Below are 57,671 nucleotides of genomic sequence, written 5' to 3'. Positions count from 1 at the left end.
AGAGATACCGAAGAATCCGTTACGACGATGAGCCGTGTTAATCAAGAAGTTCGCTCAGGTAAAGAGTTAGTACAAGATGCCGGAAAAGCTTTTAACCAACTTAATATGCTCATTCAAAATGTTAATCAGACCATACAAACCGTATCTGCAGCTACACAAGAAGTATCCGCTGGTACGGAAGAGGTAAGTGCCTCAGTCGAAGAGACTGCTCAAATCACCTCGAAATCACGTGACCAGATGCGTGAAATTTCAAATACAAGTGAACAACAGCTCAATGAGATGGAGGCGCATCGTACAACCGTTGCTAGTCTTCACGAATATGCTCTGCAACTGCAAGAATCGATTCAGAAATTCAAGATTTAACATATGTATTAAACTTTAGGGGCTGTCCCAAAAGTCATGAAAATGGCTAGGGGTGCCCCATTGTAATTTTTAGGAGAAAGTTAGGTGTTCCGAGAGAACGCTCCGCGAACGGACCGTTTTCTCCAATCGCTGTGGTCTCCAAATTTCTGGATTGAAACCGCTCAGCGGTTGAAATTCGGAGACCAAGTTTTTCTTGCAACTTTCCAACCGATAACAACACAAAAAAATCGCTCTTTTTGGTAAAATGGAAGTACCAGCAACCATTTCAAAAGGAGCGATTTCTTTGTACATTCAATATAACTTGAACCAGCTTTTCCTACCAATGGATTTGGAAGAAGACATTCCTCAAAATAACCTCGTTCGTCTCGTCAATGTAGCCGTAAATCGACTGGACGATGCGATCTTAGACGCAGCCTATCCCGGTGGTGGACGTGAAAGCTATCATCCTAAAATGCTTACTAAAGTCATCATTTACGCCTACACCCAACGAATCTATTCATCCCGTCAAATTGCAAAATCCGTCCGAATTCAAAAATAACAGGACAGGGATAGCTCCCTGTCCTGTATTTCTAGTCTTCTACTTGACTTAAGCTTGTGTTGAATCTAAATCTATATTCTGATCAAGATAAACCTTGGAATCATTTTCTTTTAGAATTTTGCTAGTAATAAGACCTGAAGTCATGGAATCATTTACATTCAGTGCAGTACGTCCCATATCGATCAGAGGTTCCACAGAGATCAGTAAACCTGCTAATGCAACAGGTAAACCCATCGTAGAAAGTACAATAAGTGATGCGAAGGTAGCACCCCCGCCAACACCTGCAACTCCAAAGGAACTAATAACAACTACTAGAATCAATTTCAGAATAAAACCCCAACTTGTTACATCTATTCCAACTGTTGGAGCAATCATTACTGCAAGCATTGCTGGGTAGATTCCAGCACATCCATTCTGACCAATCGTAGCCCCGAAGGTAGCCGATAGGTTCGCGATCCCTGTAGATACTCCTAGTTTTCTTGTCTGAGTCTCTACATTCAGCGGAATGGTAGCTGCGCTTGAGCGTGAAGTAAATGCGAATGTGAGTGTAGGTAGAACTTTTTTCAGATATACTAACGGGTTAAATCCGAATAACGTGATCAATATTAAATGAATAATAAACATAACAATCAAAGCTACATACGAAGCAATTACGAAGTTAATTAACTTTAAAATTTCATCAATCTGGGTCGTAGCAATAGTCTTAGTAATCAATGCCAAGATACCGTACGGAGTCAGTCTTAACACAAGAGTAACCATCCGCATGACAACAGCATATACCGCATCGATCAAATCACGGAAGACTTGTGCCTGTTTCGGTTTCTTACGATCTATTCCAAGAACAGCTATCCCGATAAAAGCCGAGAAAATAACAACAGCAAGTGTAGAAGAACTGCGGGCTCCGGTCATATCTGCAAAAGGATTTTTCGGAATAAATTCAAGAATTTGCTCCGGAATCGACTGATCTTCCACAACGCCAAGTCTCTCTTCTAACTTCACACCTTGTGCCTGTTCTCTGTCGCCACTCGTAATATCAATAGCCTGTAAATCGAAACTTAGCGTAGTGATAATACTAACTGACGCCGCAATAGCCGTTGTAATAAGAAGAACAGCAATAATAGAAAAACTCATCTTCCCAAGGTTCTTAACACCATTCAAATTCATAATGGCAGAAATGATGGATACCATGATTAACGGAATTACGATCATCTGGAGCAAGCCCACGTAACCATAACCTACTAAGTTGAACCATTCTGTGGACTTACCAATAACATCCGAATCCGGTTTGAAGAAGAATTGCAGAACCACTCCAAATACGATTCCCAGCCCTAATCCTGTAAATACACGCTTAGTGAAGGAGATATGTTTCTTTTGCATCCATACTAGTAATCCAATCAGTACCAGCATAACCGCGATATTGATGATAATCCATAAAGTGTCCATTATATATGCCCCCCAAATAATAAAATATAGCAAATAAATATGATTGCATTGTCGACGATTCATATCATAGCATATACCATAGTATTTGGGTAGGATTAATTTGTTATTAAAAACCAGCTCTTTCTAGAGCATATTAGAACTATATGTCTTTCTTAAAGATTTAAACCCTTTTTTCACATGAATATCACGCGAAAGACATCATTATCTCACATATGATGGTACAACAGCACCAACATAAGTAATGCTACGACTTCAAGTAACTCATTAAGAGCACCATACGTATCCCCTGTTAATCCACCTAATGTGGCGTTTAGTCTCCGTGCCAGCCATGTTCCTGCAACCCACGCTGCCAGAGGAATCGTAATGAATCCAAGGAGTGCAGTCGTCCATGTAACACTGTCCATATATATTAGAGGGACTATCGATGCAACAACACCTGACAACACAATCGCCATAAGCAACGCGGCCATAATCTGCCCTTTATTCAACCCATGAAATTTACCAGCCAATCCATCCTTACCACGAGCCATAGGCCATGAAGACATTGCATGAACCATAAACCAACGGCTCCATATCAAAGGTAACAAGAGAAGTCCTGAGTCAACCCCACCATCTAATAGAAGTGAATAGATTAAAGAGAGCTTCAGCATAAGCAGCAACACACATGCCAAAACACCCATAGCTCCAACACGGCTATCCTTCATAATCTCCAACATTTGTTCACGCGGACGATAACTTAAAATACCATCTGCCGTATCCATCCAACCGTCCAAATGAAGCCCCCCAGTGAGCCCAACCCACAAGATGAGTGTCAACACGGCTGCTGGTAGTGGTGGCAATAAGTAACCAAATCCTGCGGCTCCTGCCCATACGACAAGCCCAATGGCAGCACCTACTAGCGGATAGAACTTCACGCTTTGGCGAAACAATGTGGGTGAATAATCAAGATTAGCCTTCACAGGAAAACGTGATAGAAATTGAAAAGCGGCCGCAGCCGCTTGTCCCCATTTGGTCATAATATATACTCCCTACTCTTCAGTTCAATAGGAATACCCGCTGTCACTAAAAAGACTTCAGGACAACATCTGGATATAGCCTGGTTCATAAACCCTGCTAAATCACGATACAATCTACCTAGGGGATACTCTGGCACAATCCCATTCCCAACTTCATTGGTTACCATAATTAAATGTCCTGGGTACTGCTGTACCTGTTCTACTAGATGTAGGATATCGGCTTTCACTTTCTCTTGCATATCCTGTTGTCCTTCATAAGATAGGAGGATATTAGATAGCCATATCGTGAGACAATCCACTAAAACCGTTGGTGCTTCATTGGCTTCACTCAGGTGATTCTCACGCCAATCACTCAGAAGCTTAGCGAGATGGAACGATTCTTCTACATTTCGCCATGGATAGTTAGCTTCCATACGCTGAAGTTTGTGAAGTGCGATCCGCTCTGTCATCTCATCATCAAAAGCTTGTGCTGTAGCAACATATACAGCTCCCTGTGACTTGGACATACATAACCTCTCAGCAAAGTTACTCTTCCCGCTTCGTGCCCCACCTGTAACAAGTGTGATCATTTCTTCTCTTCCTTAGTTTCACCCGATACGCCTGCACTTTCAAAGGTTGCCATTTCGTTTACTATACGGCAAGCCGCATCTACAAGATGTAGACACAATACACCACCTGTACCTTCACCTATGCGTAGGTCCAATTCCAATACGGGTCGAAGACCCAACTCTTGCAACAACATTCGATGTCCCTGTTCATGGGAAGCATGCGATACAATCATATAGTTAGCAACTTCTGGACAAATCGCCTTGGCAAGCAACGCCGCTGCACTAGAAATGAACCCATCGATAATCACCGGACAACCATGTACAGCTGATCCAAGAATAACACCAACTAAACCACCAATCTCAAGTCCACCAACCTTCGCAAGAACATCTACAGGATCTAGTGGGTTAGGGGCATTCACTTTCAATGCTTGTTCTACAACGCTAATCTTATGTTGTAAACGTGCATCATCAATGCCAGTCCCTCTTCCCACCGCATCACTGACCGAAATATTGGACAGTGCACATATAATTGCTGAACTTGCAGTCGTATTACCAATGCCCATTTCACCCGTTATAAATAGTTGTACCCCACGGTTAACAGCATCTTCAACTATCTTGACGCCCACAAGAATGGACTGTATCGCTTCCTCATATGTCATGGCAGGACCTTGTGCCATATTAGCTGTACCATAGCGGACTTTACGTGAAATGAGTTCAGGGTGGGACAACTCACTATTCACACCGATATCCACGCAGACAACTTCCGCACCTGCTTGTCTAGCAAGTACATTTACCGCTGCACCACCAGCAAGAAAATTATGTATCATTTGAGGTGTCACTTCTTGTGGAAAAGCACTCACACCTTCTTCACATACCCCATGGTCCCCTGCCATAATAATGACTTCTCTACGGTCAAAGGAAGGCTTCACTTCGCCTGTAATCCCAGCAAGTTGGATTGCCATCGCCTCTAATTTACCCAAGCTTCCCGGTGGGACAGTAAGGTTACCTATATGTAATTTTGCTGCCTGAATTGCAGTTTGATCAAGACCTTTGATTTCTCCGATTCGTCCCATGATTTCTTGACTCATTATTCATTTCTCCTTTTAGAGGTTTTATAACGTTCTTAATACATTTTAATGACGAGATAAAAGTACTTGTGGAACCCCACTATTGGGATGTTGAACAACAGCTGGCTCAACAGCATAAACTCGTCGGATATTGTCCTCTGTTAAGATCTCTTCGGGTGTCCCTATTCCAATAACTTCTCCCTCTTGCAGTACTAACAGTTTATCACAGAATTGAGCTGCTAAATTCAAATCGTGGAGTACGGCAATAACCGTAATTCCTGTTTCTTTACGCCAGTTAGCAACCAACTCCATGAATTGCAGCTGATAGTAGATATCTAGATACGTCGTGGGCTCATCCAACAATAGAATTCGGGGTTCTTGGGCCATTACTTTACCTAATGCCACACGTTGCCTTTGTCCACCACTAAGTTCATCTAATGGTCGATCACTTAGCTCCTGTAGCTGTAACATATCCATGACGTCATCAATAATAGTCTCAGCACTCTTTCCCCGATCTCGTCCGAGCCAGTCTTGAAATGGGAATCTACCCATTTCAATAATATCTCTAACGGGATAGTTAATGGCAGGAAGGCCATCCTGCTGAAGGACAGCCAACATCTGAGATAACTCTCGCCGACTATACTCCGAGACATGATGGCCTCGAATCATAAGTTCACCCGTGGATATCTTGTCGACTCCAGAGATTAATTGGAGTAGCGTTGATTTACCACTCCCATTTGGACCAATGATTCCCCACCACTCTCCTTCTTGTATGGAGCAGTTCACATCGATGAGTGCCATAAGCTCTCCGTAACATTTAGATACATTCCGCAACTCAATCATACCTTACCACCATTCCCTTGCTTCTTATTACGATATAACAAATATGCAAAGAAAGGTGCCCCAAGAAATGCCGTGACTACGCCTAGTGGAATCTCTGTTGGTGCAAGAATGGAGCGGGCAGCGGTGTCACACCACATGGTAAAGATCGCACCTCCTATTGCTGATAATGGAACGATGAGTCGATAATCAGGACCGGTAATGAGTCTAATCATATGCGGAATCACAAGACCTACAAATCCAATGACACCCGATACAGATACGGCAGCTGCTGTTAATAATGTCGATACAACTAACGTAATTAGCTTAATTCTCTCCACACGAAGACCCATATGTGCCGCCTGACGTTCTCCCAGTGCTAATAAATTTAAGGATCGTGCACTACTCCAAATGATGAGAAGCCCAATCAAAACGTATGGTAATAGCATTAAGGTATATGACCAGCCTCGGAAGCTGAGTCCTCCCATCGTCCAGAACAAGATTTCATTAATCGTCTCCTTCGACATCGCTGTTAGGAAGGATACTATAGCACCTAGAAAGGATTGCATCACTACGCCAGACAAGATCAGACTGTTAGTAGGAATCTTCCCCCCGTCTCGTGCCAGTGATAACACGCCCCATAGCGTCAATAAGCCCGTAACAAAAGCAACCAATGGCAGTGTCCAAGCACCTACAAGTGAATACTGTATGCCAAAGAATATGAGAACTGCAGCACCGACAGATGCACCTGAAGATACGCCAAGGGTGTAAGGATCAGCTAGTGGATTACGAAGTACACCCTGAAATCCAGAACCAGCAATAGCAAGAGCCGCTCCGACCAACATACCAAGGACAATTCGTGGTAACCGGACTTTGATCAATATTTGTTCAAAGGCAGGGCTCCAATTCGGAGTAATCGCATCACCAATCCATGGTGCCCTGTGCAATAGAATGGTTATAATATCTTTTACTGGGATCTCCACTGCCCCTATGCCAAGACAGAGTAGAAAACTCACGATAAGCAAGACTACCCCGAGTCCGCCATACCAAGCTAACTTTGTTCTCATGGCTTCATAAGTTCAGGATAAATAGCATTGGCAATGATCTTAAGTCCTTGTGTCACACGTGGACCCGTACGACTAATTAGACCATCATCTAATGCATATATATCATCATTCTTAATAGCCGTAATTTGATCCCATCCACTACGAGCTTTAATGACCTGGTCTAAGGTTTCTTTTGTATTCTCATCAATGACATTCTTCGAATATAGAATCACATCAGGATTATCATTAATAATTTTCTCTTCGCTAATTGCATTCCATCCCACTGTATCTGCAGCGACGTTAACACCCCCAGCTAGGGTGATTAACTCATCCAAAAATTCGCCATTTCCTACCGTCCAACCAAGCGAAAACTCCAAATATACTGTCTTTTTCTGTTCAGGTGTAAGTGATTTAACTACTTCCGTCACTTCATCGCGCTCTTGTTTCATTGTATCTACAACACGCTTTGCCTCTGCTTGACGATCGGTAATCTTACCCAATAATTCAATATTGGCAATGACCTCATCCACGGACTTCGCATCTGTCTTAAATGCTGGAATTCCTAAATCACGAAATTTCTCGTTAGCTTCAACATTCAAAGAAGTACCTGTAAGAACAAGATCAGGTTGTACCGCAATAATCGCTTCCTCATTCAGATTATATAAATCACCCATCTTAGGTTTGGATTTCGCAGCTTCTGGATAATCGTCATAATCAGAAACACCGACAATCTGTTCATCTAATCCTAGAGCAAATAATATTTCTGTCTCTGCTGTAGATATCGATATTAATTGATCCGGAGCCTCACTAAATGTAAAACTTTCGCCTGTCACATCTTTTACGGTAAGTGGATAGACCGTTCTCAACTCACTTGCCTGTTCTACAGGTGGAGTACCCTGTTCATTGACTATTGGTGCTGATTCCGTTACTTGCTTCGCTTCATTATTATTTCCACAAGCTGCGAGTGATAACGCTAGAATAATCGCTAGGGCACCCGAACTCCAATTCTTCCAATTCTTCCAATTCTGTTTCATTGTAATCTTTCTCCCCTATCTTCGTATTCCATAATTTACGAGACGCTCTCCATGTGATCTCAATGAATTGTCTTTACGAAGTCTTTGCATTCGCAACAAAAAAAACCTGATTTTCTTGTGTTAAGAAAGCATCAGGGGTTACGTTTATACGGGGTGTATGGTAACAGTCACCATGAGTTCCGCGGGCTATGTACCGAAATGAATCGGTGTACTTCCATAAGCCAAACGTAATCCCTTCCTCGAAGGACCGTCGTAATATACTCATAAGGCAGGTCTCCTGGCTCACAGGTTCGCTAATGTCCTCACCTTCCCATCCTGCTTGTCGCAGAACAGTGGTACATTAAGAACATCCCTGTTTCACAGTGGCGGGACCGCGTCGGAATTTCACCGACTTCCCTTTTAACTAGACGTTGAAGCACGCACGTATGGTGCACTTCTACCCTAGACCTCACAAGTTTATTATATTCATTTAAGGACAAGTCTTGCCTCTCTACTCAAAATTATAGGTTAAATAGAGTCACCTTACAATCTAATGTTAACAATACGCTATGGGATTCATCATAAGTGCCCTACCCATTGCCCCTCATGCAAGATCAATTTTAATGATAATAAGCTTCCCGGGTCAGCAGAGAAATCCCAGAACGTTGAACCTGGAATGGTCATACTTGCGAGTTGTCTGATAACCCCTCCATGCGTAACGATTAATATAGAAGACATACCCTTATCATCATTTTCTTCCTTTATGACACATGCCAGATTGTCCATAAAATCCACAAGGCGCTTCTGAAAGTGCCCCCATGATTCTCCTCCTGGAGGAGTTACGAGTTGTGGATTGTCTAACCATCCTCGATAATTATTCATATCTTTTAACTGATCGTAGGTATGCCCTTCCCACTCCCCAAAATCCATTTCTCGTAACCTTTCATCAAATGCTACGCTATCTATGGAAGTAGGATAGATCCATTGTAACGTTTCCCTACATCGCTTTAGATCACTACAGAATACCCTTTGAAACTTTCTTCCTTTAAGGGCTTCTTTCACTGGCAAAAGCTCTATTAATGACTCTTGGAGAATACCTATATCGGTATGCCCCAAATATCGTCTATCCTGATTCCATTGCGTTCTGCCATGACGGATACATATTAGTTCTAACTCCATAGCGTTCCACCTACACCCCATATCGTAAGTGTGCACAGCATGAGGAATAGTAATGAAGCGAGTATCATTAACCGTACGGTTGACTGAATATCCTCCTTAGCCATTGGACGAGAATACTCACCCATGTATGCACGAAAAGATAATACTCCATGGTACACGTTCTCACCTCCGAGCCGGATTCCTAAAGCTCCAGCTACAGCTGACTCCGGAAACCCACTGTTGGGACTGGGATGGAGCCGGGCATCATGTTTGATGGTACGATAAGATTTTTTGTAATCTAGAGACATCATCCAACTACTAACGACCAATAATACAGCTGTTATTCGAGCTGGGATAAAGTTCGCAATATCATCCAATCGTGCCGAAGCCCAACCTAGGTTGATATATTTCTCATTCTTATATCCAACCATGGAGTCCAAGGTATTGACCGCACGATAAGCCATGGCAAGTGGTGCTCCACCTATCAGGGCATAGAACAACGGTGACACAATAGCATCTACGATATTCTCTGCTACGGTCTCAACCGTTCCACGAACAATCTCAGGCTCTTCTAAATGTGCCGTATCTCTTCCAACAATCATTCCTAATGCTTGTCTTGCGGCAGGTCGATCACCTCGACTAAGATGACCATACACCTCCATACCCGCAGCTTTAAGTCCTTTCGTAGCTATGGTTGTAGCAATCAATATAACTTCTACTCCTGCTGACAACCAAGGATGAATCATATAGAGTCCTCTTAACAATGCCCACGTTATCACAAGAGAACCTCCGACGATAATAACTGGGAGTAGAATTCCTGCCATTTTCAATTGGACCGGTTGAGAGACTTTGCTGCGAATCTTCTTCTCTACACGTTTAATACAATTACCCATACCTATTACAGGGTGCGGTAACCAACGAGGATCTCCGATGACAAGATCTAGGAGGTATGCGCACCATAAAATACCTATTGCCCATGCCATCATGACGGTTTCACTCCTGCAGCCAAAAGGCTCTCTGTTACTGTTCCATAAACCACTCGTCCAATGGCAGCTCCTAGATCCGTTGCTGTTCCGCAGTAACGATGTTCAATCGGATAGGAAGTAGATTGACTTACTCCTAGTACAATAGCATCTGTCGTCGTGCCCGTAGCGATCAACCCATTCTCCGCATCACATATTCCCATATCCGCTAGAGCAGCCGTCTTCGCTTCTACCGCTGTAATGATAGCATTCACCATCGCCGCTTGAGTCAATCTTGCATCTATCATCAGCATGATATTAATCGTTCCAGGTTGATAGATTGGGAACGTAGTTCGTTCAGATCCCGCACGAGCGCCATTGGATATTCCCGCTGTTGTACAGCAGAATAGGGATGCGTCCTTCCCGCTCTCTTCCAGAACTGCTGCATGTCCCAAGCGGACAGCTGTCAATAACCCCGCCGTCGATTCTTGAGTATAATCCCACTCTTCGAACAAGCTTGCCACATCTTTTTCTGGATCATGACATTCATATTGCCAATCCACATAAATATTAGCTACGCGATCAATCTTTCTCATCCCTCCCCCATGTATAGCACTGCTAAGACTATCCATAGGGACAGGGGATTGAAGTAGTAAATGGCGTTCTTGTCGAGTAAGCGTTAGCCCGGGCCACACCATAGATTTATACAGGTTACTATCACCATTCAAAAAAGGTGTTGTCATCATTGATCTCCTATTCTTATACTAAGCTTTCTATCACACTCTGGATCTTTGTAAGAAATAACTGATTTGCATCTGCGCCTTTGACGGCGATTCGAATATGTCCTTCTTCAAGTCCAGGGTACATCGCACAACTTCGAATCAGAATCCCTCGAAGTCCAAGTTCTCGTTGCATATCTAACGCTCTCCATGGATTGGGCAGTCTGACGAGTAAGAAATTCGCTTCCCCTGGGCTGACCTCACATCCTAGCTTTGTAAGGCCTTGGACGAGTACTGCTCTCTCATGAGATATCAGTTCCAACGTATCACGCTCGAAACCTTCACCACTTTGAAGCGCTGCCTCACCTGCCAACAATGCTAGTCCATTCACACTCCACGTCACTTGCTTACCGCTCATCAATCTAATGACATCTGGGTGCGCCAAGGTATACCCTAATCTTAGACCGGGAATGGCATAGAACTTCGTCATAGATCGCACCAACAGGGTATGGGGATAGATCTCAAGCTCGGATAACAAGGAACACTGTTGCTGTACTGGGATGAAGTCAATAAAAGCTTCATCAATAACCAGATATGTATGACATTGTTCAGCCAACTCAGCTAATACATGTAGCTCTTCAAGTGTATACTGTACACCATTCGGGTTATTAGGCTGTCCAATAAATAGTAGATCTACCTGCTGTAGTAATTCTCCTATTGCCTCAACACTTGCTTTCCAATCCTTATCTTGTTCACCCTGTATCGATGTTACTTCTATATTGAATTGCTCGGATAGTTGCCGATATTCAGAGAAACAAGGTTCAATGATCCCTACCTTCTGAGGATGCAGCCCAAGAAGAATAAGAGACATACACTCTGCGGCACCATTACCTACACAAATGCAGTTCTCGTTCACTTTCAATTTTCGTCCAAGAAGTTGCTTAAATTGCCGATGACCTGGGTCTGGATAACGAATGATAGCTGATAGCGCCATCTCTAATTGTTGCAACACGTGTTGAGGTGGACCCAATGGATTAATATTGGCACTGAAATCGAGGAATGCACTCTCTTCTAATCCATAGGCATCCGCAGCACTTTCCAAATCTCCTCCATGTCCGTAACACTCTAACATTCATAATTACCCCTCTGCCTTAAATTTCTCCATAACAGTTCCATTATCGCGTGGGTTCTTCCGATGCGTCAATTCAAAAGTCTTTTTTTGTTTCTAACACCAATTTAGTTTACAATTACGTTTAGATATATGTAACCCTATGAACTATAGTAACGGAGGAATAACCTATGCTATTCATTGATAACCAAGGAATTCACGATCCTGCTATTAACCTCGCGATAGAAGAGTACGCTTTGAAGCACCTTCCTATGGAAGAAAGCTACTTGCTTTTCTATATTAATCAACCCTCGATCATCATTGGTAAGCATCAGAATACCATTGAAGAGATTAATCAAGAATACTGCAAAGAAAACAATGTACAAATCGTACGTCGCTTGTCTGGCGGTGGTGCTGTTTATCATGATCTTGGCAACCTTAATTTCAGCTTTATTACTAAGGACGATGGCCAATCGTTCCACAACTTCTTGAAATTCACTCAACCCGTTATAGATGCTCTACAAAAAATGGGCGTTAATGCTGAACTCAGTGGACGTAATGATCTACAAGTTGGAGAAAAGAAGATTTCTGGTAACGCGCAATTCTCCACTCGTGGTCGGATGTTCAGCCATGGTACATTGATGTTCAACTTGAACTTAGATAATGTCCAAGCTTCTCTTAACGTCAATCCAGAGAAATTCAAATCAAAGAGTACCAAATCTGTACGTAGTCGTGTGGCTAATATAAGTGATCTTATGGAAGACACCATGACCATTGAAGAATTCCGCGCTGAGCTACTCCGTTCAATATTCGGAATGGACGAGCAAGATGTTCCACAGTACCACTTACAGGAATCAGACTGGGAGAAGATTAACCAGATCTCCAAGGAACATTATCAAAATTGGGAATGGAACTATGGGATTTCCCCTGAATCGAATGTTAAACATTCGAAGAAGTTCCCTGTTGGTATTATTGATCTTCGAATGAACATTAACGAAGGCCGAATCCACGACATCAAAATCTACGGTGATTTCTTCGGTGTAGGCGATGTGGCTGATATTGAAAATGCTTTACGTGGCAAACGTTATGAGGATGCCGAGGTTCGTGAAGCCTTATCCAACCTGGATATGAAGCATTACTTCGGTAACCTTGAGTTGGATGAGTTTGTTGGTCTTGTATTTCTAGAAGAATAGGTTATAACAAAAGGGCGCTCCCGACACCATCACGGTTTGGAAGCGCCCTTTCGTTATGCAAATTAATAATTATCGCAACTTCTATTTGAATTTTATTCACAAGGAACTATGCGCTAGGGTATCAATCTCCTGATGACCGCTGTCTGTTGCCAGTGACTGTGCCGAAGCGACGGCTTCCTGTAACTTTTGCGTTAGTTTATTGAAATCCATAGCACTCACACCTTTCTACATCATTTATCTATAAGTACTTCGATTACCCTGCCGTTGTTTTACGTCGTTGTGAACCCCCATTTTGCCGTTTAGGACCCGCATTATAACTTCCGGATTCAGCCAGTTGACGATACAGATTCTTTTCCTTTTCGCTCGTATGCTCGGGAATAACAATCTCGATACCAAACAAGATATCTCCGCTCGTACCATTCTCACGCTTGAGTCCTTTCCCAGGAATTCGCAATGTCTTACCCCTCTGAATACCCGCAGGAATCTTTAATTTCACAGTGTTACCGTCTGGTAATGGTACCCGTGCATCTCCACCTAGTACTGCCTGCCATGGAGCAATTTCTACAATCCCATGTAGATCACCATCTCGCAGTTCATAGATATCATGAGGGAGAATATGCAATACGATTACTATATCACCAGTCTGTGCTGTCCCATTTTGAGCGTTTCCTGGGATTTGAATCATTGTGCCTTCATGCGACCGTGCCGGAATACTCACATCTAGATTTCTACCATCCATCTGTACTTTTAGGCTTCCACCTTTATATGCCTGTTCCAAAGTAATATCCATCTGTGCTTGCACCGTGTTATGAACGTCTCCCCATGGGCTACCTCCTCGACCAGAAGATCCTCTATTTCCGAAAAACATTCCGAACAAATCATCTTCTGGTATACCCGCACGCTGCGAAGAATAACTCCCACTCCATTCCGCTCCAAAGGGAGATCCCCCTGATGAAGATGAGGCTCCTCTAGTTTGAGTAGATCTGCCACCTCCCGAGCCGTAAAGCTGCTCTTCATCGTATATCTTCCGCTTTTCCTCATTACCTAATACTTCATATGCTTCAGCCGCTTGCTTGAATTTTGTCTCCGCTTCAGGCGCTTTGTTAACGTCAGGATGCCACTTCTTGGCCAGTTTCTGATAAGCCTTCTTGATCTCCTGCTTCGATGCCCTTTTGGTTACACCCAAAGCTTCGTAATAATTTTTTGATGCCATGTCAGTTCCCTCCTTTCTACGATATGATCTCACTTACTCTATAAATTGATTCTGAGAAACGAAGTAATAACTTTTAGCGATAATTAAATAGGTATTTTTTTGACCTTGACTATATTTGACCTTTATATAGATGAATTCATAATCACAACAATTTTAGCCCTGATCCTACTAGTGTTCATGAGTAAGAATCAACAAAAAAAGCTATGATGGTTTCTACAAAAGGTAGCACCAACATAACCTTATTATTCATCCTGTTACTTATATGCTTGAGGAATTTCCAGCTCATTTTCATTGAGTATTCGAACAAAATCTAATTGGATACCACCACTGTTGAAAGAGCTCCCGTTTACGGTGTTATTAAGAAAAACCTTTCCTTGATCTCCATAAGGAATCCAGCCAATGTACATAGATGATGATGGACTATTCATATGAAAAATAGAGTCAACCTGATTAGTGTTATTCATTCTTAGATTTCCATTCATAAGCTCTACCCAATCTGTAGGTAAAGATTGCACTCCATAATTCTTCTGTAATGCTATCGTCAACTCCATTTGAACTCTTGGTCTATATGACTTTAGACCAACACTTTCAATTGCAGCTCTCTCCCCGATAAGGTAATACTTGATCTTACTTAATTTATCTTTGGGGTCTATATTCCATACAATAAAATGCGTAGAAGCGTCCTTATCATTTATTTTCCATACATAAGGCTCGCCCCTTGTATCTATTCTTCTAAGTCTCCATTGAAATCGGTCCCATTCCCAGAAACTCATTCCATAATGGTCATCCCCCGAGATGTAAGGAACAAATAAATGTTTACTATCTAGTTCAATAACATCTGAGATCTCACTAATATTCACCTCAGCATACAGTTCAGTCATAACCTTAATCGTCTGTGTATTATCCAGAAACGGCTTTGGCTTCCCATCATAAAATAGAAACATACCGAGAGCAATCGTTACGATTAGTAAAGGAACTATCACCCTCTTTTTATTCATCGTTACATCCTCCCCAATCTATAAGAGGTTCCTTGGAGAGATAGTAATAGCTTCGATTGGATGTTGTAATTAATATTCCTCTACCGTCTTCCTTGAGATAAATCATGGGTTCCAGACCACTTCCCCATCTTGGGATCGTCCCTAATAGCCCATAAGGAAAGTATTCCTTATGGTAGTGCGACCCTGATTCCAAAACAGAATTCTTATACCACTCCATACCCAACACATCAGCAAATTGAAGATCACTTAACTGGCTCTGAAACCGATCCTTATTAAAACAAGCTGGTTGAGCAGTAGGGTGAATGGCTATAATAATGGCATGCTCAATATCAGAGATATATGTGGATGGATCTTCCTTGGGGTAGACCCAATTATCGATGAATCCAGACATCAACGCTGTTCCTATAAATATATAGTTGGCCCAAAACCCAATCCAAGCAAAAGAGCGATACTTCTGCCATGACTCCTTTGATAATAATCCATACACTATCCACACTCCTAGAGGTAGAATGGATAACTTCATCGGAGTATGAAATATATCCAGATTTATAGATAAGGAGAAAAGCCCGACCCATACTACGATTATAAATCGCCAATATGCAGGTTTCTCTTTCTGCTTCAAGTACTGTCGTGATGCAAGCATAAGAACAATTAGCCAGCCAAATATCCCACATAAAATGAAGATGACATTATTAGGCATCTCTAGGTGAAATGACATGATCCTCCTCCATCCAAAGTAATCTATGGATCACACCCTACTTAATCACACCCGGAATAAGTGGTTTAACCGTTACATCTTGAAGTCCCACTTTCTCTAGCACTTCAGGAGTTACGTATAATCGGAATTGAAACACACGACTGTTATTGCGGTCTAGCGTCATACTCTGACCTGTAGGGCCTGTTAATTTATATTGATAGTCATACATATCCCCTTCGCGCTGGCCGACACTTAAATTAAAGCTGGATAAAATAAATCGAAGCGGTATAAACGTCGTTCCCTCTTTTACAAAAGCGTATGGCACCAGCTCCGAGCCTTGTGAGGTGATCACTTCATGTTCATATAAATGGTGGATGGGCAGATCTATGATAGGCAACGCGACAACATCTAAATTGTCCGGTGCTTTTGTTGTCGGGCGAGTATCCCGCCATGTGTATAACTTCTCTCGTTCGTCCTCTGTAAGTAATCTAGATTTCCCTGTCTTCAAATCGAAGATCCATGAAAGTCGCTTGGGTTCATTTTTGGCAAAAACAAATGTCTGATCTTTCTCCGAATAACTATCTATCCTACCTAGTACAAGTTCTTTCTTCTTACCCGTAGCCGGATCATAGGTTGAAATAAGCTTTTGTTTAGCTACTGGACTATATTCATTTACAAGTAGTGTACTATCAGCAAGCCAATTCAGACCCACATACTGCGAACTAGAAATCCATTCTTTTAGCTCACCTGTAGTGATATTTTTGAGAAAATAGCTGTGTAATTGCATGTATTGAGCCGTTTTTCCATCCGATGACTTCTCTGCACCGAAATCAGGTGTCTCGTATAATCCCCATTTACCATCTGGTGAAATATCATAGAGATTACCTTTCACCGCTACCTTTTGTGTTGTATCCAAATATAGAGGTGTATAGTAGAATAAATCCCCCGCAGAAATACTTGAAAAGTGCTTACTGAGTCTTGGATGTATAGTCTCTTTCGAATACGAACTAATATTTGTGAATTTATCGTCCAACTGTGCCCATTTCCCATCCTTCGTTGAAACGATGACCTTGTTCAAATACTGATCATTCTGCATAGAACTCCAGTTATAATATGTACTACCGGTGGTTGGGTCTTCCCATTCAGCTTGAATCGTTGTTGTGTTCTCTTCGGCTTGGGCTACAGGTGCAACATATGCTCCCCAAGCTGAAGCTAGAAGTAACGTTGCTAGACACGCATGAATCCTCGTATTTCTAAATAACTGCATTGTTATATTCCTCCTCATCATTCTCTTCACTTTAAATAAGACGAAATAATATAAATAAAGTTACACGCCAATCCATATAAGCAAGCCAAAAAACCACCAGATCTGACTAGCCATGTGGCCTAATCCCGGTGGTTTCGCATGTTTCACAGTGAGGTCCGCACCTCATGTATGATCTCATTCCTATTTATATTTACGCCAATCCAGGCTACTGTTCTCAAGCAAGTGTTCGAAATTGTTATCCAATTTCTTTTGTTCCTGCTTACGAGCTTCTGCCTGCTTCAACTCTTGTTCTTCTTTTTTCTTCTTTTCTTCCGCCTTCATCTCATCTGCCTGGGACTTCAATTGTTCTAGAATGTCACCACTTAGTAAGTCCTTTAGCGTTGCTGGCTTGTAGTCGGAATCAGGCTTTGGTGAAGGGGTCGGTCTTTTTTTCTTAGCCATACAATCATCTCCGTTTCAGAACCATATTATATCAGTTTTGGCTTTGGGATTCTAATATAAATTCCTCGTTAGCTATACTGTTAATCGTTCAATTAATCTAACCAGGATCTCTTCGTGAGAATGCGTTGAACCGTCCATGGCTTGAAGAAATAGTTTTCTTCCAACGTCAACTAAAGGGATCTCAAGCGTAGTGATGTTCATAATTTTTGCTATGGGTTGATTATCAAATCCCATGATAGCAAGCTTATTTGGTATCGAAATATTCTCTTTTTTACAGCAAGTTAGAATTCCTGCAGCTACTTGGTCATTAGATACTAATAACGCGGAAGGTGGATTACTTAATTTTTGTATACGTTGAATAATCTGTTCTCCGTCTTCAAAATTTAAACACTCATAAAATATAACGTTTGAATCAAAAGGTTGATTGTATTTCGCTAGAAAATCTCTATAAGCAGCCTCTCTATGTTCGCTATTGCTTCCTGTTCTTCTTCCTATGCTATAACCAATGTTATGATGGCCTTTATGATATAAATACTCTAAAGCTTTGAAGAAACTTTTATAGTGATCGACAAACGTTGAAGACACGTTGCTACCCCTTGCATCCTCACATAACACAATGGGACCATACGACACATATTCATTAATTATATTCCATCCACAAGTTCTGGAACATATGATTAAGGCATCGATTTGTTTATTTTTCAACATGGTCAAAGCATCAATCTCTCTACTTTCTTCATAATTCGTTTGGAACAGAACTAACTTATAGTTGTTTTGTAATGCTTCATTAGCTATACCTTCCATTAACAACCCGAAATAGGGACTATTCGAGAACGGAACAACAACACCTATCAGAAACGTTTTACCTTTACTTAAATGAACCGCATTGATATTCCTCTGATAATTACTTTCCTCCATGGCTCGTATAACAGCATCCCTTTTGTCTGCACTTACATAAGGATGATTGTTTATTACACGTGAAACGGTGGTTACCGATACTCCTGCCATCTTTGCTATATCTTTGATGTTTGCCATATGAACGCTCACCTTCTCAACAAAACTTTTTCTTGCTCTGAAACGCATTTCATAATTTATGTTTAGCGTGTAGACAAAAAGGGAGGAATCGACGATGGTAATACTTTTAGGAATCTTGTGCCTTATTGTTATGTGTAGTTCTATTATCATTTTGGCATCAATACCTATTTCACTGCATCAACCAAAGAAATCTTCAATAGGAACAAAGGACCCTTACAACTTTTTATTCGAAGTATACGATGAACATTATGTCCCCATTGTAATTAAGTAAGAGCTAAATTGTCCACATTCGCCACTTAGAGTTCAATTATTATCATATACATTAGATTTTGAATTAAAAAAGTTAATGACAACAAGCTACCCCTTACTCAATTGAATGAGATCATGGGTAGCTTGTTTCCTCATGAATTGGTTAAGATCCTTCTTCCTTTGGTATAGGTGCACGTCATTATGGTAATACCGTAAATAGCAGCTATAGAGAGGGACAAAACAACTATGGATTTTTTAAGCAGAATGATTACAAAAACATTTAGTGACCCTTCACTCGGGCAATCTGACTCAAGTAAAGAATCACAGGATACGCAAGAACCATTAAAGTGCAATCTTCATGATAATATTCAACATATAAAAGATATGCTTGGTAACAGTAGTGACATTGTCTTCAGAGAAATTCAGATTGGCTCCGACCGACAGATCAAAGCAGCTATCATCTATACCGACGGATTGGCAGATGCCAAATCCATTCAGAACTTCATTATGGAATCGCTGATGTTAGACGTTACTAATAACGAACTAAATAAATTGATAACATCTCAAGAGGACACCTTTCAGGTATTGAAAGATCATTTCCTTACCGCTGGAGATATCAAGGATGTTATAACATTAGGCCCTTTGTTAACCTCACTGTTGTCAGGAGATGCAGTTCTTTTATTAGATGGGTACGAACAAGGCTTCAGTATCGGTATGCGTGGATGGAAAGACCGTGCTGTGACGGAATCGACAACAGAAACTGTCATTCGGGGACCCAAGGAAGGTTTCACGGAGAACTTACGTACAAATACGGCTTTAATCCGTCGCAAAATTAAGGACCCTAACCTTTGGCTAGAAACAAAAGAAATTGGAAGGGTGACCAAAACGGATGTCGCAATCATGTATATCAAAGGAATTGTGAGCGACGACATTTTGAAAGAAGTCCATACGCGCTTGGACCGGATCGACATCGATGGCATTCTAGAAAGTGGCTATATTGAGGAATTAATCGAAGATGAAACATACACACCATTTCCGACAATCTATCATTCGGAACGTCCTGATGTCATTGCCGCCGATCTATTAGAAGGAAAAGTTGCCATATTAGTGGATGGAACCCCGATAGTTCTAGTCGTTCCTACCATGTTCGTCTCTTTCATGCAGGCTGCTGAGGATTATTATCAAAGGGCGGATATTAGTTCCCTCATTCGTATTCTACGGTACGTCTGTATTTTCATCTCTCTACTAGGTCCATCTCTATACATCGCCATCACCACGTTTCATCAAGAGATGTTACCAACCCAACTTCTAATCAGTCTTGCTTCTCAACGAGAAGGCGTTCCCTTTCCTGCTTTTATTGAAGCACTCATGATGGAAGTATCGTTCGAAATTTTGAGAGAAGCCAGTCTAAGGTTACCCAAGGCTATCGCTCAGTCGATATCCATTGTAGGAACATTAGTCATTGGATCTGCCGCAGTTGAGGCAGGAATCATATCTGCAGCCATGGTCATTGTTGTTGCCATTACGGCCATTTCTAGCTTCGTCCTCCCTGCCTACGATATGGCTATGACCATCCGAATGTTACGTTTTCTCATGATGGGACTTGCAGCTTCCTTTGGTCTATTTGGAATTATCATCGGAGTCATCGCGCTCATTCTTCACTTATGTAGCTTACGTTCCTTCGGGATTCCATATATGAGTCCGTTCGCTCCGTATATCCGTGCCGATATGAAAGATACGATATTCCGAGTACCCCATTGGGCCATGTTCAGCCGTCCTCGTCTACTCAACCAGAAGAATGTCATCCGGGAACAAAGTACACCTCCGGAAAAGCCGCAAGACCAAACAGGAGGTTGACCTATGAAACGGGCAGGACTCTTACTGTGTATTTGTATCATCATGACTGTATCTATCACCGGTTGTTGGAGTCGCCGGGAATTAAATGACCTTGCTATTGCCGTAGGGTTGGGGATCGATAAATCCGGAGATAAGTATCATGTATCCGTTCAAGTTGTAGAGCCAGGGGAAGTAGCAGGAAAAAGTAGCGGTGTAGTACCAGTCACTATGTATCAAGCAACTGGAAATACCCTTTTAGAAGCACTCCGTAAAATGACAACGATTAGTCCACGTAAAATTTATATAGCTCATCTTCGAGTTGTGGTCATTGGCGAGTCATTCGCCAGAGAAGGAATCGCGGACGCTCTAGATTTCTTGACGCGAGAACCTGAAGCACGAAATGACTTTTTCATTGTCGTCGCGAAAGAAGTAAAGGCTATAGATACGTTAAAAATATTAACCAACTTGGAAAAGGTACCCTCTGTTCGATTATTTTCATCTTTGGAAGTATCAGAGAAACAGTGGGCACCTACTATCGCTGTTAAAGTGGATAAACTCATATCTGATCTTGTGAGCCAAGGAAAACATCCGGTATTAACAGGACTAAAATTAATAGGAGATCCCCAGGTAGGGGAAACAAAAAAAAATGTAGAGAGCATCCTCTCTCCTGCAGATTTACAGTACTCGGAATTAGCTATATTTAGAAAAGATAAGCTGATTGGTTGGTTGAGTTCCGAATCCGAAGAAAGTAAAGCGTACAACTATATTACCAACAATGTTAATAGTACGGCTGGGTCTGTACCTTGTCCTGATGGAGGGAGAATCGCATTAAAAATCCTTCGATCACATTCGAAGATTAAAGGAAGCATACGGGATGAACGTCCAATGATCGATATCGAAGTGGTCACCGAAGCGAATGTAGCCGAGGTTCAATGCCATCTTGATCTAAGAAGTGAGAAGACCATCATGGAGGTAGAGAAATGGGCAGAACGAAAAATGGAAGAATTGATTGATAAGACCATAACTAGAGTGCAACAAGAATACAAAGTCGATATTTTTGGGTTTGGTGAAGCCATTCGCCGCTCAAATCCAAAGGAATGGAAAAAATTAAAGGATAACTGGGATCAGACCTTTGTGAATATTCCGGTACACGTAAAAGTTACTTATGAGATTAAACATTTGGGGAAAGTGTCCAATTCGTTTCTGGAAGAAATGAAGAAATAATAAATGGGGTGAAATGAACCTATGCCTGAGAAGGGTAAAATAAGTATTCGTCAACTCACCATCCTAGTCATGTTCATTACCATTGGAGATTCGATTCTAGTATTACCTTCGGTCTCTGTTTCATTTGCGAAACAAGACACATGGATATCTGGCCTCATTGGACTAGCGGTAGGATTACTCGCCGTTCATATGTTCAGCGTAGTTGGAAACCTTCATCCCCAATTGACCTTAGTTCAATCTAGTCAGAAAATTCTGGGGACATGGATAGGGTCATTCGTGGCGGTTATATTCCTTTTCTACCCTTTCATTACTGATGTAGCATTTTTAAGGGAAATTGGTGATTTTATAACCACCGAAATGATGCCTGAAACCCCTTCACAAGCAATTCATATCTTATTTGCGTGTATCGTTGTCTTTGGTGTGCGTTTAGGTCTTGAAGTTATTGCACGGACAGGGGAAATACTCCTCCCCTTCTTTATCCTCCTATTTCTCCTTTTGCTCATTTTTCTATGTCCCCAAGCTGAATTCGAGAAACTTCAACCCATTTTAGAAAATGGAATAAAGCCCGTATTGCATGGCTCTCTCTCCTTTATAGCTTTCCCCTTTATGGAGCTAGTTGTCTTCTTAATGATTATTCCTTATATAAGTCAACCACAACATATAAAAAAGGGCTTTTTACAAGGTGCTCTGTTAGGTGGAATAGTTATACTCATTCTTATTGTGATCTCTATTCTTGTTCTTGGTCCCGATCAGACCTCGAGAAGCATTTATCCTAGTTATTCCTTAGTTAGAAGGGTAACCATCGGTCAATTTTTTGAGAGAGTTGAAGCCATGTTAGCCTTGATGTGGTTTTTAACCATTTTTATGAAAAGTGCTTTCTATTTTTATGTATTCAATTTAGGGTTAGCTCAATTATTAAAATTAAAAGGGTATCGAATGTTAACTTTACCTACAGCTCTTCTCTTGATTGTGCTCGCGCCGATTATTGCCCCTGACATCACTTATTACAATAACGTACTTGGCGAATACTGGCCATATTTTGATATGAGCTATGGCATACTCTTACCTTTGTTATTGTTGGTGGTGTATTTTATTCGAAAAGTGTTCACGAGGTCGACTAAAAATTGAAGAAGAAGGAGCAACCAGCATGTTGTCTATAGCGGTAATTCTTGTCATTGTTGCTATCATCATCGTTATTGATGTCCCCCCTCTGTGGAGAAACAAATCAATAAAGGAGCTATGGGTATTTTCCTTCATTCTATTATTCACAACAGTATTAGGTATAGCTCAAGCGTTACATTTCAAGACTCCCAATCCTTTGGATTGGATGACAGCTGTCTATAAACCGCTTGCCGATGTAGTTGATGTATGGTTGAAGTGAACCCTCGGTTTCTAAATATATTGCAAACTATAATGTTGGAGTTGTTACTATGTTAGAAAAGGGAAAAATCAGCTCACGTCAGTTCTCAGTATTAATCACTTTGTATATCATTGGCAGTTCTATTCTGACTATTCCAGCAATGTTAGCAGGCGTAGCCAAACAAGATGCTTGGATATCAGCACTCTTGGCACTGGCAGTCGGGTTGTTGCTAATACCTATGTACATTCATCTTGGCGACCGCTTCTCCCATTCAACGTTTACATTATATACCGAAAAAGTTCTGGGCAAATGGTTGGGAAAAGGAGTTTCCCTTCTGTTTTTTGTCATATACCCATTTCTCATTGCTGCACTTTCACTGCATAATATCGGAGATTTCATGGCGACGGAAGTTATGCCTACTACTCCAATTCAAGCAATCAATATTCTCTTTATATTAATAGTCATCATGGGAGTTAGACTCGGGATTGAACCTTTGGCTCGCGCAACAGAGATTTTTTTTCCTATTGTTATCCTTTTATTAATCATTTTTGTGATATTGATTTCTCCACAAATCAATATTGAGAACATTCAACCTGTGATGGAGGAGGGCTTTAAGCCCATACTAAAGGCATCTCTCTATTTTATTGCTTACCCTTTTCTCGAACCCATTATATTAATCACCCTGTTTCCATACGTTAACCATCCCGGAAAGAACGGAAAGGCATTATTTTCGGGCTTCCTATTAGGGGGAGGCATTATGGTCGTCTTGATTACGCTCACAATTCTAGTATTAGGAGAAAATACGGCAAATATCGCTTACCCAAGTTACGCTTTAGCCAAAAAAATCAGCATTGGAAATTTCATAGAACGAATGGAAGTCATCATTGCGGTGATTTGGTTTATCACAACATTTGTAAGAATTTCCCTATTGTTTTATGTTTCCATAGTAGGAATAGCCCAGGTATTAAGCTTAAAAGAATACCGGTTCTTAACTCTTCCATTAAGCATCATACTAGTCATCCTGTCTTTTATTGTATTCCCGAATACTTCCTACTATATGGAGTTCACACCCATCTGGACAATTCATTCTTTTATATTGGGGCTTGTATTTCCAATAATGTTATTAATCATCGGTTCTTTGAGAAAAAAGTAGAGAGACCATCGTTACAACAGGAACACGAGCCCGTCCCCAATTCTATTCTGAGCCTCTATCCCTGCAAGGATGGCAGCTCTTTTTTTATCTATATTTCCTTGTTCAACCCCTATTTTTGCGATACAATTTGGTCACTTACTTCTATGAAAGGATATCACGTATGAACCGTTCTCATCTTGCTAACCTCAGCCTACTTCTTGTTGCTATGATGTGGGGCTCTACTTTTCTCATCGTTCAACATGCAGTTAGGGTACTTCCACCTCTCGCCTTTAACGGATTACGATTTCTTGGAGCCACCCTACTATTAGCTCTTATCATTAGTATTTTTCATCGTCATGAGTGGAAGCAACTTTCATGGAATCGGATGTATTTGTATTCTCACAGGTATGATTATTGCTGAATTGAAGTCGGCACCGAACACATCCATATCGAAATAGATTACAATAGAGTAAGACAGCACTATAAATAGATGTTTTAAGGAGAGAAATTCATGTATAAACTGATCGCAATTGATATCGACGACACATTGATTAATGACGACAAGGAAGTATTGCCATCCACACAACAAGCACTCGAACAAGCTGTAGCTAAAGATGTAGTTGTCACTCTTGCTACGGGGCGTGCTTATGCATCTGCGAAACATCTTGCACGTCAGACAGGTCTAAACGTCCCTATTATTACGTACCAAGGTGCCTTGATTAAGAATCTATTGGATGAAAAGGTCCTCTATGAACGTTTCGTACCGAAGGATGCTGCGCATAAACTATTTGATTACTGTATTGAACACGACCTACATGTACAGGTCTATATTGACGATAAACTATATGCAAGAGAAGAAAACCAAAAACTGATCGATTATTGTACACTGAATGGAACGCCTTACTTCATTGAACCTGATTTCATCAAAATGGTGGACCAACCTACACCTAAAATGCTAATCATTGATGATCCAGCTTATTTGGATGAGATATCCCCAGTTCTTCGTGAATTGTTGGGAGATCAAGTTCATATCACCAAATCAAAACCACATTTCTTAGAAATCATGCATCATGAAGGTACGAAAGGTCATGCCCTTACCTTCCTAGCTAATCATTTCAACGTTGAACTCTCGGATACAATCGCTATTGGCGACTCTTGGAATGATCATGAAATGTTAGAAGTCGCAGGTCTTGGTGTTGCTATGGGGAACGCCATTGATGCCCTCAAGGATATCGCGAATTATGTGACATTAAGCAACAATGAAGATGGCATCAAGCATGTCATTGATAAGTTCGTATTGAATGCAGAGTAAGTGAAATAGTAATAAAGTAGTTATATGAAAAAGGGGATGTCCAACAGTCATTAAATGACTATGGACACCCCCTTTATTTGTATTACACGTTAATATTACCTACGATATGTACGGAATACATCAGACCAATTAACACACATGCTAGTACCGCATAACTTATTCCAAATTTCCAACGAGACGATAACGGTACATCATAATACTTATCATTCTCATAACGGATATACTCTACTTCGCAGTTAATCTTAATACGATAATCCTCAGGTGTTCGTTGAAGTTCTAGACCATTCACAAGAACACTAACAAGAACCCTCTTAATGATCCCCTGCTGTGGCATAGAAATGGTACCTTGGAAATCCATACTAGCCCACTCTGTTTTAACATATTGCCGTTGTTCATCCAAATTACTATAAGTACTGAAGGGTAACTCTCTTTTATGCTCAGGTCCAGGGATTATAGCTCCTTGAGCATATACATGTTCTACGGGCACAAAGAAAATAGCATTTGCAGACTCAACTACACTTCTATTCCGATCTTTGACATACTTCTTATACAAATCGTATGCAAATAAAGCCCATATAACAAAAAATATAATCGAACGCAAATAAATAATGACGCCTAGTCCCCCAATCAATCCTACAAGCCACAACCATCTTGAAACTGCCGTAGCAATTCTACCCCCATCTAGCGGATGGATAGGCAATAGATTGATCAAGTTAAGGAAGAAACCAATATAGGCTAGTGAATACAATAAGGGACTGTCCATAAGATAAGCAGCCAGGAATACGCCAGCTGCACCTAATGATCCTAGCAATGGACCCCCGAATGCGATGTACGCCTCCGTCTTAGCATCTAACGGATTCTTTTTCATCGTAATCATCGCACCAAGAAAGGGAATAAACAACGGTGCAGATACCGGTAGACCTTGTCGTTTCGCTGCCAATACATGACCCATCTCATGAATGAATAACAACCCGACAATCCCCAACGCGAATCCCCATGGATAGATCAATGCATACGCACCTATTGAAATGGCCATAGATACTATGGCACCACCAAGCTTACCGAACTTCAGAAGTGCTAATAGCGACTTACCCTTTACAAGCAGAAGTGCTACCGTACTTCCTATGTACATGAACCGAGAATCCTTTTTCTTCTCTTTATTCTGCAACTGTATTCTCCCTCACAATCTCTCGGATTACATTTTCTAGTAATATTTAGATAATATCATATGGATTAAGATGAGTAAAACAAGCCAATATCACGAGGTTTCCCCTCTTTTTGCAAACTACAAATATACAATCTCTAGTAAATCATGGTAGTCTTATGTTATTATAATAGATTACAGTCAACGACAAAAATGATACATATACATAGACAACTTTAGATGACATGTAATCCTACGTGAAACCATTATACGAATGAGGAGTTTTGTAAACCATGAGAATTAACAAAAAAAGAAGTATGGTCATTCTAGCTTCAGCTCTAGTTCTATCAGGCACAGTGATGGCCAACAGTACTTATGCCCAACAAGCTACGAAAACACTGAAAGCCATCTATAACAATATCAAAATAGTGTATAACGGCAAAACAATTACTTCCGCTACCAATGCAGAAGCCTTTACGATCGACGGAACTACCTATGTACCCCTACGTATGGCTGGTGAAGCTCTAGGCAAGAACGTCCAATGGGATGCAGCAAATAAACAGGTCAAGTTCACAGATCAAGAAGTTGTACCTGAGAACTCGGCTGTAGCTACAGTAAATGGTGTCGTGATTACAAAGGAAAAACTATATAACGAGTTGATTTCACTTGGCGGTGCACAAACTTTAGATAACCTTATTACAGAAGAACTTGTTGAGCAAGCAGCTACTAAGGCAAATATCACGGTTTCGAATGAGGAAATCACTGCTGAAGTCAATAAAGTTAAAAAGGACTTCTCAACTGAGGATGAATTTAATGAAGCACTAATCCAATCAGATATGACATTAAATGATCTAAAAGACGAAATGAACATGCAGGTAAAAATGAGTAAATTAGTAGGACCAAACGTAAAGGTAACCACCGCCGATATCAAGCAATACTTCTTAGACTATCCAGGTGAGTTTGACACAGAAGAGGAAATTCGTGCTTCGCATATTCTAGTAGACTCTAAAGAAGAAGCGACCAGTATTCTGAAAGAACTCCAAGGTGGAGCAGATTTCTCTAAGCTTGCTAAAGCGAAGTCCTTAGACACGGGTACTAACTCCGACGGTGGAGATTTGGGCTTCTTCGCTCGCGGTACCATGGTAGATTCCTTCGAAACAGCGGCATTCGCTCTTAAAAAGGGTCAAATTAGTGCTGTTGTTGAATCAGACTATGGATTCCACATCATTAAAGTTACCGATCGCACAGATGGGCATACAGCAACGTTAGAAGAAGTATCTGCAGAAATCAAAGAAATCCTAATCGATGAACAGATGTCAACCTTAAGTTCAACTTTGTTGGATGAACTTAAGGCTAAAGCTAACATCACTAATATATTGAATAAATAACATACGAATTATAGCAACAGAGATTACGACGATTAAATAGGTATCTTGTACACCTTATGGGTGTATCAGATACCTATTTTTAAACTTCACTACTGAATTACTTTAGCTCTATCTTTACCTTTATCTGCTTCGCCTGCGTTCTTGTTCGCAGCCTCACGATCCAGTTGCATTTCTTCTACTGTTTTCACTTTTAGTCGAGCTGCTCCTTGATACCCTTCTTTGGTTGGGATAAGTGCACCTGAAGCCAATCGTTCTTTCGATGCTGTGATTGCCTTACTATATTGCGGAAGCCATGCTTCTTGAGCAACAAGCATCTCATCAACCATCTGCCATATTTCCTTCGGATTACATACGGCACCCACAAGAGGATCCATCATGAACGCCTGTCGAAGTAACTGGTCATCCCCGTGCACAGCTGCTTCTACCGCTAAACGTTGTACCGAAATACTCACATTACACACAGCTGCTGGGCCTAATGGGATCTCTCCTACCAATGGCATTGCGATACCGTTACGATCTACATAACCTGGTGCTTCAATAATGGCATCACTCGGTAGATTAGAAATAATACCCTGATTGATCATATTAAAGTGACCACGATATACTCTACCCGTCTCAAGTCCTTCAATAATATACGAACCATGCTCTTCACTACGCTCTTCCTGCTTATATGCATAGGGATCTTCCTTCATCCAATTTGGAAAGTCCGTCTCGAACCAAGTGCGACCTTCCGTACAGACACGAAGATAACCACCTGTCTCTCCATTAATCCAATTGCCGAGATCAATCCACTCTTCAATTTCATTCGAGCGTTTTCTATACCAAGGGACATATTCACTCAAATGTCCATTCGATTCCGTACTGTAGTATCCGAAGCGCCGTAACATATCAATTCTAACCTTTTCTGTTCTACTGAAATCTTCATGCTTCTCAAAGGCTTCTAATAACTGCCCCGTCAGATCTTCGCCTTTATGACCAATCTGAACATACCATGTCTGATGATTAATCCCCGCGCAGATAATGTCTACCTCTTTCTTATCTAGACCAAATACTTCTGCAATTTGTGAATGTCCACCTTGCACGCCATGACAGAGACCCACCGTTTGAACCCCACCATACTTGTTACACGCCCACGTTAGCATGGCCATTGGATTAGCATAATTTAATAGAAGTACATCTTTCGCCGCCACCTCACGGATATCCTTACAAATGTTCAACATTTCTGCAATACCCCGTTGACCATACATGATTCCGCCTGCGCATAATGTATCCCCTACACACTGATCAACCCCATATTTCAAAGGAATATCTACATCCGTTGCGAAGGCTTCAAGCCCACCTACACGAATGGTACAAATCACATATTTAGCATCTTTCAACGCCACTCTGCGATCTGTAGAAGATTGAATCTTTATGTCTAGACCGTTCTCATGTATATCTCTCTGACATAGCTCAGTTACCATACTTAAGTTATGTGAATTAATATCCGTAAAAGCAACCTCGATGTGTTCAAATTCAGGTACTGATAGAAGATCTCGAAGTAACCCACGCGTAAATCCAATACTACCTGCACCAACAAATGCAATTTTAAATGACATGAAAACTACTCCCTCCAAGCTGAAATATCAGGTTAATCTGATAACTTGATTGTATCAGCTCACTTTAGGAAAGCGTTATCAAATTCATTACTTCTTTATTAGATTTGTGTCAACAATCCTCACCTTTTCAGGATCGAATGTGATCATCAGAATGCGACGATTTACGATATTCTACGGGTGTCATCCCTGTATGCTTCTTAAACATCATGTGTAGATACTGGCGACTTCCAATGCCAACGTAGTCAGCAATATCAGCAATTGGAATTTCTGTCTGTCGTAATAACATCTGCGTTTTTTCCATTCGAAAAGAATTCAAGTACACCATAATGGATATTCCCATCTTCATCTTGAATACTCTCTGCAAATAACCTGGATGCAAATTGATAGCCTCGGCAACATCCTTAATCTGAACGTTGCGATCATAGTTCTGATGAAGATATTCTATGCATTGTTGAACATACTTTCCTTGTATCCCTAAGGATCCCATGGCCATATTCTCTTGATGTAATCTCGCAATCCGTATCAGAAGTTGAGCCAATAGAATCTGAGCCATAGGTTCAAATCCCGATGAACTTGCATCAAGCTCAACGACTAGACTTCTAAGAACATGGTGAATATCTTGATACTCACGGAGTACGAGGAAGGAAACGGGATCATGAAATAATGCAGCAAGTGCTTCCTCCCGTTCCGCCAGTTGTTTCATCGATGGAAACAACTGGCCATTAGATAACGTGAATCGAAATTCTATATTCAGCATTCGGCAAGTATCCGCTACCAACAACCGGTGAGGAACATCACCATTCAGAATGATGAATTCCCCTTTCTTCAGCGTCACTTTGGAGCTATTCACACCTTCAAATAACACCTCTACAGAACAGACACCATCGATGACATACATAATCTCCGAAGCCTCGTGAGTATGGAATGACATATCGAAGGATTTCCATTCTTTATAATAATAAGCAATCACCTCTGGATGGTAATCATCAACCATCAGTAGCTCAGAAAATAAGCCACATCCATTCATTCTTCATGTTCATCCTTCCAAGTTAGATCAACTTCCAGACCCGTGAGCGCTAATGTCACTTCAGGCGGAAGTGGATACGATTGATTTAGATCAACATCATGAGACATATGTGTATAGATCACTTTTCGAGAATGAATTTCTTGCAACAATACTCCCGCTTCTGTCATATCGTATACCGAACGTGTTGAGAATTCAGCCGTTTCATGATAGAAGCTAGTCCCAAGCACTAGCAAATCTAAGCCGAATAAAGGTTCTTTCTCCCGATCATTCAGGTTAATAGAATCTGAGCAATATCCCCACACATACCCATCCTTTTCAAGCCGATAAGCGTAAGAAAATCCATTCTTTCCGTGGCAGACCTTCCATCCCTGGATATCCCACCCGCCTAATTGTATCCCTTGATCTATAGCTATTAATTCAATATGATTCTTTAACCAAGGAAATTGGGCTACAATGTCTGCTATTACTTCGCTCGGTGCGTACAGTTGACCCTTTCTTCCTGTCCAGCGACAAGCATCTGCCCATTCAGGTAATCCTGCGATATGATCGAAATGTGCATGTGTGATCAGTACCTGTTCTGTTATTCGTTCACCCAGAGTCTCCATTTGTCTACGCCAATCCGGTCCACAGTCAATGAGAAAAGAACCCCATTCTCCCTCAACCCTAACGGATGATCTCAGTCTATGATTCAATCCATTCTTCCTTGCCTCCGTACATACACTACATTCACAATAAACGCGTGGAACCCCCATAGCGTCGCCTGTTCCTAGAAATACTAACCTATCCATGCTGTATCTTCTCCTTATGCTTCTAACACATCTTCTGTTTAATTCTATTATAATTCATAACCTTCCTTTAGCAAAAAAGAAGGTGCAGACGCTACGCGAACGAACCGTTGTTCCAATCGCTGTGATCTCCAGATTTTTTTCATTCCCCTTAACGGTGAAAATCCGGAGACCAAGGCGACCGCTACCGCTTTTTCACAATCGTTCCGTCCTCTCCGCTGCTTTTAGCATTTCTAACATTTTCTTTAAAAGAAAAAAAAGAAATCCCCCTTAAAAAGGGGTGATTTCCTTGTAACATTTCATATACCGTGCCAACCTTCACGTTAATGTTAGATTCCTGCTAACACTTGATACCATACACCCCGTTTAGAATATATTGTATCCCTGACTTGGGCCCATCCACCAAGGTACTCAATATCAAATAATCCCTCGGGTTGCGGATAACTTCTCTCATTCTCAGCATACACCACGTCATTCACCGAACGAAATCCATGCTTCGAGAATATTCTTTGTGCGTCTTCACTCCACAGGTAGGTTACAAAAGCTTCTGCTAGCTCCCGTGTATCATGTTTATCGGCGTATTTATGAACCACAGCCGCTGGGTTCTCGATAAGTATCGTGTTGCGTGGCACAATGATATCATATTTTTTACCCTTTTGTATCCGTGCAAGAAGTTCGTTCTCATAGGTCACAATGACATCACCGACACCATATTCAAATGCTGCCATGGACGACCTACCGCTCTTATCCAGTGACTCTACATTCTCATGGACTTGTTCAAGAAATTGTTAGCAACCCCGGGATCCTTCTTCCCATGTTCCTCAGACATTTTCAATCCCGCACCATATATCGCATTAATGTCCCACTGTGCTCCACCCGAAGTTTTGGGATTGGGATACAATACCTTCACACCTGGTTTCGTTAAATCACTGAAGTCTTGTATTTCCAAGAGGGTTCCCTTCGCGCGTCCCTAATACAACAATAGACCGAGTGACCATTCCCTTCTCAGGTTTGCTCTTCCAATCCGTATCCACTAGTTCAGCCTGAATCAATTTGTCTATATCGCCTTCCATAGCAAGGAGGGTTACATCTGCTTCGAACCCTCCTACAATGGAGCGTGCCTGAGTACCTGAAGCTTCATAAGATTCTTGAAATTTGACACTTTGCCCAGTCTTTTCTTTCCATTCCTGTTGAAACAACGGTAGAATCTCGGTTAAAGCATCCTTTGCCACACTATATGCTCCAATGACAAGAGTCTTCTCTCCATCTCTACAGGTTCTGTGGTAGAAGAGGGTAGTTCATTACGGCTACAACCTATAACCAGACAACTCATAACCATTAACATCATAGTGAAGTATGCGTAACGACTAGATATCTTCTTCATCATTTCGTTCTCCCTCTCCCCTTCCCACACACAATACCTCTTAGATCATGATGGAAATAGGAATATCCTTCAACCTATTCTCCATAATCCAGCTCCGTTCATCATTGAACAAGTAAGCACGGTGAACCAGTACTCGAACTTCCTGACCTATACTTAATGTTTCTTTCTCAAGTGAACGATAAGTGATCAGCTTATGACCTGCTACTTCTACTTCTACAAGCCATTCACTACCACGAAAATGTAAATGTCGGATCATCCCCTCTTCCGTTGCGGAAGCAAGAATGAATTCATGTTCATGGCCTACTTCAATATATTCGGGTCTAATTAAAGCACGTGTTCCCAAGTATTGATTCGCTTGTTCAAACCCCTTTAATTCCGATATATGATCAATCACTGTAGATTCACCAATAAAAGTCGCTACAAATGGTGTCTTCGGTTCTTTATATATGTCCCAAGGTGTGCCCTTCTGTTCAACACGCCCTTGATTAATAATCATAATTTCATCGGCTACTTCAATAGCTTCATCTTGGTCATGCGTCACAAAAATAGAGGTAATCCCTACACGTTCAATTAAGTCTCTAAGCCATGTACGAAGCTCCTGTCGGATCTTAGCATCAATAGCAGCGAAAGGTTCATCTAACAACAATAATTGGGGTTCAGGAGCTAACGCACGTGCAAAAGCAACACGCTGGCGTTGCCCACCGGACAATTGATGAGGATAACGTTTCTCAAATCCGCTGAGTCCAGTTAACTCAACCAGTTCCATAACTCTACTCTTCACTTTGGTATGAGGTAACTTCTTCACTTTCAATCCAAATGCGATATTATCGTATACTGTCATATGCTTAAACAATGCATAATTCTGAAATACGAACCCGATCCCTCGTTCTTGAGGCGGGAGTGCATTCACCAATTTCCCATGAAAGCGAATTTCACCAGAATCTAGACTTTCTAACCCTGCTAACATTCGTAATATCGATGTTTTACCACCACCGCTTGGTCCCAACAATCCAATCAGATGACCTTTAGCGATATCGAAACTTACATCATTTACAGCATGGAAATCGCCAAAATGTTTGTTTAGATTGCGGACTTCTATATGCATATTAGGACACACCCTTTCTTTTCTTCGTCCATTCCATCATAAGCAACAGTCCAATAGAAGTAGCTGCAAGTACAAGAGCCACACTATTAGCAGCCATCACATTGAAATTCTCTACATCCTGGTACACAAGCGTAGTTGCAGTCTGAGTCTTATACTATTTAAAAAGCCCTTGATCTTGCGACTAATCCAATGGCTTCTAACCAAGTAGATCGCCATCATTACCCCAAAGAGCGTGTCCTGTTGCCCCCATCGTATAAGCAGCTTCTTCTTCCGATGGATCAATTTCTTCTAATAATGGCTGTACGGCTCGAATCACAAAAGGAAATGTAACAAATACCATCGCGATCACAATAGCGGGTTGATGAAATACAATTTCAAACCCTAACGATTCTGCTATGGAACCAACCATGCTTCCAGGACCTAATAATAATAGGATCATTAGACCTCCAACAGCAGTGGGTAGTGCGAATGGTAAATCCACTAAGCTATTCAAGAATGACCTACCGAAGAAAGTATACCTAATTAATACCCATGCAATCATTGTCCCTATAACCACATTGATTAAGGTAGAAATAATGGCCAATTTCACAGTTAGGAGAACAGATTTCCCTGCAATGGGATCACTTACACTCTCTACGAACATCGACCATCCAAGGGAAAATGAATTATAATAAACCCCTAATAAAGGCAACACAATAAGTAACATAAAATATAAAAGAACCGTACTTCGAAATCCCCATATCCATCCCTTGTGCTGTAAAATCGTGTTCATAATTCATTCCCCCTGCCTCCAAATTTGTTTTTGGTCGGCTAATCGAGTCAACGTTAATACCCATTAAACCACTGGGTTTTATAATTATAAGTACTTTACCAAATATTTACTCTAATCGTCAACAGTTTTATTATCTCATTAGTTATTACTCCCCAAGATTTGAAGATCGATTATATTAACCATACCAAACAGGCGATGAACGAGCATTCACTAGCTTGCTCGTTCATCGCCTTTGTATTTACATCGCTATCTTTAGTGCAGTACCGCAATAATGTTATACCGCGACATCAATTAAACGCCTAAAAGTGTATGGACGTCATTAGATCACCTTAAATTGCGACATATCATTCGAACATGAGAAAAGGCTAATGGCTTAATGTCTTCATAGGTGACACGATTCTGAATATAATAGGATATGAATCCATGTAGTGATAAGAATAATGTCCGTGGTAATGACTCTGGTTCCTCTCCAACATGTCCACCATCTTGTAAATAGCTGAGAACAATGGATGTGAATAATTCAAAGCAACGATCTTGTTCCGTACGACAGTATGAAAGCAATTCCTCATCGCGAATCATAAACATAATCTCATATTGATGAGGGCTGTTCATACCAAATGATACAAATTCCATCATGAAGTATTCCAGCTTTGACAGTTCTTCTGTTTCTTGTACTCTCGATGCTTGAATCAAACGATGAGCGAGATGTGCGAAGTCCTCTACCACTATAGCGTAAAATAACTCTGCTTTCTCTTTAAAATGATAATATAAAGAGCCATGGCTATAACCAAGGTGCTGACCTATACTACGCATTGAAATGGCGCGATATCCCTTTGTAATAAATAGATTTCTAGCGGCTTCCAAAATCCGTTCCCTCGATAATTCCTGTTCCACTGCTCTTCTGGCCATAGACGTTATTCCCCTTCAATATAATAAAGCTGTTCTCCCTCCGAGATTAGGGATTGACCCTGAGTTAAGTCAATCATCCATGACTTAAACGTCTCCGCTTCACTATTCTTTGGAAGACATGTTAGCATGACCTTATCTGTAAAGAAGGTTTCTCCCATTCTAACCTCTTTATTCCGCAGTTCATTCTCCACCTTACCTAGCCAAGTATAATCTACTTCTACGAAAATTTGCCGATGTAGAACACGAGTAATGACTTCCCCTGCTTCAATTGCAACGACAGCACCATCCGTATACGCCCGAATTAATCCCCCAGCACCTAGCATTATCCCACCAAAATAACGAGTTACTACAATCGCAACATTACTTAACCCTTGATTGCGGATAACTTCAAGAATAGGTTTCCCTGCTGTTCCACTAGGCTCACCATCATCAGATTGCTTCTGAATCTCATTTCTCTCGCCAATCATATAAGCTGAACAGTTATGCGTTGCATTCCAGTTTTGCTTCTTGATATCTTCAATAAATGTATTAGCTTCCGATTCAGTCTGCACAGGCATAATATGGCCGATGAATCTTGACTTCTTAATGACTATTTCTTTAGATCCTGATCCTCGTACCGTCTTATAACTTTCAATCATACCGTAACCCTTCCCTAAAATACTAAGAAAATCAGGACATCCTACTCAAAGATAGGACGATCCTGCTTTAATAAAGAACATATGAACATCCTATATTCTTATATTTCAAGAAAGCAGTTCCCCGAATATGGTGCAACCGGTGAACTGCTTCTTAATCTTTGTAGGTATTCTATTTCATTTATTTAGAACAAGCCTATTCTGTAAGTCTAGCTTCAAGTTCTGCCTTTTCTTTCTCATACCCTGGTTTACCAAGTAATGCGAACATATTCTTCTTATATGCTTCAACACCTGGTTGGTCAAATGGATTAACGCCTTGTAGATATCCACTAATTCCGACTGCCTTTTCAAAGAAATATACGAGATATCCGAAAGAATAAGGTGTCATATTCGGAACCGTTACAATCAGGTTAGGAACTTGTCCATCTGTATGAGCAAGCATCGTACCTTGGAATGCCTTTTTGTTCACGAAATCCATTGTTTTACCTGCCAAGAAGTTCAATCCATCCAAATCGTCAGGATCGCTCTCAATCGTAATATGTTCTGCTACTTCTTCTACCTGAATAATGGTCTCAAAGATATTACGGCTACCTTCTTGGATAAATTGTCCCATCGAATGTAGATCTGTTGAGAAATCAACAGATGCAGGGAAGATTCCTTTATAATCCTTACCTTCACTTTCTCCGAACAATTGCTTCCACCATTCAGATACATAGTGTAGAGATGGCTCGTAGTTTACAAGGATTTCAATGGCTTTACCTTTACGATATAAAGCGTTACGAACTGCTGCATATTGGTAACTCATGTTCTCAGCTACGTTAGGGTTACTGAATTCCTTGGATGCGTCAGCAGCACCTTGCATCATTTCTTCAATGTTAATGCCAGCTGTAGCAATCGGTAATAGACCCACTGGTGTTAGAACAGAGAATCGTCCACCCACATCATCTGGAATAATGAAGGATTCATATCCTTCTTCATTCGCAAGTTTCTTCAGGGCACCTTTTTCTTTATCTGTTGTAGCATAAATCCGTTTGCGAGCTTCCTCTTTACCATATTTCTTCTCTAGATCAGCACGGAATACGCGGAATGCCACTGCAGGTTCTGTAGTTGTACCCGATTTGGAGATAACATTGACGGAATAATCTTTACCCTCAACAAGATCCAATAGATGCGTAATGTACGTTGAACTAATATTATTACCCGCGAAATAAATTTCAGGAGTTTTGCGTTTATCTTTAGGAAGCATGTTGTAGAACGAATGGGAGAGTGCTTCAATAGCAGCTCTAGCACCTAAGTATGAACCGCCAATCCCAATGACGATAAGTACTTCAGAGTCGCTTTGAATCTTCTTAGCGGCTTTCTGAATGCGAGCAAATTCTTCTTTATCATATTGTGTGGGTAGGTCAATCCAACCAAGTGCGTCTGATCCAACCCCTGTCCCATTGTGCAATTGCTCATGAGCAAGTTTGATCGGTTCAGCTAAATAGTCAATTTCATGTTGATTAATGAATGATAAAGCCTTGGTGTAGTCAAAATTAATTTTGTTAGACATAAGTAATGGTAACCTCCTGAATTTTATATATAATCCGTAAACCTTCTTTAAACTAGAATACTTCAAAATCATGGCACTGACAAGGTTCCATAGGATCATTTGGACTTATTCGAGCTACCCATGGATTGTACCAGAAGCTCGTGTTAAAATAAATGAAGTTTGTAACTTAAATAGAGAAGGTGATTCTTGTGAAAAAGATCGGGTTTATAGGACTGGGAACGATGGGATTACCCATGGCATCTAATCTAATTAACAAAGGATTCGAAGTTACGGTCTACAATCGTACCGTTTCCAAATGCCACCCCCTGTTAGATCGGGGAGCTACTCTAGCGTCAACTCCACGAGAAGCTACTGCAGGTAAAGACGTTGTGATCACCATGGTAAGTAATGATGATTCGATTCGCAGCATTTATTACGGTGAAGATGGTATTCTACAATCGGTGTCTAGTGGGTCAACCGTTATTGATTGCAGTACCATTTCTCCAGATCTCGTTAAGCAATTGGCTACTGAGGTTAATGAACGAGATGCAAAATTCCTAGATGCTCCTGTTACAGGTAGCAAACCAGCTGCCATCAACGGAACACTTGTCTTTATGGTCGGAGGTAATGCTGAAGTCATTGCTAAAGAAGCCGACATCTTCGATGCATTAGGTAAAAAGATTCTCCACATGGGACCCAATGGTAGCGGTGCCGTTGCCAAGTTAGCGCATAACACTGTAGTAGGTATTAACAATCTAGCTTTAATTGAGGGTTTATCCATCGCTTCAAAATCAGGTATTCCTGCAGGCACGTTCCTAGAACTTGTTCAATTAGGATCTGCCGGTAGTAAAGCCGCCGATCTCAAAGGACGTAAAATTATCGATCATGATTTCAGCAATCAATTCTCATTACAACTCATGCTGAAAGATCTAAAGCTTGCCTCTTCGCTCACAGACTCTATTGGTGTTCCTACACCCATGCTGAACCTAGCCAAAAGCTTGTTCCAAACAGGACAAAGCGAAGGCTTCGGCGAAGAAGATCTCTCTGCCGTCGTGAAATGTTACGAAGCATGGCTCGGTCATACCATTGCTGGTAAACCACTTCAGTAATTACTAGTTAGTCTTTAGTCATCTTTGAATCTTTATTCGTGGTAATAAAAAGGGTATGCCCGGAGTATTCTCCAGGCTTACCCTTTTTACTTTTATTTAAGTGTTGAATAAAGTCGAATACCCCTTATTTTATTCAACGTCCGTGTAATTGAAGTCCAGTCTAATTCACTGGACTTCAATTACACGTAAGAGCAGCAATAGTCCGTTACACTGTGGATTTCAAGTTTGAACTTCGATTGTCCAGGCACATGAAACGTGCCTGTTCCTTGAATCTTCTGCCACTCACTTGACCCTGGCAACATCACGTCCAGATCACCTGAAAGGATCTCCATGATCTCTGGTGCATCAGTACCGAACTCATAAGTACCTGGCATCATAATACCTAGTGTTACTTTCGCACCACCATCTAATATAACAGTACGGCTTGTGACTTTACCGTCATAATATACATTGGCAGCCTTAACAATTGTGGCATTGCTGAACTGTGACATGAAGACATCACTACTCCCTTATTCAATTAAAATATACGGTTGCGATTATAGAAGCGCTTTGACACGGCTAACAACATTCTCAACTGTAAATCCGTATTCCTTCATTACACGGTCTCCAGGTGCAGATGCTCCGAATGTAGAGATAGCTAGAATATCACCTTGATCTCCAACATATTTCTCCCATCCAAGTGGGTAAGCCATTTCAACCGCAAGGCGAGCTTTCACTTCTGGCAAGATGACAGAATCCTTATAAGCTTTATCTTGTTTCTCGAATAGATCCCAGCTTGGCATACTGATAACACGTACTTCAATGCCTTCTTTAGCCAATTCTTCTTGAGCTTTAACTGCAAGTTGAACTTCAGAACCCGTAGCAATAATCTGTGCAACTGGTTTGCCATTCTTCGCATCAGCTACAACATAAGCACCACGTTTAATTCCTTCACGTGCGCCTTCTACAGATGCAGCAAGGATTGGAAGATTCTGACGAGTCAATACAAGAGCTACCGGATTAGAAGTATTCTCAACTGTATAAGCCCATGCAGCAGAAGTCTCATTAGCATCAGCAGGACGGATAACCGTTAGACCTGGGATAATACGTAGAGATGCTAATTGCTCGATAGGTTCATGTGTAGGACCATCTTCACCTACAGCGATACTATCATGTGTAAGTACATACGTTACTGGAAGACTCATGATGGATGCAAGACGGACAGCTGGACGTAAATAATCGGTAAACACGAAGAATGTTCCTCCGAAAATCTTAAGCCCTTTGTGTAGCGCAATACCATTCATTGCAGCAGCCATACCAAACTCACGTACACCATAATACACGTTGCGGCCATCATAACTTTCAGCTGTGAATGATTCTAGACCATTCAAGTGAGTCATTGTTGAACTTTCCAAGTCAGCAGATCCACCTAGAAGCTGTGGTACATTACCAACTAGACCATTCAAAGCATTACCTGAAGCAACACGTGTGGAGACTGCTTTGTCTTCAGTAGTATATTTAGGAAGGTCTTTATCCCAACCTTCAGGAAGTTTCTCTGCAACAGCATTCTCAAATTGTGCTGCAAGCTCAGGATAAGCTTTTTTGTAGTTAGCAAATTCCTTTTCCCATGCTTGGTAAGTAGCAATACCATGTTCTTTTACTTTATCGAAGTGTTCGCGAACTTCTTGTGGCACATAGAAATCTTCTTCATATACCCATTTGTAAGCTTCTTTAGTTAACTTCACTTCTTCAGCGCCTAGTGGAGATCCGTGAGTACCACCATGTCCACCTTTACCTTGTTTGTTCGGGCTACCATAACCAATGACCGTTTTCACTTCGATCAACGTTGGGCGGTTCGTATCAGCTTGTGCTTCTTGAATTGCTTTCTCAATAGCAGGAAGATCATTACCGTCTTCTACGCGCAATACTTGCCAACCGTAAGCTTCAAAGCGTTTTTGAACATTTTCAGAGAATGACAAGTTTAACTTACCATCCAAAGAAATATCATTGGAATCATAAAGAGTGATCAATTTACCTAGTTTAAGATGCGCAGCAAGTGAAGCAGCTTCACTAGAGATCCCTTCCATCAAATCGCCGTCACCACAAATAGCATAGGTGAAATGGTCAACAACTTTGTAGTTTTCTTTGTTATAAGTTGCACCAAGTTGTGCTTCAGCCATAGCCATACCAACAGCCATACCAATACCTTGACCTAGAGGACCTGTTGTAGCGTCTACACCAGCTGTGTGACCATACTCAGGATGTCCTGGAGTCAAGCTTCCCCATTGGCGGAAATTCTTCAATTCTTCCATTGGAAGATCATAACCACTTAGGTGTAATAAGCTATACAATAACATCGAACCATGTCCAGCAGACAATACGAAACGGTCACGGTTAATCCATGTTGGTTGATCAGGGTTGTGGTTCATTGTTTTCGCGAATAGTTGATACCCCATTGGAGCAGAACCCATTGGCATACCTGGGTGTCCAGAATTCGCTTTCTCAATAGCATCAATAGCCAAAGTACGAATCGTTGTAATGGATAAATTATCGATTGTGTTGTTCGCTTCTTTGTTAATTACTTCATTGTTATTCATGTTTATCCTCCTCTTACATCTGTTAATTCGGAAATGACGGAGCTTCCATAATGTGTTTCCCGTGCTATATTATGAAATAAATCCGCTTGAATGTTTCAATATGACTTATTGTAACACTTGACTCACTTCATTTCCATATCCTTGTTCAGTTTTCACCTTCTCAACATGACTTATCCCATACAGCATATAAGAAAATTAATTCTGTACATGTCAAAATGAACTATTCATTTCAACTCTATCTGTTACAAAATCTGCTTTGGATTTTAATATTTGGATTATTAAGGGTACTATGTGTTAGGAAGACTTATAAAATGTAGCCAGCCTCAGAATCGAACTACTTGCTTATTACCCTCCTTAAGACTAGCATTACCCCGCCTTAGATCTAGGTACAAAAACCGCCTTTGGTCTGTTTTTAATCTTCCCAGATTAACCTAGAATAAGTTCATCAGGTTGAACCCTTAAATTTTTTTATAAAATCAGGGTAATTTTCAAAACAAGCGACCATAAAATAAATGGAGTCTTTCACAAGATCCATGCCTATTTACATAGAAGTATTTCCTTATTAACCATGATGAGTGACCTGAACATAACGACTTACTAAAAATGTTACGATATCGTATAGGAAATATCAGTTAAAATATACTCGAATTATGGTAAACTACTATTATCATCTAAGAAGGACATAACGAGCTTTTGGTACGTTCAACTTACTATGGTTATAAGATTTGAGTAGAGGATGATGAGAATGTCAGAGGACCACGAAATTTATGTCCTGCTAACGGATACAGGAACTGTTCTTAACAGAACCATTAAGTGGTTTACGAAAGATCCTCTAAATCATGCATCTATCGCTTTTGACAGAGAATTAAAAGAGGTCTATAGCTTTGGTCGTAAAACTCAAAACAATCCATTCTTCGCAGGTTTTGTTAAGGAAGACATGAGCTGGGAATTATTCAGACACGCCACATGTGAGGTCTACTGTTGCAAGGTAAACACTGAGGTTTATAATCATATCCGCAATCAAATTCTTCATATGGTACGTAACCACGACCAATATAAATATAACCTTATTGGTATGGTGGCACTCCTTCTAAATGTTGAAATTAAAAGAGAACATGCTTTTTTCTGTTCTCAATTTGTTGCTTCTGTATTCGAGAACAGTGGTTTTCACTTAATCAATAAATCCTCATTACTTGCGACACCCGGTGACTTGGTTAATGCCCCGGATCTACAATTAATCTACAAAGGCAAACTCCTACCTTACATCCAACCTAATCGTGTGGCCTTCAAACGGATCAGAACTGCATAATGGTTCAAAGACAAGGAATAATTGTGTATTTCAGTCACGTATTCCATACTATAATCAATGCCATGATTGTCATACAAAGGGGAATTTATGAAGAAGAGAATCCAAGTCATTAGCACATATGCGTTACTCATTCTTGCAGTTTTCACGGTATTATTTGTTGTTCTAGATAAACAGACCTCAACATCAGACGAAAATTTGGAGATCGCTTTAACAAATACAGATCCTACATCTGTAAACCAAGAAAGTATTGTCTTAAGAAATTTCATTGATTCTAAGGAGACTTCAATTCACTTTTCAGACAAGCCAACCGTCTTAGCCTTCTTTACGACATGGTGCCCCTATTGTAATGATGATGCACCAAAAATCGTCGAACTACATCATAAATACAAAGATACCATGAATGTCGTTGGGATCAATCTAAGCTATCGCGATGATATGGAAGAATTGAAGCACTATGTAGACAGACATCATATTACATACCCCGTCCTACTTGATGAATCAGGAACTACATTCAGCCGATATGACGGAGATAGTTTTCCAGCTGTATACTTTATCGATTCAAAAGGTGATGTAATCGATGAGATCATCGGCTCCACTGACATCGCATCTATCGAAAGATCATTTATTTCTCTGCAAGAAAACTTTAATGAATAGAATCAACCATTATAAAAAAAAGCATCCCCTAGAATATTTCATTGGTTAACCTCGTGGTTATGGCCAATATAGATTCTAGGGGATGTTTTATATTACGGTAAGGAATTTCACTAGCATTAGATTGTTCTATTTCTATTCTTGTGGTCGCCCGCCTGGCTCCAACCCAGATTCGGAAGCTGTCATCAAAGGCTTCACAGATAGATCTGCGTGTACTCGAACCTGACAAGAAAGACGGATATTGGGATCTGTGATTTCTTTTTTCGCAAGAAGTTCAGCTTCTACCTGCTCTATCGGTCCTGCATCTCCTTCAAGAATCTCAACACGACACGTTGTACATCTAGCGTTTCCGCCACACCGGTGTAATATATCTACCCCATTATCTTCAAGAGCAAGTACTAGCTTTCTTCCCTCTTCGACTTGAAATGTGCCTTTTCCTTCTACTTGAATCGTTGGCATGCTAATCACTCCATTCATTTAATGCTACTATACTAGTCTACCTCATCTTGGCATTAAGAGCTGAGAATACCCCTCACCACTAAAATAAGGAATGTAACTGAGACCTTAGCGAGAATTGCGTTTCTTCGCGGCTAGCAAGCGGTCCATCGATGAGGACCGATCATCAGGCGACACATCAGCGGGGAATCCAGCTGATGGTGTGCTCGTTGCATCAGCTCGCACCGCTGCTGATGGTGGCGCGCTCGGCGGCTTCGCCCGCTGCCGAGCTTGTTGTGCCGGCGGCTTCGCGCGCGCCGCCGAGCTCTTCGAAGCCGGGATGCCATCCCCGGCTTCCGCTGCACCGCCCCGTTGCACGGGCGGTGCTTCTTGCGGCGGCGAGGCGGTGCCGCCGCCGTTGCCGTAAAAGGCTGCGGCGCGTTCTTTGCGCGCCGCAAGCCTGTCTACGCCGGCGGATGGCGCAGCCTCGCCGGCAGGAGTGGGCCGCCGCCGCGGGATGGCGGCCAGCCGTGCCGCGATTGCTGCCCATGGCAGCGACAAGCGGCGCACGGCAATGTCTACGACCCATAGCAATAGCGCTGCTATGAGTAGCGCATAGCTTAAGTCATGCAGCATCCGGCTAGGTCTAGCCTCGGGTGCGAATAATTCCTCTGGCTTATCCCATGATAACATTCGCCCACCTGTAAGATCCGCAAGACGACTAAGCTCCTGTCTAGAATCTCCATTGGTAATTCGATATTCTGGGGAATAGGGTACAATTAGACCTGTCCCAGGGGCAAGAATCTGATCAGTCTCCCCTGTACTATCTACTAAAGACAACATGAATGCACCAGGTTGTTCCACCAACATCTCACCAGTATATTGACCAGGTGATTCCTGATACAGCTTAATTTCCTGTTCTTTTAAATCTTCACCTGTCACCACAGCAGTCATTTGATCAGGAGCCGTTTCACCCTCATTAACTGCTACTTGTAACTGAACCTCATTTCCCGTAACCTCTGTCTTTATTTCATAAGGAGAAGCCGTGAATTGTGGGAAAGTCCACTTTACCATCTGCGTTAATACATCAGAGAATGCTGACCAAGATACCCACTCCTTCGACCATTTCCCTGTTAGATCACTGGTCCATGCCACGCTACGCCCTGATCCATATTGCCATCTTGATAGCAAGGGGTCTGGTTCCGGACTGACTAAGGCCGTCTGTGCTGTCGACTTCGATGTAGTCGCTAAATAACCATTGATCATCGGTACACCTGCTTCAAAAAGTGCTCCCCAATCCCCGGGATCCTGCACTGCAGGAACAAATGGCTTATCTACAATATAGGATTGAGCCATCATGACCGCTTCACGACTGAATATAGCTGGAATGGTTGATGGATCCTGCACGAAGTAATATCTTCCTTTAGCTGCATCGGCTAACGTCTGTAATAATACGGTATCTGCATCCTGTCCCACAGCGACGGATGATAGTGTCATATTATCGCCTTTCATCTGTTGGATCAGTCCATCATACGCACCGTTACCAGCAGATTGTCCATCAGTCATAAGGATAATATGTTTTCTTTGGGCTTCAACATGTAGTAACTCTTGTACAGCCGAACTTAATGCCGGATATATATCCGTCCCACCCTGAGACTGAATCGACTGTATCTGACTGAGGACTTCCTCTTTATTGGTCATCTTTTGCGGTGTAACGACCCACCACGGTTGACCATCAAATGCCACAACACCAACCGTATCCTTCGGACGAAGTAATTCCACCGTCCGCATGGCTGCTTCTTTAGCCAGCTCTATTTTATCTCCGCTCATACTCCCCGAGCGATCTATGACTAGAATAAGTCCTAATGACGGTATTTCTCGTTTCCCTTCAAGATCCATCGACACAGGTAAGAGCTTCTCAATAGGTGTCTTGAAATAGCCACCCATTCCAAAACTATCTTCGCCCCCAGCCATCATAAATCCAATTCCGTAACTTCTAACCGCTTGTTCAATTAGATCCATCTGACGTCCGCCAACACGATTTGCTGATACGTTATTAAATACAATACTATCGTAAGCTCCATATTTCGCTAACTCAGAAGGTAACAATTCAGGTGTAATCACATCAAATTGGATCAGTCCAGAGGACAAAGCAGCTGTTATATTACCGGATGTCTCGGGTTCTCCCTCCACAATCAGTACTTTTGGGGGACCTTCCACACGAGTATAAGCATACCCGGAGTTATTGGCTGATTGCTTGTCTCCATTCATGAAAATCTCGGCTCGATAACGGTGAAGTCCCGTGGTTGTTGCCAATCCCTTCATACCGTAACGATTCTCTCCTGATGTTACCTCAACCTTCTGCCTTCCGATTTCACGATTATCTTCATATAGACGTAGTTCACCTGTCGCTTCATACGTACTTCGAAGCAACACTTCGAAATAAAAGGACTCTGCTTGGTACAACTTATCAGGTACGATCAATTCTTCAACAGCGACGTCCTGAATGTCAGCCTGGGGGGACTCTAATATATCTACTGCGATCCCCCGGTCTTTGAGTAACCTTCCAGCTGAAAGCATACTGCCTACATTCTCTTCCCCATCCGTAATCATCACGATCCGAGCATCACCTTGGTTACTGAGAAGACTGCTTCCTAATTGTATACCCGTTTCTAAATTGCTGAATTCCCGCTTCAATGACGCATTCATCTGCACGTTATCCATCCTTGCAGATGACAGTTTTTGCTCAACAGCAGCACTCAACCCCGTTGATACAATCGAGGCCTGATCTTCTTTCTCTTTATGTTCTGCCGATTGCTGAATCCAATCTTTTAATTGCGCTCCATCAGCCATACTAAAGGAACGGTCAACGAGATATACCATTTCTTTTTGATAAAGAACGGTGTACGACTGTAGTCCTGATAACATTAGAACAAGTAACAGTAAAATCGTTGAACGAATACCAATGGCCCATTTCTTTCGTGTACCTGATAACCTGAAGTCAGATCTATAGGCATACACCATGAGCCCTACAAGCGGAATAAGTAGTAATAACAACCACGGATGACTAAATTGAACGCCCACGTTGGTACACCCCCCATTCCAACAACATAATCACGAGCGTAGCTGCAGCGGCAATCCACATTAGAGACATAGGAAACTTTCCATTGTTAGTCTGTTGATTCTCTTCGTTGTCTTGTGTTCCAGCGGCGCTTTCCGTTCCTTGCATGGCCTCTTGAGTAAATGATAATACGATCTTGTCTTCAATTTCCCCCTCAAAAGGATCCACCGCTACATCCACCCAATAACTTGATAATTTCCCCTCTGCATTCTGCTGTTCAAATGCATATAGTCCAGGAATAGAAGGCGTCCGCTGTAGCGTTGTGAACCCTTTAACTCCCTGATCTGCATCTATTGGATCGATACCCGTTGATACAGCTAATCCCCCTTTTGCTACCCACCGCGCCTTCGTAGCTTCAGCAGAGATAGGAATATCTAAGCTATTTCCTGCAATAACTCTTCCTAGCCCGTATCCATCTCCACTAGTCAACCATGAGACCGCATTATTCACCATGATTGGAAATTCAGAAGACAATGGAAGATCCGTATCTTCTAATTTAAAAAGATAGGCTAATCTTGAATGCCCACCCTCCTTACCTACATAAACCGCGGGTTTATTCCCAATCTCAACAATCGGGTCCCCCCATTCTGGAGAGTCTATTTCAACAACTGTACCAAAATATAATCCAGATAGAGAGAGATACTTGTTAATGGCGTGACTTTCTAACTTCACTTTCTCGCCACCCACCTTGATATCTTTACCTGTTCCACCGATTGTCCATAACGGTGTCTTCGTTAGTAGTTGTTCCCATTCACCCTTTACCGCGAAATCCGGCATATCTCCATCTACAATAATTAGATCGGGTACATCCTGTGGAACAGGAGGAGATGATAGGTCTGACTCACCCTCTCCCTCTACCGAATTCTCAGCTTCTGTCCCCTGAATATTCATCTTAGTAACCTCTGCTCCAGTTAACTGAAGGGCCTTTTCCAAGAACAAATTTCCTGATGACAGAAACAGTACTCGTGGTGTTGAACTCTTTTTTCCAAATGCAAAAGACACATTATCAGCTTCATAAGCATCAGCCCCCTGTAACTCCAGGCGATAGACTTCTGCATCCTGTAAATCATCTAGTCTAAGCGTCGCGATTCCTTCTTCATTCCATTCAACAGCCTGTGTTGCCAGTAACTGATCGTCCCCGTACAAATTGTATTCCATGGGACTAGTCTTACCTGCGGTACGTTCCAAGACAGCAACTGCTATACTGCCTGTGGCCTGATGTTGTACACCGAACTGTTTGACGGCAACATTGCTTGAAGGCGATGCTCCTATATCTATCACTCGACTAGGTACTTGAAAAGAAATCCCTTCTCCATCACCCTTCCACTGGCCATCTGTAAATACAACCACTTCAGCATCCTGTTCATCCCGAGTTAATGCGGAGGCTAGCGATATCGTTTCTTGGTAGGCTGCTTTGCCGTAGTAAGGTTGAATCGCATCAAGTGCTTCTTCCACACGAGAAAGATTCCCCTCACGAGATACGATAATCTGAGGTTCAGCTGCCATACTCAATAGAGTGATCTCGCTCCCCTTGGCATGGTCCTTCACATAATCATCAATCTTCTTCTTCAAAAGATCCATCCTTGTAATCTCTGAATTAGGATCTCCTTCCTTAACGATTACGTCCGTAGTCCTTGCACTCATGCTGCCTGAGGTATCCGCGACAATGACCACATGACCCTTAGCATCATCGGACACCCACCAGTACGGCTGCATCAATGCAAACACGAGTAAAGCAGCTGCCGCCAACTGTAACCAGAGCAATAACCTGTTCTGCAGTCTCTGCCATGGACGGTTAGCCTCTATATTCCGAAGGACCCTCTCCCATAGAAGATGACTCGGCACCAACGTATCTACAAATTTTCTCTTCAACAAATACATCAGTAGTATAGCCGGAATACTTAAGCCAAAGATCATCCCTAGCCATGATCCGATCCCCATATTGAGCTCCTCCTCAAAAGCTATGCTACGCAAAGTTATCTTCGTAAGCATACTCTTAGCTTTGCGTAGCATAGCTAGCATAGCTAGCTTCGTAAGCGCACACTTAGTTTTGCTTCTTTTATGTCATCACTAATCCCGACTCCGCTAGTACTTCAAACACAGCTTGTTGCAAGGGCATATCATTGGGAATAAGAACATATGAAATCCCTCGTTCTGCTGCGTAACTCGATAGGTTGTTCCGATATTTATCCCATTCTGAACGATATGCCTGTAATATCTTTCCTGTCAAAGCGACATCTTTACCCGTCCCAATCTCACTATCAACAAGCCTTAAATCTCCACTATACGATGGATCCATCTCCTCTTGTGACAAGACGTGCACCAGCACCACCTCTTGACCCGCACCCGCAAGACGGGACAAAGCATTTCCGATTTCCTCTTCTCCATCACGTAGCCAGAAATCCGAAAAAATCCAAGTCATTCCTGGTAATCGAGGAATTGCCCCTGGCTCCCCAAGACATGCAGCTAGACTCCCTTCTCCACCCACTGGTGTCTCCTCTAAGAATTGAAACAATCGATGGATAGCACCACGTCCTCTTAATACGGGTAGACGGGAGTCTACCGAACGACTATAGCAAGTTGCCTGTACACGCTCATAAGAGCAAAGAGCGATATAACCAATACTTGCTGCTAACTGCTTAGCATACTGTAGTTTACTTGGGATCTCGCCGTTTCCTTCTGAGTTCCCCTTCATTTTACGGGCACCAAAATCCATCGAAGCTGAACAGTCAATATACACGCTTACCATCAGTTCCTGCTCATCCATAAACTGTCTTATAAATGGCTTACCTGTACGAGAATATACCCCCCAGTCGAATCGACGGATATCATCTCCAGCCGTATATGGACGATAATCGGCAAATTCAAGGGATGAACCTAACCGACGTGAACGTCGTTTACCTTGAAGTGTACCTGCTACTCTCCTACCCGCACCTAGACTTAATCTCTCTAGACGAGGAAGGAGAGCGGATGGGAGTAAATATTGCCCATTCATGCCGTACCTCCTAGAGTATCTATGATTACCTGAATAAGTTGATCCGTCGTAATACCTCTGGCTTGTCCTTCGAAATTCATAAAAATACGATGTCGTAACGCAGGGATAGCTACCGCATGAATATCACCTGTAGAGAGATGCATTCTGCCTTGGCATACCGCACGTACCTTCCCTGTTGAGATGATTGATTGTATTCCCCGCGGCCCCGATCCAAACCTTACATACTTCCGAACACTCTCTGGTGCAGAGGCTTCTTCAGGATGAGTCATCATCATTAATCGAACTGCATAATCCAGCACTTCTTCTGCGACTAATACTTCACGTGACCCCCGTTGAATCTCCATAAGTTCTGACGCCGTTGCTTGTTTACTTACGACCGTTTGGTGCGATGAAGTCGTTCTGCGAACAATTTCTTTTAATTCTTCTGCATTAGGATATGGGACCAGAATCTTAAGTTGAAAGCGATCTAGCTGTGCTTCTGGCAATGGATACGTTCCCTCATTCTCCAAAGGATTCTGTGTTGCCAATACGAAAAAAGGCTGGGGCAATTGATGCGTATCATTCCCAATGGTCACGGTATGTTCTTGCATTGCTTCTAATAGAGCACTTTGAGTCTTAGGTGTAGCACGATTGATCTCATCAGCAAGCACGATACTACTGAAGATCGGCCCACTCTGAAAAGTCATCCCCGTCACCCCTTGATTTCCAAAGGAAAGAACTTGAGTACCCGTAATATCACTTGGCATTAAATCTGGCGTAAATTGAATCCGTGAAAAAGATAAATCCAAACTATCCGCAATCGTACGAACTAACATCGTTTTACCAAGTCCAGGTATCCCTTCCAACAAAGCATGCCCACCTGCAAAAATGCACCACAGCATCTGCTCAACGACCTCTTGCTGACCCACAATAACCTCGCCAATCTGCTCCCTTACACGAGATATCGTTTCTTTCCAAGCTTCTGGCTGTATCTTTATTTCAGGCATATTTTTTCTGTCCTCCTAAAAGTTTTTTTATATGTGCTACTTTCATATCTATCATCAAAAAAACTTGCATCGGAAGCATAATCTAAAAGTTTTCTAGCGTTACTTCTTGCACTAAGGATTAGGATTAATCGATATGAAATATTCTTCTACCAACCCTTGCATTTGCTGAGGTAACTCATTTCTATCGATTGATTTCTTCGCTTCATCTGCATACTCTTCATATACTTCTTCATACGGGCGACTAGCACCATCTATGGTAGGGGAAGTTCCACCCTTCTGAACGGTTCCACCTCCACCTTGAATAGGACCACCGTCACTTTGCAATCCGCCTTTGCCTTCCAGTGAACGTGGTGTGGTTACGAGCTCACGACTTCCTGTTCCTAGACCCGCGCCACTTCCGGTACCACCAGATCCATTACCACCTGAACCTGCTCCCCCACCTTGACCTGAGCCACTTCCTTGACCGGATCCAGATCCGCTACCTTGACCTCCCCCTGAACCAGGAGTGCTACCTTCTCCTGTAGAACCCACCGGTCCATCACTTGGCTCACCTGCATTCGGATCACCTGTTGCACCCGCCTGAGCAAGCGCTTCTGCACTTCCCCCACTACTCCAAGTATCGGAATAGGCCAAGCCAGCGGCCGCCATTTGATCGGCCAGTCCGAGACCTTGTTGGGCTAATGTAGCACTAAGAGCTGAAGCAGCATCCGACTGTTCCGTGGAGGCTGATTTCGCTTCAATGGCTTTAGCTAATTCTTCTGCCAGCTGTTGTAATGCTTGTTCTTGCTCAGCTGCGTCGCCCTTCTCTAACGCTTGCTCCAATTTCTTCAATGCATCTTTCATCTTCTTATTATTAGAGTTCGTAGGCGTGTCTTCATCTAATTTCTTAAGAGACTCTCGTAACTTTTCTTTCTGCTCGGGAGATAATTTCTGCATCTCCTTCTTCAGATCACTCATTGCTTTCTTAAGCTCATCTTGATTATTATTCTGTAAGCTTTTAGCAAGAGAAGATAACTGTGACACTTGTTTCATTTTCTCAGCCATCTCAGATAACGATTTCTTTTTCAATTCCTGTTGCTTCGCTAATTTCTCCATAGACTTCATGCCTTTTTCTAACTGATCCAACGCCTTCTTAGGATCCTTCACATCATTTAATTCCTTTTGAAGCTTATCTATCTGCTCTTGAAGAGGTTGTTTAGTAATAGAGGTAAGTTTGGCAGTCTTAAGCTTCTGAGAGAGTTCAGAAACCTGGTCTTCCTGACTCTTAACCCAATCCTGCTGTTGCTTGGCTTCAGCCAATACCTTATCTTGCGGATTCGGAAATACGGCAAGGATCAGAACGATAATACACATCGAAGCGCAAGTCATCCATAACTTCCTTCTTTTTGGACGTGGAAGTCGTTGCTTCATATTTGTAGCAAATCGTTGTCCGTATTGTGCTGCCTGTTCTCTTTGCCAAGAAACGGTAACATTATCTAGGTTCTCAAATGCTAATGCCGTTACCATCATATCGCTTCGCTCAGTTCCTTCTATGGAACCATCCATGATGATCGCAGATTCCTTTAGGGTTACACGATGGAGCCAGCCCCAGATGAATCCAACCAACACACTGTATCCGAACACACTCATTGCCCAATATCGCACGCCCTCGATGGGCCACAGTCTAGCTGCGATGAATAGGATAATCCCCACAGCTAAACCACATGCACAACCATAACCTCCATAGGACATCATGCGAAATAACTGGAGTCGCCTGCGAGTCATGATGACAGAACGTTGAACCCTATCCATACTTAAGTTCATCTCTTTATTCTGATCCACTCATCATCGCCCTCCTTTTTTGAACCATGATGTTGCTCTTCTGTTAATCGTCATTGAGTTTGACCATTTCACCTTCAGGTTGTACCAGCTCGTCGTCCGTATGCTTCTTGCGTCTTCGAACAGGTCGAATAGAACGGATACTAATCCATAGAGAGCCAATGATAACAACCGTATATACAAGAACAAACTCTACCCACAGTTGTATAGGAGCTTCGGTGTTCATAGCCGCTCCGTTCATAAAGAATGCCGACTTTGATATCTCAGGCTGGAATATACTTAACATGGCTCCCGCGGGGTTTAAGCCTAATATGAACCCAACCCATGAATAAGCTGGTGGTGTTACTGATCCCCTATATGCTTGTTGCCACATACTTAAGAGGAATAAGTAGAGAAGGCCTGTTATCAGGAAAATAAAAATGCCTACACCATACGTAACGATGATAGATATCATGGTTCTTTTAAACAGCGTTGAGAACATAATGCCAAGCGAACCCAGTAACAACATCATGAATAAATAGAACAAGAATAAGGATATTAATTGACTTGGTGAAATTCCACCATATAAGAATACGATGCTATATACAGGTAAGGTTGCAATGACGATCAAAGCCATAAAACTTAATGAGGATAATAACTTACTTAGAATAATCGTCGTTGAACTTTGCTGAGTTGTAAGGAGCATACTCAACGTTTGTTTCTCGCGTTCACTACTGATTACTCCTGCTGTGAGTGCAGGTGCCATGAAAGCAATCATTAACAATTGGGAGAAACTCAGAACATAAAACATCATCTGACTCATACCTGAGTTAAATTGTTGCGTGCCACCGTTATTGTTATTTAAGTACATTGTCACATAGATGAAGCCCATCGCTATGAATCCCAAAGCTAGCACATATAGCATGACAGATACCATCGAACGCGGCGTCCGCATCCGAAGTCTAAATTCTTTATCAAGTACGGGATTTATCCATTTCCTACTCCAGTTCATTGTCCCATTCCCCCTTTTGTAATCTCTAGGAATACATCTTCTAAGTTGGTTTGAGCTTCATGGAACGAAAGGACTGGAAATTCTAAAGAAATGATCTGCTGAAGTAAGCGAGATTGTTCTTCTTCCCCTCCACTGAAATGAACGTGAACACCGGTATTATCACTAAGTACTCCACTTACATAGGCTTCATCACGAAGAAATACAGCTAACTCTTCTTGTCTTTCTAGGGTACGGATATGCAATATTTTCTTTACACGCATACGATTCTGAATATCTGATACTTTTCCTTGAGCCACCATCATACCATGCTCAATGACACCAATTTCATCTACCATTTCTGCAAGTTCCGGCAAGATATGTGAGGAGATAATAATCGTTTTGCCCATTAACTTCAATTCTTTCAATATCTCTCTCATCTCAATTCGCGCGCGTGGATCTAGACCTGATGCGGGTTCATCCAGTATCAACACTTCAGGATCATGTACTAGACATCTAGCCAGACAAAGACGTTGCTTCATCCCTCTTGAGAGGCTATCTACGTAGCTATCACTCTTATCACTCAAATTTACCAAATCAAGTAATTGTGGAATAAGTTTCTCGCGTTCTTGGCGTGGAATATTATAACTAGCTCCATAGAAATGTAGATATTCCGTCGTCTTTAATTGATCATATACTCCAAAAAAGTCTGGCATATACCCTATTCTTTTTCGGACTTCCTTAGGGTGTTCTGTGACTTCATACCCATCCACCTTGGCAGTTCCTGAACTTGGTAACATCAACGTTGCTAGAATTGACATGGTAGTGGATTTCCCAGCACCATTTGGACCTACAAAACCAAATACCGTTCCTTTGGAAATGGTGAGATTAATATCTTTTAATGCATCGAAATTACCGTAACGTTTACTCAGATTTGTGATTTCAATCATGGTTTCACCTTGCCTTTCAGTCTTAATTCCGGCAGAGTAAATGATGTCTGATCTTTGACTGATACAGTCAATCGCAACATCTTTCCATTCATTAAATAATGTTCAACATCTGTATTAATGGTATATCCCCCACTTTTCCACACGACAACTTCCCAATCTAATTTCTTCTCATTCCATATTTTGAATTCAGTATTCTGCCCACCGTTCATGACTTTTAAAGTTAGTTCATCATACACTGCATCGCTATCAAAATGGGGTATTTCGTATTCAAAAGTAGCTAGCCCCTGAGACATATTGATCATCCCATTAGGTTCTTGATTCCACATGCCTGCATTCACTTGTGTCATGTTCGGACTAATATAACCAAACGGAATGTTGACCGCACCACTATGAATCAGATCAATCGTCACAGGTTGTGTCCATAAGTTCAATTGATTGCTTGAGATGGCTTTCCCATCATGCATGTATGTCAAAATAGGATCCTTACTCCAAGCGATAATGTACGAACCTTGCGCATACCAAGAGGCATACGGTACATAATTGGATAGCAAATCCCGTTCACGATTAAAGTCATTCATGTTATTGTTCGAGTAAGGAAATAAAAGAGTTCCGAGAGACCCACCCATTAAATTAAGAACCTTTCCGTTCGTTGTTTTAAGAATGTTACTCTTCTCGTTCTTACTTAAATCCCCAAGCTCATATACTTTCGCTCCCACCACTAAAACTACTTTCGTTAGATCGCTCGTGGTTTCATTAATGACCTCTCCTTCGACGGTGCCTTGGTCATTGAGTGATAGGGATATCTTCAATTGTCCGACCTGCCGATTGTCCGTTTGCTCTGCCCACATTTTGGCGAGAGACCATTGTGGCATATTTAAAAGATCTACCTTTGTTTTCTCGTTACTCACTTCTATAAAACTATTATTTGCAGAGCTAGTCCCCAACCCGCTATCTCGTTGCAATCTGATGTGCGTATTTTTGGGGAACTCAAGCGTATAATCCCCACTACTTGGGGTGAAAAATGCCGTTGCACTCGTCGTTGTGGAACTCCCTTGTCCATTTAATTCAAGAATATTCAACGTATGAGCCAGCTCTTTCGTCTTATCTGCGGATCCTACGGTGTATACTGTTCCACTCGCTATGATCGCGATCAGCGGAATAATCCACCATGCCCATTCTCTCTTATCTACTTTTCGCAGTATCCAATACAGTATAGGTGCGACAACCACAACATAGATCAATAACATCCATACTAATCCACTAAACCCAGGCATTTTGAGCGATGGAAAATAATTAAGAATATACCCAAGGTTATTTAATTGGTTCTCCGGTGACATGCCATATTGGTTGTTTAGCGGAAGGTCACTCTTCAGAAGATTAGCCCATACTTTAGGATGTCCATTCCATGATGCAATGGGTGTCATCGCTAGATCGTAAGCTGCATATAGGACGTTGCCTTGCTCGATCTGACGTGATACGAATAAAGGCTTATCCTCAGCACGATATAAGACTTGACTCTCCTCTAAAGGTCGTGCTTTTGATAATGTAAGATTTCCCTCTAAATTAAGTGGTTTACCTCCAAGTGCAACGATTTCTGGAAGTGAAGTTACGGAAAAGGTACCCTCATATTGAACAGGTACTATATCTGCAAATGCAGCCGCTGTCTTAGGATATCCAGCCCCACCGGCAAGAACCATTGTGCCTCCAGACTTTACCCAACCCGATATTCCACTAATCTGTGACTTACTAAGCGTATCCGATGAGAAGCGATTAATGACTAGTATATCCAACCCATCCAGTAACATCGGATCCTCTGAAATTTCAGACGCCTTCATCGGAACGATATTGAGATCATACCCATCACTACGGAGCACATTCATGAAATTCATAGTATCTGGATCGTCAGACAATACACCTATGATGGTACCACTCGCAGGATTACCCACTATATAGGAATTGTCTGATGCAAAAGGTATGATTTTCCCATCCTCGACAGAATCTTTATAGAACCTAATCTGATTATTATCCTTGGTATACATCATTCCTGGAATGCCCATAACCACTTCTTTAGGTGTGTCTTTAGGTAGTTCTACATGCTGTACGTAAGATGCAGCACTCATGTAATTATCACTGTTCTGAAGAACAATATCTCCAGAAATGTCAGTATCACTTGTTAACGTGATCTTAAGTGGATTCCACTTGCTTGCCTTCATTTTCCCATTGTAACCAATCTCCGTTTTTAAAGTGATGGACGGCCCATCCGCATACACATCATTTGGAACAACAATCCATGCCTGCAGGAGCAACGACAACCCTAATAAGGGCAGAATCAACATTTTTATGTACCTATTATTTACAGACAAAATCTACATTCCCCTCTCTTAACAATATATCTCTACTTATTGACGTGATGAGAGATCAAATAGTTTACACTTTTCCAAAAATGAATTTCACCAAACAATCATAAACGGCTCGCCGTCCTTTAGCGGTGAAGAAACGTTTAGCGGTGAAATACATAAATATGGTATATGTGTATGGTAACACAAAAAATCCCGCACCAATGGGTCGGGATCTCAGTTAACAAGGTTTCTTATTAACTCAACTTTCGCAGCTGGATAATCAGCTTACAACCTTAAGACTGTAAGAAGAATCTAATAAATTTATCCTTATTGACAAAAACACCTTGCTTGTTGGTATCATGGAAGTGTCGAATCAACCA

49 protein-coding genes, 3 pseudogenes and 1 riboswitch (1 of these 53 running past the window's edge) are annotated in these 57,671 nt (G+C 41.7%); of the genes and pseudogenes, 14 read left to right on the top strand and 38 right to left on the bottom strand.

Going from position 1 to position 57,671, the window contains the following annotated elements; genetic code table 11:
• Together AC1D7X_RS07165 and AC1D7X_RS07160 are read left to right on the top strand one after the other, a co-directional pair.
• A protein-coding gene (locus tag AC1D7X_RS07165; RefSeq protein ID WP_495474910.1) for a methyl-accepting chemotaxis protein crosses the window boundary here: on the top strand, positions 1–363 show its 3' end. The gene continues 1,326 nt to the left of window position 1, outside the view; 363 of the gene's 1,689 nt are visible here — the last part of the coding sequence; its start codon lies beyond the left edge, outside the window; the stop codon is at positions 361–363.
• A 283-nt stretch (positions 364–646) separates the two neighbouring features.
• Positions 647–889: pseudogene (locus tag AC1D7X_RS07160) on the top strand (transposase); the annotation flags it as partial.
• A gap of 60 nt (positions 890–949) precedes the next feature.
• On the opposite strand, the gene AC1D7X_RS07155 reads toward AC1D7X_RS07160, so the two are convergent.
• The 11 genes from AC1D7X_RS07155 to cobD all read right to left on the bottom strand — a co-directional run bounded on the left by AC1D7X_RS07155 (position 950) and on the right by cobD (position 11,824).
• Entirely contained in the window at positions 950–2,344 is a 1,395-nt protein-coding gene (locus AC1D7X_RS07155) for an L-cystine transporter (RefSeq protein ID WP_495474909.1), read from the bottom strand.
• Between the two features lie 206 nt (positions 2,345–2,550).
• Positions 2,551–3,360 (bottom strand): adenosylcobinamide-GDP ribazoletransferase, encoded by an 810-nt coding sequence (cobS, locus tag AC1D7X_RS07150; protein ID WP_495455014.1) that lies wholly within the window; start codon positions 3,358–3,360, stop codon positions 2,551–2,553.
• Positions 3,357–3,929 (bottom strand): bifunctional adenosylcobinamide kinase/adenosylcobinamide-phosphate guanylyltransferase, encoded by a 573-nt coding sequence (gene cobU, locus AC1D7X_RS07145; RefSeq protein WP_495455013.1) that lies wholly within the window; start codon positions 3,927–3,929, stop codon positions 3,357–3,359. The genes cobS and cobU overlap by 4 nt, the downstream gene beginning before the upstream one ends.
• Positions 3,926–4,996 (bottom strand): nicotinate-nucleotide--dimethylbenzimidazole phosphoribosyltransferase, encoded by a 1,071-nt coding sequence (gene cobT / locus AC1D7X_RS07140; RefSeq protein ID WP_495474908.1) that lies wholly within the window; start codon positions 4,994–4,996, stop codon positions 3,926–3,928. The genes cobU and cobT overlap by 4 nt, the downstream gene beginning before the upstream one ends.
• Positions 4,997–5,041: 45 nt before the next feature.
• Complete coding sequence (locus tag AC1D7X_RS07135; RefSeq protein ID WP_495455011.1) at positions 5,042–5,818, bottom strand: ABC transporter ATP-binding protein; 777 nt, start codon at positions 5,816–5,818, stop codon at positions 5,042–5,044.
• The gene (locus tag AC1D7X_RS07130) at positions 5,815–6,861 is read right to left on the bottom strand and encodes a FecCD family ABC transporter permease (RefSeq protein WP_495455010.1); all 1,047 of its coding nucleotides are present in this window, start codon (positions 6,859–6,861) and stop codon (positions 5,815–5,817) included. Before AC1D7X_RS07130 ends, AC1D7X_RS07135 begins: the two co-directional genes overlap by 4 nt.
• Positions 6,858–7,874: an ABC transporter substrate-binding protein gene (locus AC1D7X_RS07125; RefSeq protein WP_495474907.1), complete on the bottom strand. Its 1,017-nt coding sequence runs from the start codon at positions 7,872–7,874 to the stop codon at positions 6,858–6,860. The genes AC1D7X_RS07130 and AC1D7X_RS07125 overlap by 4 nt, the downstream gene beginning before the upstream one ends.
• Before the next feature lie 250 nt (positions 7,875–8,124).
• Positions 8,125–8,339: riboswitch (cobalamin riboswitch) on the bottom strand.
• 93 nt (positions 8,340–8,432) lie between these two features.
• Positions 8,433–9,032, bottom strand: coding sequence for a histidine phosphatase family protein (locus tag AC1D7X_RS07120; RefSeq protein ID WP_495455007.1), 600 nt, complete (start codon positions 9,030–9,032; stop codon positions 8,433–8,435).
• Complete coding sequence (gene cbiB, locus AC1D7X_RS07115; RefSeq protein WP_495455006.1) at positions 9,023–9,997, bottom strand: adenosylcobinamide-phosphate synthase CbiB; 975 nt, start codon at positions 9,995–9,997, stop codon at positions 9,023–9,025. Before cbiB ends, AC1D7X_RS07120 begins: the two co-directional genes overlap by 10 nt.
• Positions 9,994–10,719, bottom strand: coding sequence for an adenosylcobinamide amidohydrolase (locus tag AC1D7X_RS07110; protein ID WP_495474906.1), 726 nt, complete (start codon positions 10,717–10,719; stop codon positions 9,994–9,996). Before AC1D7X_RS07110 ends, cbiB begins: the two co-directional genes overlap by 4 nt.
• Positions 10,720–10,732: 13 nt before the next feature.
• Positions 10,733–11,824: a threonine-phosphate decarboxylase CobD gene (gene cobD, locus AC1D7X_RS07105; protein WP_495455004.1), complete on the bottom strand. Its 1,092-nt coding sequence runs from the start codon at positions 11,822–11,824 to the stop codon at positions 10,733–10,735.
• A gap of 167 nt (positions 11,825–11,991) precedes the next feature.
• Here cobD and lplA point away from each other — a divergent pair, with 167 nt between their 5' ends.
• Entirely contained in the window at positions 11,992–12,993 is a 1,002-nt protein-coding gene (lplA, locus tag AC1D7X_RS07100; RefSeq protein ID WP_495455003.1) for a lipoate--protein ligase, read from the top strand.
• 253 nt (positions 12,994–13,246) lie between these two features.
• Here the strand turns inward: lplA and AC1D7X_RS07095 are convergent, their stop codons facing one another.
• The 6 genes from AC1D7X_RS07095 to AC1D7X_RS07070 all read right to left on the bottom strand — a co-directional run bounded on the left by AC1D7X_RS07095 (position 13,247) and on the right by AC1D7X_RS07070 (position 18,644).
• A complete protein-coding gene (locus AC1D7X_RS07095) occupies positions 13,247–14,206 on the bottom strand; it encodes a DnaJ C-terminal domain-containing protein (RefSeq protein WP_495455001.1) in 960 nt (319 codons plus the stop codon).
• A gap of 254 nt (positions 14,207–14,460) precedes the next feature.
• The gene (locus AC1D7X_RS07090) at positions 14,461–15,204 is read right to left on the bottom strand and encodes a hypothetical protein (RefSeq protein ID WP_495455000.1); all 744 of its coding nucleotides are present in this window, start codon (positions 15,202–15,204) and stop codon (positions 14,461–14,463) included.
• Positions 15,197–15,922 carry a hypothetical protein gene (locus AC1D7X_RS07085; protein ID WP_495454999.1) on the bottom strand — a complete coding sequence of 242 codons (726 nt, stop codon included), beginning with the start codon at positions 15,920–15,922 and terminating at the stop codon, positions 15,197–15,199. The genes AC1D7X_RS07090 and AC1D7X_RS07085 overlap by 8 nt, the downstream gene beginning before the upstream one ends.
• Positions 15,923–15,959: 37 nt before the next feature.
• Complete coding sequence (locus AC1D7X_RS07080; RefSeq protein WP_495454998.1) at positions 15,960–17,168, bottom strand: hypothetical protein; 1,209 nt, start codon at positions 17,166–17,168, stop codon at positions 15,960–15,962.
• A 180-nt stretch (positions 17,169–17,348) separates the two neighbouring features.
• Complete coding sequence (locus tag AC1D7X_RS07075; RefSeq protein ID WP_495454997.1) at positions 17,349–17,609, bottom strand: YqkE family protein; 261 nt, start codon at positions 17,607–17,609, stop codon at positions 17,349–17,351.
• A gap of 72 nt (positions 17,610–17,681) precedes the next feature.
• Positions 17,682–18,644, bottom strand: coding sequence for a LacI family DNA-binding transcriptional regulator (locus AC1D7X_RS07070; RefSeq protein ID WP_495454996.1), 963 nt, complete (start codon positions 18,642–18,644; stop codon positions 17,682–17,684).
• A 495-nt stretch (positions 18,645–19,139) separates the two neighbouring features.
• Here AC1D7X_RS07070 and AC1D7X_RS07065 point away from each other — a divergent pair, with 495 nt between their 5' ends.
• The 7 genes from AC1D7X_RS07065 to AC1D7X_RS07035 all read left to right on the top strand — a co-directional run bounded on the left by AC1D7X_RS07065 (position 19,140) and on the right by AC1D7X_RS07035 (position 25,757).
• Complete coding sequence (locus tag AC1D7X_RS07065) at positions 19,140–20,750, top strand: spore germination protein (protein WP_495454995.1); 1,611 nt, start codon at positions 19,140–19,142, stop codon at positions 20,748–20,750.
• A 3-nt stretch (positions 20,751–20,753) separates the two neighbouring features.
• Positions 20,754–21,953: a Ger(x)C family spore germination protein gene (locus AC1D7X_RS07060; protein ID WP_495454994.1), complete on the top strand. Its 1,200-nt coding sequence runs from the start codon at positions 20,754–20,756 to the stop codon at positions 21,951–21,953.
• Between the two features lie 21 nt (positions 21,954–21,974).
• Positions 21,975–23,081: a GerAB/ArcD/ProY family transporter gene (locus AC1D7X_RS07055; RefSeq protein WP_495454993.1), complete on the top strand. Its 1,107-nt coding sequence runs from the start codon at positions 21,975–21,977 to the stop codon at positions 23,079–23,081.
• Between the two features lie 19 nt (positions 23,082–23,100).
• Positions 23,101–23,334: a hypothetical protein gene (locus tag AC1D7X_RS07050; protein ID WP_495454992.1), complete on the top strand. Its 234-nt coding sequence runs from the start codon at positions 23,101–23,103 to the stop codon at positions 23,332–23,334.
• Positions 23,335–23,383: 49 nt separating this feature from the next.
• On the top strand, positions 23,384–24,466 hold the full coding sequence (locus tag AC1D7X_RS07045; protein WP_495474905.1) for a GerAB/ArcD/ProY family transporter: 1,083 nt from the start codon (positions 23,384–23,386) through the stop codon (positions 24,464–24,466).
• A gap of 160 nt (positions 24,467–24,626) precedes the next feature.
• Positions 24,627–24,866: an EamA family transporter gene (locus AC1D7X_RS07040; RefSeq protein WP_495474904.1), complete on the top strand. Its 240-nt coding sequence runs from the start codon at positions 24,627–24,629 to the stop codon at positions 24,864–24,866.
• Between the two features lie 90 nt (positions 24,867–24,956).
• Positions 24,957–25,757 (top strand): Cof-type HAD-IIB family hydrolase, encoded by an 801-nt coding sequence (locus AC1D7X_RS07035; protein WP_495454989.1) that lies wholly within the window; start codon positions 24,957–24,959, stop codon positions 25,755–25,757.
• Positions 25,758–25,839: 82 nt separating this feature from the next.
• Here the strand turns inward: AC1D7X_RS07035 and AC1D7X_RS07030 are convergent, their stop codons facing one another.
• Positions 25,840–26,925, bottom strand: a complete 1,086-nt coding sequence (locus AC1D7X_RS07030; protein ID WP_495474903.1) for a site-2 protease family protein — start codon at positions 26,923–26,925, stop codon at positions 25,840–25,842.
• 269 nt (positions 26,926–27,194) lie between these two features.
• On the opposite strand from AC1D7X_RS07030, the gene AC1D7X_RS07025 reads away from it, so the two are divergent.
• Positions 27,195–28,289, top strand: a complete 1,095-nt coding sequence (locus AC1D7X_RS07025) for a peptidylprolyl isomerase (RefSeq protein WP_495454987.1) — start codon at positions 27,195–27,197, stop codon at positions 28,287–28,289.
• An 89-nt stretch (positions 28,290–28,378) separates the two neighbouring features.
• On the opposite strand, the gene AC1D7X_RS07020 is transcribed toward AC1D7X_RS07025, so the two are convergent.
• From AC1D7X_RS07020 to AC1D7X_RS06980, 9 genes and pseudogenes are all read right to left on the bottom strand, one after another.
• Positions 28,379–29,887: an alpha-glucosidase/alpha-galactosidase gene (locus AC1D7X_RS07020; protein ID WP_495454986.1), complete on the bottom strand. Its 1,509-nt coding sequence runs from the start codon at positions 29,885–29,887 to the stop codon at positions 28,379–28,381.
• A gap of 127 nt (positions 29,888–30,014) precedes the next feature.
• Positions 30,015–30,914, bottom strand: a complete 900-nt coding sequence (locus AC1D7X_RS07015; RefSeq protein WP_495454985.1) for an AraC family transcriptional regulator — start codon at positions 30,912–30,914, stop codon at positions 30,015–30,017.
• A complete protein-coding gene (locus tag AC1D7X_RS07010; protein ID WP_495454984.1) occupies positions 30,911–31,702 on the bottom strand; it encodes an MBL fold metallo-hydrolase in 792 nt (263 codons plus the stop codon). Before AC1D7X_RS07010 ends, AC1D7X_RS07015 begins: the two co-directional genes overlap by 4 nt.
• A gap of 326 nt (positions 31,703–32,028) precedes the next feature.
• A pseudogene (locus AC1D7X_RS07005) lies at positions 32,029–33,083 on the bottom strand (sulfate ABC transporter substrate-binding protein).
• Between the two features lie 40 nt (positions 33,084–33,123).
• The gene (locus tag AC1D7X_RS07000; RefSeq protein ID WP_495454982.1) at positions 33,124–34,188 is read right to left on the bottom strand and encodes a sulfate/molybdate ABC transporter ATP-binding protein; all 1,065 of its coding nucleotides are present in this window, start codon (positions 34,186–34,188) and stop codon (positions 33,124–33,126) included.
• Between the two features lie 238 nt (positions 34,189–34,426).
• Positions 34,427–34,960 (bottom strand): annotated as a pseudogene (locus AC1D7X_RS06995) (ABC transporter permease); the annotation flags it as partial.
• A 324-nt stretch (positions 34,961–35,284) separates the two neighbouring features.
• Entirely contained in the window at positions 35,285–35,869 is a 585-nt protein-coding gene (locus tag AC1D7X_RS06990; protein ID WP_495454981.1) for a TetR/AcrR family transcriptional regulator, read from the bottom strand.
• Between the two features lie 5 nt (positions 35,870–35,874).
• On the bottom strand, positions 35,875–36,507 hold the full coding sequence (locus AC1D7X_RS06985) for a YigZ family protein (RefSeq protein WP_495454980.1): 633 nt from the start codon (positions 36,505–36,507) through the stop codon (positions 35,875–35,877).
• A 193-nt stretch (positions 36,508–36,700) separates the two neighbouring features.
• Positions 36,701–38,056: a glucose-6-phosphate isomerase gene (locus tag AC1D7X_RS06980; protein ID WP_495454979.1), complete on the bottom strand. Its 1,356-nt coding sequence runs from the start codon at positions 38,054–38,056 to the stop codon at positions 36,701–36,703.
• 188 nt (positions 38,057–38,244) lie between these two features.
• Between AC1D7X_RS06980 and AC1D7X_RS06975 the strand changes: the two genes are divergently transcribed.
• Positions 38,245–39,144: an NAD(P)-dependent oxidoreductase gene (locus tag AC1D7X_RS06975; RefSeq protein ID WP_495454978.1), complete on the top strand. Its 900-nt coding sequence runs from the start codon at positions 38,245–38,247 to the stop codon at positions 39,142–39,144.
• Between the two features lie 179 nt (positions 39,145–39,323).
• On the opposite strand, the gene ppnP is transcribed toward AC1D7X_RS06975, so the two are convergent.
• Both ppnP and tkt read right to left on the bottom strand, forming a co-directional pair.
• Positions 39,324–39,635 carry a pyrimidine/purine nucleoside phosphorylase gene (gene ppnP, locus AC1D7X_RS06970; RefSeq protein WP_495454977.1) on the bottom strand — a complete coding sequence of 104 codons (312 nt, stop codon included), beginning with the start codon at positions 39,633–39,635 and terminating at the stop codon, positions 39,324–39,326.
• A gap of 45 nt (positions 39,636–39,680) precedes the next feature.
• A complete protein-coding gene (gene tkt, locus AC1D7X_RS06965) occupies positions 39,681–41,720 on the bottom strand; it encodes a transketolase (RefSeq protein ID WP_495454976.1) in 2,040 nt (679 codons plus the stop codon).
• 745 nt (positions 41,721–42,465) lie between these two features.
• Between tkt and AC1D7X_RS06960 the strand changes: the two genes are divergently transcribed.
• Both AC1D7X_RS06960 and AC1D7X_RS06955 read left to right on the top strand, forming a co-directional pair.
• Positions 42,466–43,029 (top strand): hypothetical protein, encoded by a 564-nt coding sequence (locus AC1D7X_RS06960; protein WP_495454975.1) that lies wholly within the window; start codon positions 42,466–42,468, stop codon positions 43,027–43,029.
• An 87-nt stretch (positions 43,030–43,116) separates the two neighbouring features.
• Positions 43,117–43,683 (top strand): TlpA family protein disulfide reductase, encoded by a 567-nt coding sequence (locus AC1D7X_RS06955; protein ID WP_495474902.1) that lies wholly within the window; start codon positions 43,117–43,119, stop codon positions 43,681–43,683.
• A 132-nt stretch (positions 43,684–43,815) separates the two neighbouring features.
• On the opposite strand, the gene AC1D7X_RS06950 is transcribed toward AC1D7X_RS06955, so the two are convergent.
• The 9 genes from AC1D7X_RS06950 to AC1D7X_RS06910 form a co-directional block, all read right to left on the bottom strand.
• Positions 43,816–44,139: a 2Fe-2S iron-sulfur cluster-binding protein gene (locus AC1D7X_RS06950; protein WP_495474901.1), complete on the bottom strand. Its 324-nt coding sequence runs from the start codon at positions 44,137–44,139 to the stop codon at positions 43,816–43,818.
• Between the two features lie 105 nt (positions 44,140–44,244).
• Entirely contained in the window at positions 44,245–47,199 is a 2,955-nt protein-coding gene (locus tag AC1D7X_RS06945; protein ID WP_495474900.1) for a VWA domain-containing protein, read from the bottom strand.
• Positions 47,183–49,177 (bottom strand): vWA domain-containing protein, encoded by a 1,995-nt coding sequence (locus tag AC1D7X_RS06940; RefSeq protein WP_495474899.1) that lies wholly within the window; start codon positions 49,175–49,177, stop codon positions 47,183–47,185. Before AC1D7X_RS06940 ends, AC1D7X_RS06945 begins: the two co-directional genes overlap by 17 nt.
• 118 nt (positions 49,178–49,295) lie before the next feature.
• Positions 49,296–50,231: a DUF58 domain-containing protein gene (locus tag AC1D7X_RS06935; protein ID WP_495454970.1), complete on the bottom strand. Its 936-nt coding sequence runs from the start codon at positions 50,229–50,231 to the stop codon at positions 49,296–49,298.
• Entirely contained in the window at positions 50,228–51,217 is a 990-nt protein-coding gene (locus AC1D7X_RS06930; protein WP_495454969.1) for an AAA family ATPase, read from the bottom strand. The genes AC1D7X_RS06935 and AC1D7X_RS06930 overlap by 4 nt, the downstream gene beginning before the upstream one ends.
• A 111-nt stretch (positions 51,218–51,328) precedes the next feature.
• A complete protein-coding gene (locus tag AC1D7X_RS06925; protein WP_495454968.1) occupies positions 51,329–53,038 on the bottom strand; it encodes a DUF8809 domain-containing protein in 1,710 nt (569 codons plus the stop codon).
• Positions 53,039–53,081: 43 nt separating this feature from the next.
• Positions 53,082–54,026, bottom strand: a complete 945-nt coding sequence (locus AC1D7X_RS06920; protein WP_495454967.1) for an ABC transporter permease — start codon at positions 54,024–54,026, stop codon at positions 53,082–53,084.
• Entirely contained in the window at positions 54,023–54,952 is a 930-nt protein-coding gene (locus AC1D7X_RS06915; RefSeq protein ID WP_495454966.1) for an ABC transporter ATP-binding protein, read from the bottom strand. The genes AC1D7X_RS06920 and AC1D7X_RS06915 overlap by 4 nt, the downstream gene beginning before the upstream one ends.
• Entirely contained in the window at positions 54,949–57,315 is a 2,367-nt protein-coding gene (locus tag AC1D7X_RS06910; protein ID WP_495474898.1) for a DUF8725 domain-containing protein, read from the bottom strand. The genes AC1D7X_RS06915 and AC1D7X_RS06910 overlap by 4 nt, the downstream gene beginning before the upstream one ends.
• Between the last annotated feature and the right edge of the window lie 356 nt (positions 57,316–57,671).

Source organism: Paenibacillus sp. Y568 (assembly GCF_059445545.1).
This window is presented reverse-complemented; position numbering and strand designations above follow the sequence as displayed.

Bases quoted from the DNA above. Each gene is read 5' to 3' on its own strand.
- AC1D7X_RS07025 (WP_495454987.1), top strand. From the start codon at position 27,195: ATGAGAATTAACAAAAAAAGAAGTATGGTCATTCTAGCTTCAGCTCTA.
- AC1D7X_RS06955 (WP_495474902.1), top strand. From the start codon at position 43,117: ATGAAGAAGAGAATCCAAGTCATTAGCACATATGCGTTACTCATTCTT.
- AC1D7X_RS07020 (WP_495454986.1), bottom strand. From the start codon at position 29,887: ATGTCATTTAAAATTGCATTTGTTGGTGCAGGTAGTATTGGATTTACG.
- AC1D7X_RS06950 (WP_495474901.1), bottom strand. From the start codon at position 44,139: ATGCCAACGATTCAAGTAGAAGGAAAAGGCACATTTCAAGTCGAAGAG.
- AC1D7X_RS06930 (WP_495454969.1), bottom strand. From the start codon at position 51,217: ATGCCTGAAATAAAGATACAGCCAGAAGCTTGGAAAGAAACGATATCT.
- cobS (WP_495455014.1), bottom strand. From the start codon at position 3,360: ATGACCAAATGGGGACAAGCGGCTGCGGCCGCTTTTCAATTTCTATCA.
- AC1D7X_RS06920 (WP_495454967.1), bottom strand. From the start codon at position 54,026: ATGAACTGGAGTAGGAAATGGATAAATCCCGTACTTGATAAAGAATTT.
- AC1D7X_RS07015 (WP_495454985.1), bottom strand. From the start codon at position 30,914: ATGAATGGATGTGGCTTATTTTCTGAGCTACTGATGGTTGATGATTAC.
- AC1D7X_RS07110 (WP_495474906.1), bottom strand. From the start codon at position 10,719: ATGATGACAACACCTTTTTTGAATGGTGATAGTAACCTGTATAAATCT.
- AC1D7X_RS07060 (WP_495454994.1), top strand. From the start codon at position 20,754: ATGAAACGGGCAGGACTCTTACTGTGTATTTGTATCATCATGACTGTA.
- cobU (WP_495455013.1), bottom strand. From the start codon at position 3,929: ATGATCACACTTGTTACAGGTGGGGCACGAAGCGGGAAGAGTAACTTT.
- ppnP (WP_495454977.1), bottom strand. From the start codon at position 39,635: ATGTCACAGTTCAGCAATGCCACAATTGTTAAGGCTGCCAATGTATAT.
- AC1D7X_RS07120 (WP_495455007.1), bottom strand. From the start codon at position 9,032: ATGGAGTTAGAACTAATATGTATCCGTCATGGCAGAACGCAATGGAAT.
- AC1D7X_RS07000 (WP_495454982.1), bottom strand. From the start codon at position 34,188: ATGCATATAGAAGTCCGCAATCTAAACAAACATTTTGGCGATTTCCAT.
- cobT (WP_495474908.1), bottom strand. From the start codon at position 4,996: ATGAGTCAAGAAATCATGGGACGAATCGGAGAAATCAAAGGTCTTGAT.
- AC1D7X_RS07135 (WP_495455011.1), bottom strand. From the start codon at position 5,818: ATGATTGAGTTGCGGAATGTATCTAAATGTTACGGAGAGCTTATGGCA.
- AC1D7X_RS07090 (WP_495455000.1), bottom strand. From the start codon at position 15,204: ATGAATAAAAAGAGGGTGATAGTTCCTTTACTAATCGTAACGATTGCT.
- AC1D7X_RS07010 (WP_495454984.1), bottom strand. From the start codon at position 31,702: ATGGATAGGTTAGTATTTCTAGGAACAGGCGACGCTATGGGGGTTCCA.
- AC1D7X_RS06980 (WP_495454979.1), bottom strand. From the start codon at position 38,056: ATGTCTAACAAAATTAATTTTGACTACACCAAGGCTTTATCATTCATT.
- AC1D7X_RS07040 (WP_495474904.1), top strand. From the start codon at position 24,627: ATGAACCGTTCTCATCTTGCTAACCTCAGCCTACTTCTTGTTGCTATG.
- cobD (WP_495455004.1), bottom strand. From the start codon at position 11,824: ATGTTAGAGTGTTACGGACATGGAGGAGATTTGGAAAGTGCTGCGGAT.
- AC1D7X_RS07085 (WP_495454999.1), bottom strand. From the start codon at position 15,922: ATGTCATTTCACCTAGAGATGCCTAATAATGTCATCTTCATTTTATGT.
- AC1D7X_RS07045 (WP_495474905.1), top strand. From the start codon at position 23,384: ATGTTAGAAAAGGGAAAAATCAGCTCACGTCAGTTCTCAGTATTAATC.
- cbiB (WP_495455006.1), bottom strand. From the start codon at position 9,997: ATGATGGCATGGGCAATAGGTATTTTATGGTGCGCATACCTCCTAGAT.
- AC1D7X_RS07065 (WP_495454995.1), top strand. From the start codon at position 19,140: ATGGATTTTTTAAGCAGAATGATTACAAAAACATTTAGTGACCCTTCA.
- AC1D7X_RS06915 (WP_495454966.1), bottom strand. From the start codon at position 54,952: ATGATTGAAATCACAAATCTGAGTAAACGTTACGGTAATTTCGATGCA.
- AC1D7X_RS07155 (WP_495474909.1), bottom strand. From the start codon at position 2,344: ATGGACACTTTATGGATTATCATCAATATCGCGGTTATGCTGGTACTG.
- AC1D7X_RS07130 (WP_495455010.1), bottom strand. From the start codon at position 6,861: ATGAGAACAAAGTTAGCTTGGTATGGCGGACTCGGGGTAGTCTTGCTT.
- lplA (WP_495455003.1), top strand. From the start codon at position 11,992: ATGCTATTCATTGATAACCAAGGAATTCACGATCCTGCTATTAACCTC.
- AC1D7X_RS07050 (WP_495454992.1), top strand. From the start codon at position 23,101: ATGTTGTCTATAGCGGTAATTCTTGTCATTGTTGCTATCATCATCGTT.
- AC1D7X_RS07055 (WP_495454993.1), top strand. From the start codon at position 21,975: ATGCCTGAGAAGGGTAAAATAAGTATTCGTCAACTCACCATCCTAGTC.
- AC1D7X_RS07125 (WP_495474907.1), bottom strand. From the start codon at position 7,874: ATGAAACAGAATTGGAAGAATTGGAAGAATTGGAGTTCGGGTGCCCTA.
- AC1D7X_RS06990 (WP_495454981.1), bottom strand. From the start codon at position 35,869: ATGGCCAGAAGAGCAGTGGAACAGGAATTATCGAGGGAACGGATTTTG.
- AC1D7X_RS07070 (WP_495454996.1), bottom strand. From the start codon at position 18,644: ATGGCAAACATCAAAGATATAGCAAAGATGGCAGGAGTATCGGTAACC.
- AC1D7X_RS06940 (WP_495474899.1), bottom strand. From the start codon at position 49,177: ATGGGGATCGGATCATGGCTAGGGATGATCTTTGGCTTAAGTATTCCG.
- AC1D7X_RS07035 (WP_495454989.1), top strand. From the start codon at position 24,957: ATGTATAAACTGATCGCAATTGATATCGACGACACATTGATTAATGAC.
- AC1D7X_RS06985 (WP_495454980.1), bottom strand. From the start codon at position 36,507: ATGATTGAAAGTTATAAGACGGTACGAGGATCAGGATCTAAAGAAATA.
- AC1D7X_RS06960 (WP_495454975.1), top strand. From the start codon at position 42,466: ATGTCAGAGGACCACGAAATTTATGTCCTGCTAACGGATACAGGAACT.
- AC1D7X_RS07095 (WP_495455001.1), bottom strand. From the start codon at position 14,206: ATGGCATCAAAAAATTATTACGAAGCTTTGGGTGTAACCAAAAGGGCA.
- tkt (WP_495454976.1), bottom strand. From the start codon at position 41,720: ATGAATAACAATGAAGTAATTAACAAAGAAGCGAACAACACAATCGAT.
- AC1D7X_RS06935 (WP_495454970.1), bottom strand. From the start codon at position 50,231: ATGAATGGGCAATATTTACTCCCATCCGCTCTCCTTCCTCGTCTAGAG.
- AC1D7X_RS07080 (WP_495454998.1), bottom strand. From the start codon at position 17,168: ATGCAGTTATTTAGAAATACGAGGATTCATGCGTGTCTAGCAACGTTA.
- AC1D7X_RS07075 (WP_495454997.1), bottom strand. From the start codon at position 17,609: ATGGCTAAGAAAAAAAGACCGACCCCTTCACCAAAGCCTGATTCCGAC.